At 46.2% G+C, this 55,195-nt stretch carries 41 protein-coding genes; 24 read left to right on the forward strand and 17 right to left on the reverse strand.

Annotated elements, in window-relative coordinates:
• The 3 genes from PN462_RS03285 to PN462_RS03295 form a co-directional block, all read right to left on the reverse strand.
• Positions 1-123, reverse strand: a 123-nt coding sequence (locus PN462_RS03285) for an RRXRR domain-containing protein (protein WP_272126567.1), incomplete at its 3' end; no start/stop codon positions are given.
• A gap of 314 nt (positions 124-437) precedes the next feature.
• A complete protein-coding gene (locus PN462_RS03290; protein WP_272126513.1) occupies positions 438-974 on the reverse strand; it encodes a DoxX family protein in 537 nt (178 codons plus the stop codon).
• A gap of 245 nt (positions 975-1,219) precedes the next feature.
• The gene (locus PN462_RS03295) at positions 1,220-2,548 is read right to left on the reverse strand and encodes an NAD(P)/FAD-dependent oxidoreductase (RefSeq protein ID WP_272126514.1); all 1,329 of its coding nucleotides are present in this window, start codon (positions 2,546-2,548) and stop codon (positions 1,220-1,222) included.
• A gap of 626 nt (positions 2,549-3,174) precedes the next feature.
• On the opposite strand from PN462_RS03295, the gene PN462_RS03300 reads away from it, so the two are divergent.
• The 6 genes from PN462_RS03300 to PN462_RS03325 all read left to right on the forward strand — a co-directional run bounded on the left by PN462_RS03300 (position 3,175) and on the right by PN462_RS03325 (position 10,602).
• On the forward strand, positions 3,175-3,828 hold the full coding sequence (locus PN462_RS03300) for a COP23 domain-containing protein (protein ID WP_272126515.1): 654 nt from the start codon (positions 3,175-3,177) through the stop codon (positions 3,826-3,828).
• Positions 3,829-3,866: 38 nt separating this feature from the next.
• Positions 3,867-4,982 carry a S1 family peptidase gene (locus PN462_RS03305; protein ID WP_272126516.1) on the forward strand — a complete coding sequence of 372 codons (1,116 nt, stop codon included), beginning with the start codon at positions 3,867-3,869 and terminating at the stop codon, positions 4,980-4,982.
• A 32-nt stretch (positions 4,983-5,014) separates the two neighbouring features.
• The gene (locus PN462_RS03310) at positions 5,015-6,199 is read left to right on the forward strand and encodes a S1 family peptidase (protein ID WP_272126517.1); all 1,185 of its coding nucleotides are present in this window, start codon (positions 5,015-5,017) and stop codon (positions 6,197-6,199) included.
• A gap of 331 nt (positions 6,200-6,530) precedes the next feature.
• Complete coding sequence (locus PN462_RS03315) at positions 6,531-8,219, forward strand: iron uptake porin (protein WP_272126518.1); 1,689 nt, start codon at positions 6,531-6,533, stop codon at positions 8,217-8,219.
• A 91-nt stretch (positions 8,220-8,310) separates the two neighbouring features.
• Positions 8,311-9,576, forward strand: coding sequence for a hypothetical protein (locus tag PN462_RS03320; RefSeq protein WP_272126519.1), 1,266 nt, complete (start codon positions 8,311-8,313; stop codon positions 9,574-9,576).
• Between the two features lie 96 nt (positions 9,577-9,672).
• Positions 9,673-10,602 (forward strand): pentapeptide repeat-containing protein, encoded by a 930-nt coding sequence (locus tag PN462_RS03325; RefSeq protein WP_272126520.1) that lies wholly within the window; start codon positions 9,673-9,675, stop codon positions 10,600-10,602.
• A gap of 125 nt (positions 10,603-10,727) precedes the next feature.
• Here PN462_RS03325 and PN462_RS03330 read toward each other — a convergent pair whose 3' ends face one another.
• A complete protein-coding gene (locus PN462_RS03330) occupies positions 10,728-11,927 on the reverse strand; it encodes an argininosuccinate synthase (RefSeq protein ID WP_272126521.1) in 1,200 nt (399 codons plus the stop codon).
• Between the two features lie 272 nt (positions 11,928-12,199).
• Between PN462_RS03330 and purD the strand changes: the two genes are divergently transcribed.
• The 4 genes from purD (at position 12,200) to PN462_RS03350 (ending at position 16,850) form a co-directional block, all read left to right on the forward strand.
• A complete protein-coding gene (gene purD / locus PN462_RS03335; protein WP_443029048.1) occupies positions 12,200-13,468 on the forward strand; it encodes a phosphoribosylamine--glycine ligase in 1,269 nt (422 codons plus the stop codon).
• 120 nt (positions 13,469-13,588) lie between these two features.
• Positions 13,589-15,619 carry a two-component system sensor histidine kinase NblS gene (gene nblS, locus PN462_RS03340; RefSeq protein WP_272126524.1) on the forward strand — a complete coding sequence of 677 codons (2,031 nt, stop codon included), beginning with the start codon at positions 13,589-13,591 and terminating at the stop codon, positions 15,617-15,619.
• A gap of 1 nt (position 15,620) precedes the next feature.
• Positions 15,621-16,043 (forward strand): DUF29 domain-containing protein, encoded by a 423-nt coding sequence (locus PN462_RS03345; RefSeq protein ID WP_272126526.1) that lies wholly within the window; start codon positions 15,621-15,623, stop codon positions 16,041-16,043.
• A gap of 135 nt (positions 16,044-16,178) precedes the next feature.
• On the forward strand, positions 16,179-16,850 hold the full coding sequence (locus PN462_RS03350; RefSeq protein ID WP_272126527.1) for a hypothetical protein: 672 nt from the start codon (positions 16,179-16,181) through the stop codon (positions 16,848-16,850).
• A 105-nt stretch (positions 16,851-16,955) separates the two neighbouring features.
• Here PN462_RS03350 and PN462_RS03355 read toward each other — a convergent pair whose 3' ends face one another.
• A complete protein-coding gene (locus PN462_RS03355) occupies positions 16,956-19,076 on the reverse strand; it encodes a hybrid sensor histidine kinase/response regulator (RefSeq protein WP_272126528.1) in 2,121 nt (706 codons plus the stop codon).
• Between the two features lie 256 nt (positions 19,077-19,332).
• Between PN462_RS03355 and PN462_RS03360 the strand changes: the two genes are divergently transcribed.
• Positions 19,333-20,025, forward strand: coding sequence for a RibD family protein (locus tag PN462_RS03360; protein WP_272126530.1), 693 nt, complete (start codon positions 19,333-19,335; stop codon positions 20,023-20,025).
• 53 nt (positions 20,026-20,078) lie between these two features.
• On the opposite strand, the gene PN462_RS03365 is transcribed toward PN462_RS03360, so the two are convergent.
• Positions 20,079-20,282 (reverse strand): hypothetical protein, encoded by a 204-nt coding sequence (locus tag PN462_RS03365; RefSeq protein WP_272126532.1) that lies wholly within the window; start codon positions 20,280-20,282, stop codon positions 20,079-20,081.
• A 209-nt stretch (positions 20,283-20,491) separates the two neighbouring features.
• Here PN462_RS03365 and PN462_RS03370 point away from each other — a divergent pair, with 209 nt between their 5' ends.
• The 3 genes from PN462_RS03370 to PN462_RS03380 all read left to right on the forward strand — a co-directional run bounded on the left by PN462_RS03370 (position 20,492) and on the right by PN462_RS03380 (position 22,239).
• Positions 20,492-21,214 (forward strand): pyridoxine 5'-phosphate synthase, encoded by a 723-nt coding sequence (locus PN462_RS03370; protein WP_272126534.1) that lies wholly within the window; start codon positions 20,492-20,494, stop codon positions 21,212-21,214.
• Positions 21,215-21,666: 452 nt separating this feature from the next.
• On the forward strand, positions 21,667-21,858 hold the full coding sequence (locus PN462_RS03375; protein WP_272126536.1) for a hypothetical protein: 192 nt from the start codon (positions 21,667-21,669) through the stop codon (positions 21,856-21,858).
• A 156-nt stretch (positions 21,859-22,014) separates the two neighbouring features.
• Positions 22,015-22,239 carry a hypothetical protein gene (locus PN462_RS03380; RefSeq protein ID WP_272126537.1) on the forward strand — a complete coding sequence of 75 codons (225 nt, stop codon included), beginning with the start codon at positions 22,015-22,017 and terminating at the stop codon, positions 22,237-22,239.
• 259 nt (positions 22,240-22,498) lie between these two features.
• On the opposite strand, the gene PN462_RS03385 is transcribed toward PN462_RS03380, so the two are convergent.
• From PN462_RS03385 to PN462_RS03405, 5 genes are all read right to left on the reverse strand, one after another.
• Entirely contained in the window at positions 22,499-25,234 is a 2,736-nt protein-coding gene (locus PN462_RS03385) for a UPF0182 family membrane protein (protein ID WP_272126538.1), read from the reverse strand.
• A gap of 174 nt (positions 25,235-25,408) precedes the next feature.
• Positions 25,409-26,905, reverse strand: coding sequence for a GAF domain-containing sensor histidine kinase (locus PN462_RS03390; RefSeq protein WP_272126540.1), 1,497 nt, complete (start codon positions 26,903-26,905; stop codon positions 25,409-25,411).
• 101 nt (positions 26,906-27,006) lie between these two features.
• Entirely contained in the window at positions 27,007-27,717 is a 711-nt protein-coding gene (locus PN462_RS03395; protein ID WP_272126541.1) for a GUN4 domain-containing protein, read from the reverse strand.
• A 23-nt stretch (positions 27,718-27,740) separates the two neighbouring features.
• Entirely contained in the window at positions 27,741-28,247 is a 507-nt protein-coding gene (gene rfaE2, locus PN462_RS03400; protein WP_272126542.1) for a D-glycero-beta-D-manno-heptose 1-phosphate adenylyltransferase, read from the reverse strand.
• Positions 28,248-28,390: 143 nt separating this feature from the next.
• Positions 28,391-29,086 (reverse strand): response regulator transcription factor, encoded by a 696-nt coding sequence (locus tag PN462_RS03405; RefSeq protein ID WP_272126544.1) that lies wholly within the window; start codon positions 29,084-29,086, stop codon positions 28,391-28,393.
• 101 nt (positions 29,087-29,187) lie between these two features.
• On the opposite strand from PN462_RS03405, the gene PN462_RS03410 reads away from it, so the two are divergent.
• The 4 genes from PN462_RS03410 to PN462_RS03425 all read left to right on the forward strand — a co-directional run bounded on the left by PN462_RS03410 (position 29,188) and on the right by PN462_RS03425 (position 39,595).
• Complete coding sequence (locus tag PN462_RS03410; RefSeq protein ID WP_272126546.1) at positions 29,188-30,609, forward strand: NADP-dependent isocitrate dehydrogenase; 1,422 nt, start codon at positions 29,188-29,190, stop codon at positions 30,607-30,609.
• 473 nt (positions 30,610-31,082) lie between these two features.
• Positions 31,083-35,381, forward strand: a complete 4,299-nt coding sequence (locus PN462_RS03415; RefSeq protein WP_272126548.1) for a CHAT domain-containing protein — start codon at positions 31,083-31,085, stop codon at positions 35,379-35,381.
• A gap of 416 nt (positions 35,382-35,797) precedes the next feature.
• On the forward strand, positions 35,798-37,894 hold the full coding sequence (locus tag PN462_RS03420) for a cation:proton antiporter (protein ID WP_272126549.1): 2,097 nt from the start codon (positions 35,798-35,800) through the stop codon (positions 37,892-37,894).
• 294 nt (positions 37,895-38,188) lie between these two features.
• Positions 38,189-39,595: a phospholipase D-like domain-containing protein gene (locus PN462_RS03425; protein WP_272126550.1), complete on the forward strand. Its 1,407-nt coding sequence runs from the start codon at positions 38,189-38,191 to the stop codon at positions 39,593-39,595.
• A 251-nt stretch (positions 39,596-39,846) separates the two neighbouring features.
• Here the strand turns inward: PN462_RS03425 and PN462_RS03430 are convergent, their stop codons facing one another.
• Both PN462_RS03430 and PN462_RS03435 read right to left on the reverse strand, forming a co-directional pair.
• Positions 39,847-41,415: an NAD(P)H-quinone oxidoreductase subunit N gene (locus tag PN462_RS03430; protein ID WP_272126551.1), complete on the reverse strand. Its 1,569-nt coding sequence runs from the start codon at positions 41,413-41,415 to the stop codon at positions 39,847-39,849.
• A gap of 218 nt (positions 41,416-41,633) precedes the next feature.
• Positions 41,634-41,771 carry a hypothetical protein gene (locus PN462_RS03435; protein WP_272126553.1) on the reverse strand — a complete coding sequence of 46 codons (138 nt, stop codon included), beginning with the start codon at positions 41,769-41,771 and terminating at the stop codon, positions 41,634-41,636.
• A gap of 48 nt (positions 41,772-41,819) precedes the next feature.
• On the opposite strand from PN462_RS03435, the gene PN462_RS03440 reads away from it, so the two are divergent.
• From PN462_RS03440 to PN462_RS03450, 3 genes are all read left to right on the forward strand, one after another.
• Complete coding sequence (locus PN462_RS03440; protein ID WP_272126554.1) at positions 41,820-43,388, forward strand: rhomboid family intramembrane serine protease; 1,569 nt, start codon at positions 41,820-41,822, stop codon at positions 43,386-43,388.
• A 160-nt stretch (positions 43,389-43,548) separates the two neighbouring features.
• A complete protein-coding gene (locus PN462_RS03445) occupies positions 43,549-44,745 on the forward strand; it encodes a tetratricopeptide repeat protein (RefSeq protein WP_272126555.1) in 1,197 nt (398 codons plus the stop codon).
• 201 nt (positions 44,746-44,946) lie between these two features.
• The gene (locus PN462_RS03450; RefSeq protein WP_272126556.1) at positions 44,947-45,219 is read left to right on the forward strand and encodes a hypothetical protein; all 273 of its coding nucleotides are present in this window, start codon (positions 44,947-44,949) and stop codon (positions 45,217-45,219) included.
• 76 nt (positions 45,220-45,295) lie between these two features.
• Here PN462_RS03450 and PN462_RS03455 read toward each other — a convergent pair whose 3' ends face one another.
• Together PN462_RS03455 and PN462_RS03460 are read right to left on the reverse strand one after the other, a co-directional pair.
• On the reverse strand, positions 45,296-46,000 hold the full coding sequence (locus tag PN462_RS03455) for a cation diffusion facilitator family transporter (protein ID WP_272126557.1): 705 nt from the start codon (positions 45,998-46,000) through the stop codon (positions 45,296-45,298).
• Positions 46,000-47,274, reverse strand: coding sequence for a homoserine dehydrogenase (locus PN462_RS03460; RefSeq protein ID WP_272126558.1), 1,275 nt, complete (start codon positions 47,272-47,274; stop codon positions 46,000-46,002). Before PN462_RS03460 ends, PN462_RS03455 begins: the two co-directional genes overlap by 1 nt.
• 235 nt (positions 47,275-47,509) lie before the next feature.
• Between PN462_RS03460 and PN462_RS03465 the strand changes: the two genes are divergently transcribed.
• Positions 47,510-48,979 (forward strand): protein kinase domain-containing protein, encoded by a 1,470-nt coding sequence (locus PN462_RS03465; protein ID WP_272126559.1) that lies wholly within the window; start codon positions 47,510-47,512, stop codon positions 48,977-48,979.
• Positions 48,976-50,379 carry a serine/threonine protein kinase gene (locus PN462_RS03470; protein ID WP_272126560.1) on the forward strand — a complete coding sequence of 468 codons (1,404 nt, stop codon included), beginning with the start codon at positions 48,976-48,978 and terminating at the stop codon, positions 50,377-50,379. The genes PN462_RS03465 and PN462_RS03470 overlap by 4 nt, the downstream gene beginning before the upstream one ends.
• 152 nt (positions 50,380-50,531) lie before the next feature.
• On the opposite strand, the gene PN462_RS03475 is transcribed toward PN462_RS03470, so the two are convergent.
• Complete coding sequence (locus PN462_RS03475; protein ID WP_272126562.1) at positions 50,532-51,440, reverse strand: LysR family transcriptional regulator; 909 nt, start codon at positions 51,438-51,440, stop codon at positions 50,532-50,534.
• A 141-nt stretch (positions 51,441-51,581) separates the two neighbouring features.
• Positions 51,582-52,976: a cation:proton antiporter gene (locus tag PN462_RS03480; RefSeq protein ID WP_272126564.1), complete on the reverse strand. Its 1,395-nt coding sequence runs from the start codon at positions 52,974-52,976 to the stop codon at positions 51,582-51,584.
• A gap of 309 nt (positions 52,977-53,285) precedes the next feature.
• Here PN462_RS03480 and bicA point away from each other — a divergent pair, with 309 nt between their 5' ends.
• Positions 53,286-55,073, forward strand: coding sequence for a bicarbonate transporter BicA (gene bicA / locus PN462_RS03485; RefSeq protein WP_272126565.1), 1,788 nt, complete (start codon positions 53,286-53,288; stop codon positions 55,071-55,073).
• Positions 55,074-55,195: the final 122 nt, after the last annotated feature.

Raw genomic sequence — 55,195 nt, forward strand, 5'->3', positions numbered from 1 at the left:
GTACAGGCCCAAATCACTCCACCTGCCAACAGCACGACCTGACTCTACCCATTTACGGGCTCGACTGGGCTTAGTTGGCATCAGTGGTTGCCCGTCTTTAGAAACTACGGGAATTCGGTTCATAGGAGATAATCCCTCCAAATCAGGTTTACGTCTCTTACGCCACGGTTAACGCTGTGTCCTGGACTAACCCAGTTGGGTGAGATTCCACCCCCTTACATCTAATCCAAAAAGCGAGAAACATTTGGAAGTGTTTACTCATTAACCGCTCTTGGCTCTATTCGCAGCTACGGGAAGGTTATCTCTCCCCACTCCCTCACCTCACGAAGTAGGTGGGGGTCATTGAAATGCCGTCCCCAGAGCGTCCAACGCGCTCCGACTGAATGCTTACCTTACGTCAATCAACCCATTTTAACGGGTTTTAACCCAAGACATATCTAATTCTGAGAAGACGGGTGATATTTGCGACGACGCTTAAACAACTTGCGTCTCACAAACTGCATTATCCCTTCTGGACTATCTTCAGAGGAGTGACTCGACTTATTCCCCCAAAACTTCTCATCGAGGGAGACTTTATTAAACCCAAGGCCCGCTAATAATAGAAACAGAATTAAATCATAGATTAACTGGCCTCCTGCGGTATCCCAGTTTTGTACAATTGTCACGCCGTACATTAAAACAATCATCAAAATCAGACCAGCAATCAAGGCATAACGGGTAAAGAGGCCAAAAATCAGCAAAAACCCGACAATTAACTCGACAGGAGGCACTAAGGCCGCATTCATCCGCACTAACCATTCTGGCATCCATGCCCCCTCCATCGCCCCTACCATTGCATCCATAAAGCCAGGAATATTGCCCATGCGGGTAAAGCCGTGGTTAAAGTAGTTGACTCCCATAATGATACGCAATAGGGTATAAGCCCAGACAATATCTGAAGATCGTAAACCAACTTTAATGCGATCGCTATTCATAATAACCTCTTACTGATTACTGTTGATTGTTGACTATTTACTCTCGGTGAAACTAAAAATTGCTTAAAATTAGCTGAAAGGCTTACTGTGATTAGTTTCTGACTTTCTTTTTAGGGTAAGGGTAAAACCTTCCTATTCCCTATTCCCTGTTCCCTTGCCTTGAGCGAAGCCGTTCGCGTTAGCGTCTCCGTGCTTGAGAAAAGGCTGTTCCCTGTTCCCTTCGGACACTGATTACTGTTAACTAACTATACCGAATCATTCCCAGAGTCCGGTTGTTCAGACGCTAAAGAAATAGACAATTCTCCCTTAGTCATGGGTTGAGTAGCTGGTAAAATGAGACGCACCGGACGGTCTGCAAACAAATACCCCTGCACCCAACTCAACAACAACAATAAACGGTTACGAAACCCCGGTAAATAGACAAAATGAACCCCCAACCACATTAACCAGGCCACAACCCCTGTAAAAGCGACTCCGGCAATATAACCCACCCCCGTGTAACAGCCAATAATCGCCAAACGGCCTTTATTGAAGTAACGAAAGGGTTTCGGGGATTTACCTTGGAGTTGTCGCCGCAAATTTTTGGCCACTTGGACTCCCGCTTGTAACGCTTCTGGGGCAACACCAATCAGAGGTTTCCTATTCTGTAAAATATAGGCCACATCCCCGATCGCGTAAACATTGGGATATTCTAACAGTTGCAAACTGGAATTCACACACACCTTGCCCTTGCTCGCCGTTGCAACCGCCTCCCGTGACTGGGGATAGGTTGCCCCTTGGCCTGCCGTCCAAATGACCGTCCCTGCCTCAATAAACCGCCCCTCAGACAACATTATTCCCGTCTCACTCACCCGTTCTACCTTGGTTTGCAAATACACCTCAACCCCTAACCGTCGCAATTTCTTAGCGGTATATTTGCCCAATTTTTTAGGTAAATCCGGGAGTAACTGATCCCCCGACTGGAGTAAAATAATCCGGGCAGGTAAATGGCGTAACTCTGGATAGTCCCGCCCCATGGCACCGCGCATCCATTCCAGCAAAGCCCCGGCTAACTCCACTCCTGTGGCCCCTCCACCCACAATGGTAAACGTTAGTAACCGTTGCCGTTCTTGAAAATTGCCCTCTCCCGTGGCTTGTTCTAAGCGGGTGATAATATGATTCCGAATGGCGATCGCATCATCAATAGACCGCAACGGCAACCCATACCGCGCCGCCCCCGCAACCCCCTGAAACGTCGTTTTTCCCCCTGTCGCCAACAGTAAATAGTCATAGGACACCAAAGAATGATCCGTTTCAATAATTTGACTATGAAAATCAACCCGATGCACCTCACTCATCAAAAAACGAACATTGGGGGACCCCCGCAACAACGTCCGCACCGGATAAACCACCTGAGTAGGTTCAACTTGCGCTGTCGCCACTTGATAGAGCAGAGGAATAAAGGTATGGTGAGCATGGCGATCAATCAACAACACCTCGGCATCTGCCCCAGATAAAGATTGAGCCGCCTGTAACCCTCCAAACCCCGCACCGATAATCACAATACGAGTCCGTTGAGAGCTAGAGTTAGACATGGAGACTGGTGAGTGGTGAGGATAAAGTGGTGAAGATGAGAAGATGAATGGTGTCCCAGAGCTTCAACTATTGTGAAACACCATTCTGAGAATTTTCTTAACTTTTTCCAGCATAGCCTCAAATCCCCTCTGTCTGAGGATAGATTTTATCTGTCCAGCCGGGGGAATGGCAGTAATCCGTGATAATTGAGAACACCTCATCCAACACCTTGGTAATACATTTATACACACTCACTACAGAATTAAACAATCTTTCTTTTGTGAAAAGTTCTCAAACCTAGAAAATCCCCCCTAGTCTCAGTTTAAAAAACTCGTTTTTACGCAACTTTTTGCAAAATGTAATATTTCGTAATATTGTTAACTAATTCTGTAAAAAAATCTTGAAAATCAGATTTTTTTACCCCAAAAAGTTGCATTTAATTTATTTTAGATTTATACTTCCGGTAAAAGCATAGGTTAATCCCAATCAGCCCTCAAACCAAGTGTCATCAGGGTTAGTATAAGTAAAACTAATTTTGCTTATTTTCAGTCTGCTCTGGGTTGATTGAGCTAACCATGAGCTAACCATGAGCTAACCATGAGCTAACCAAGGAACTCACCGTTATTCCTTCTACTTCCTAAATATTATGAAACTTAATCAATTAACCCATTTCCTGCTTGGTGGAGCAGTCGCCCTAGGCACAGCCGCCTTAATGCAGCTTCCCAGTGAAGCGGCTGGTGTGCGTTTTACCTGTGGCATGAATGTGGACACCGGACTGCCCACAACCTATGCCATCCCCAACAATAACCCCAACATTGGCAAACCGATTATTCGTTGGTATTCCCGATTTTTCAGTAATTCTGGCTATACTCCCATGCGACGCTGCCAAGAAGTTTCGGCTAGATTCCAACGCTTTTATCAATCTGGACAACTGAATTACTTAACAACCGGAATTGTGAACGGCCAGCCCGTGGTTTGTGTGGCCAGTCGTCATGGCGCTCCTTGTGCAGGTGACACCGTTCTCTTTACCTTAAAACCCGGCTCAAATGCCTCTCGCACCATTCAACGTCTCTTTAACATTCGAGATGGTGCAAGTGATGTCCTCTACGAAAGCGAAGACGGTAGCGGCAACTATATTGACTTTAATCAATTATTAGACGTACGGGCTAATGAAAACATCGGCGGTGGTAATAACCAACCCGATAGCCCCACCCCTTCTGCCGAACCGGATACTCCTACCTCTCCTGAACCCTCCGGAAATCCTAATCCGTCTGACTCTGATCCTGGAGACTGGTTCTAGAATAGAAGGAGATTCATTCAATAGGTCTAGCCAAAAATATGCGTTTATTACAACTTCTCGCCTGTGTTAGTAGTTTATCCTTGCTCCCCACCGTCATTGGGGGTGAAAACCTAGCACAGGCTTTTCCTCAAAACACCTTTGAGGAATTTGAGCAGGACTTGGAGAATGATTTAGAGGCGAATGATTTAAGGGAATTTGAAACCTTTACGCCGTTAGGGGAGGAGACTCCTTCCCCGGTTCAACCGAACCCCACCCGTGAGGTTTCTCCCTTTAACAGCAATTCCCCTGAATTCAATTCCCGTCCTCAACAAACTCCAACTGCCCCACCCCCTCAAGTCTCTCAAAACCTGCAAACCTTGGCTCAAGCGGTATCTGTGAAAGTCTTGGCCGGACGAGTTTGGGGATCAGGGGTTTTAATTCAGCAACAAGGCAATGTTTACACCGTTGTCACCAACGAGCACGTTTTAGCTGCCGGACTAGAGGACAAGTCCTACCAAGTACAAACCCCCGATGGTCAAATTCATCGGGCAACCGTCCGAGGAAAGGTGGATTTTAGCGGCAATGATGTCTCTGTGCTGCGTTTTCGGAGTCCTAATTCCTATACTGTGGTGTCCTTGGCCCCTCGTCCTCCTCAAGTGGGGGATGCGGTGTTTGCTGCCGGATTTCCCCTAGAGTCCAATACCTACGGTTCAGGGGACTTTACCCTCACTGCCGGAGAAATCACCTTTGTGATGGCTCGTCCCTTTATTAAAGGGTATCAATTGGGATATAGCAACGATGTGGTTCAGGGAATGAGTGGGGGGCCATTATTGAATGGCCAAGGCCAATTGATTGGCATTAATGGCAAACATAAATATCCCTTGTGGGGGAATCCTTATGTTTTTAGTGATGGTTCAACCCCGAACCAGATTCCCCAAGAGGAATTAGCGCGATCGAGTTGGGCAATTCCCTTGCAAACCATCCTCCAGATGGCTTCTATTGCTCCAGATTCTCGCTCCGCACAAACTCCATCCCCCTCCTCTCCGACGAATCCTCCGGCCTCCTTCTCCCGTCCTAACCCTCCCCAAGTCCAACCCAGAGAAACCCAACCCACTGAACTCCAACCCCTCCCCCAAATCCGCGAAGTGCAGACGGGACGGACTCGCTGGTGGTAAAGGGGAAACCCTATCGAATTCTGTGAAGGTCAATGTCATTAATAGGCACATTTTGGCAAACATTAGGGGGCATCCTGCTCAGTAGTTTGATCACAATGCCTGCTTGGGCCGCGTTATCCCTAGCAGAAATGAACTCTATTGCCAAGCAAACCACCGTTTTGATTGCTCCTAGTCTGACCCAAGACTTGCTCGATGATCTCGAAAATAATCGCAATAATCCGAATGCGGCGGAGAGAAACCAAGAAGGGTTATGGAATCCGGGGTCTGGGGTGATTATTGCCAAAGACGGGAATCGGTATTATGTCCTCACCGTGACCCATAACTTTAGGCAGCGACATTTAGATCAAGGACTGACCTACGGAATTCGGACTAGCGATCGCAAGGTTCATAAAGTCCAATCCCTCAACGATGGCCGAGGATGTCCCCTCAATGCCTCTCCTTCTCTACAAGAGAAATTAGTGCGCTTTGGGTGCTATTCCAGAGAAGTGGAAGGTCGAGTGGCTGGAGTGGATTTAGCGATCGTTAGTTTTGACAGTGACCAAACCTACCCCGTTGCCCAAATCGGCAATACAGAAGAAGTCCAAATCGGGGAAAAAATTTATATCTCCGGGTGGCCAGACCCCGAAAAAGAGAAAAACCCCATCAACCAAGAATGTAATGGACGGGTTGCAAGACGAGAACGACGGTTAGCCTGGGGTCCCATGGAAGCCAGAATTGATCCCCAATCCGGCCCCAATGGCTACAGCCTATTTTATCTAGACAAAACTCGTCCTGGCATGAGTGGCGGCCCCGTATTTGATGCAGAAGGTAGAGTCATTGGCATTCATGGACGGGGTTCAGGTCAAAAGAAAGAGCGTCAAAAATTCGACGGTTACTGTTCCACACTCAGGGCCGTTGTCAATCCCCCCAACCGTCTTAGCACCTCTGATCCCACAGAATTAAGTTCCTATTACAGCAGCGCACAGAACTTTAATTATTTCCTCAATTTACTCCAGAACAGAAACCTAAATTTTCTATTCAACCGCAACCCTCTCCCCCAAACCATCATTCAATCCCAAATAACTTCTATTCCCCAGTCCGAAGAAGAAAGTGGATTTTATGATGATCCGACCGACGTAGTAGAAAATATCTATCAATCCTTTTCTGGTATTGAAACCCGCTTGAGAGATAACTCCTCTACTGGTTGTGAATGGTTTTTAGGAGGAGATTGTGATTAATTGAATATAACCCTTTAGCTATTAATTTTGATGCCGCGACGCTTAAAACTAACACTCCGAAGGAAAAGTACCATGACTGAACCCCTCTTTCAGTTAGTTTTATTTTAAATAAAACCATCAAAGTAAGACTTTTACTATAAATCATAGGTTCGTAGTAAGCCCTTTAGGGCTTACACAAAGCTGCTTAAAAATAAGCAAATAACTTTTCTATAAAAACCAAAAATAAACTTGTTTTTTACCTAAAATAGAGTAAAATTCAAATAATCTGAAATACCCAACAGACTGTATTTCAAATGTATTGCAAACATGAAGATTTTTTGAGGTGTGAGAAGTGAAAAGTAAAAGTCCTTACTTTATATTATTTCTAAGTCCCCTTTTTGCTCTAACTACAGTTATTGCACAAGCCCAAGCTCAATCCTTAGAGTCTCCGAATTTATCATCCAACCCGTCCGAAAACACCGAGCAACTCACCAACCTAACCCTACCCCTAACCACCATTGCAGACATTCAACAAAATACAACCCGTTCATCTCCAATTACTGACTCTAACCCCATAGATTTTAGTAACACTATGGGACAAATGACCAACGTCTTTGAACTCCGAGATGTTGATCCAGCCACCTGGGCTTATAGTGCCTTAGCATCATTAATTGAGCGTTATAATTGTTTAGCGGGTTATCCCGATGGCACATTTCGAGGCAACTTCGCCACCAGTCGCTACGAATTTGCAGCCGGATTAAACGCCTGTTTACAACAAATGGAACGTTTAATCGCAACCGACGAATATGTCACCGAAGAAGACCTGAATATCTTACAACGCTTAAAACAAGAATATGACACCGAACTGAGAGTCCTAGGAACTAAAACCGACAACCTAGAAAGTCGCGTTAGTTTTCTAGAAGATAATCAATTTTCGACCACAGTTCGTTTCGGAGGACAAGCCACCTTTGCCGTCTCTTTCGGTGGCGGGGGCGACCCACCAGGGACAGGAGTGGCCGAACCCATCTTTAACTATAACTCCAAAATCGGTATTGTAACGGCATTAACCCCCTTAGACCGTTTACGAATCGCCTTTGAAGCCGGAAACTTTGAAAATATCGCCTTTGCAGGACCCAATTCCCTGAATACTCGCACCGCCTTATTATCCTTTCAAACCGGAACATCGAACCAACTGCAACTTTCGTCCTTAGAATATCGAACCGCCGCCTTAGATAACCGAGTCGTCTTCACCATTAAACCCTTTGGGTTTCAACTCAGTGACATCTTAACCGCTAACTCCGCTTACTTTGATTCCAGTCGAGGGGCAATTTCCCGCTTTGCCGAAGCAAGTCCCGTATTTAAAATTGGCGCACCGGATGCTGGATTAGGGTTTGATTGGTTAATATCCGATAGTGTCCGTTTTCAAGCCGCCTATGGCTTTCGTAACGCCAATGACGGAGAAGTCGGCATCTTCAAATCCGATCATAGTGTTTTAGGATTACAATTCCTGATGCAACCGACCTCCAACTTAGTGACAGGAGTTACCTACGTAAATGGGTATTCTCGCAACGGTCGTCTAGACACCTTTACCGGAAGTTTTAACGCCGATACATCAGGACAATTCTTTTCCTTTACCCCAATCCAAATTCATGCCTTGAACGGAACAGTACAATGGAGAGTAGCCCCAAATGTTACCTTGGGAGCATGGGGAGGTCTCATTTATAGCCGAGGGTTAGGAGTTGATGAAACCACCCTAGCTGTTACTAAAACTTATCTCTTTTCTGTGGGAATTGCAGACCCCTTTGGACGAGAAGGCGATCTCTTTGCCATTTTAGGCGGACAACCCCCCAAACTCTTTGCCGGAACAGGGCCAGTCCCAGAAGACCCCGGTTCATCTCTCCATTTAGAAGCCTTCTATAATTTCCAAGTGAATGATCATCTATCCATTAGTCCTGGAGTCTTCATGGTGACAAATCCCGGTAATATCCCTGAAAATAACACCATTTTTGTAGGAACATTGCGAGCAACGTTACGATTTTAATACACCGTCCCTCAGTATGAATTTTTTCTCTTATCCCCCTAAATTGACAGTCTTGAATTTAGGGTGAATCCTCAAAAAATAGGTCAAAGCCATGAAAAACCAAATTTCTAAATTTGCCCAATGTATCGCCTTTCTCGCCATAGCGAGCAGTTTTGCGATCGCAACCAAATCCTATGGGAATGAATCCATAGAAATTCCACCCCAACCCTCTGAAACCTTGATGTTATCGGACTTACTGCTCTCTCAATCTATCTTTTTTGGAGAAGATAGTATTGATTTACGGGAACAGTATGAAACCTTTGAACAAATTGACGACCCCACCCAAGAGGATATCCCCACTCCCCCACCCACAGAAACCACAGAACCGACTCAAGACAGTCCCCAACCCCAACAACCGGGAGATGATGTGCAAGACAGTCCCCAACAGCAACAACCGGGAGAAGATGCACAACAAGATGATGTGCAAGACAGTCCCCAACCCCAACAACCGGGAGATGATGCACCACAAGATGATGTGCAAGACAGTCCCCAACCCCAACCGGGAGATGATGCACCACCAGATGATGTGCAACCCAGAGACGACCTACAACAAGATGAGGGTCAGGACCCACAAGACGACGCACAACCCAGAGACGACCTACAACAAGATGATGTGGACTCTCAAGATGACAGTCAACGGCAACAGTTTAATATGCGAGGAAGACGCAACCCAGGATTTAAACCGTGGTTTCTGGCAGATGCACTGAATGGAACGGCTGATCCTCTGAGTGGTCGGGGTGCTTCTTCGACCCGTCTAGAAGCCGCCAGTAGCTCAATCTTAACGTTTTTAAATAGTCTCGCCAGTAGTCAAATTCAGCAACAAAGCGGCATCCTGAGCCTGAATATCCGTCCTAATATTCGCAACTTAATTGATAATAATGATGTCAATACCTTGATCGATTTGACGGGTGTAGGAGGGAGTTTAAGATTAACCAGTCCGGATGGGGCAGTGACTGATTTAGTGGTGAATCGAGTCGGTTTCAATCGTGCCACGTTAACCATCAACAATACAGTCCTTGGGTTTACGGTGAATGATTTTGAGGGGACCGGAGCAACCTTGAGTGGTGATCCCCTCACAGGTTTAGCGTTGGTGAATGCAGGAGAAGCAGGACAAATTACCATTAATGGTCAACCCGCAACCGTCCGCGTGGGATTAACCGGAAATGATGGAGTGCTTCAGTTTATTGGACCGAGGGGACAAACCTTTGAAATTCGGATTAACGATGTGGCGAGTTTTACGGAAGAAGACCTCGAAAACTTAACCTTAGATACTCAACTGCCGGGTGCATTCACCTTTGGGCCTCTTCCCGATCGCTAAATGATCAAAAAATTATCCAATAACACTCTCTCAATCCTCCCCTAAGACAATTTTTGTTTTAATAGGGGAGGATACCTTTTTTCGTTGAAACGAACTATGAAACGTCCGATCTGGTGTGTTGTTTTTTCTCTGCTGGTCAGTATTTTGGCCACCCCAGCGCGTGCAGAAAACCCCCAGCACGTTGCCCAACTCCTCGAAACAAAAATTTGCCGTAACTGTGACTTGAGTGGAGCAGATTTAAGTGGCCAAAATCTGCGGAATGCAAGTTTAGTGGGGTCAAATTTAATGAATGCCAATTTAGATGGGGCTGATCTCACCTATGCTGATCTCTCTGAGGCCAATTTAACCCTTGCGAGTTTAGATGGAGTAGATTTAGAATATGCAATGCTCCGACAAACCGTTTTAATTCGGGCTAATCTTAATAACAGTAATTTTAGCAATACAGATTTACGCAATGCGGTTTTAAATAAGGCAAAAATTAGTAATGTTAATCTGGAGGGCAGTAATCTCAGTCAAATTGATTTAAGCGAGACTGATTTAAGTCGTTCCAATCTCCAAGATACTAATTTAATTGAGGCGAATTTACGCAGTGCGAATTTAGGCAATGCAGATTTACGGGCAAGTAAGCTCAATGAAGCTAATTTAAGTTTGGCGAATTTACGGGATGCTAATTTGTCGGGGGCAAATCTGAGTTATGCTGATCTCATTGGGGCAGTAATGTTACGGACTATTTTGGAAAATACGAATTTAGGGGGAGCAAATTTACGACAAGCCCAGATGAGTGATGCTATTCTTGAAAGTGCCATTCTCAGACGGGCCGTGTTACGAAATGCCAATATGCGGGCGACTAATTTACGCAATGCTGATCTCAGTTATGCTGATCTACGAGATGCAAATTTATTTGATGCAGATTTAGAAGGGGCAAGTCTTCAAGGAGTAGAATTAGAGACGGTTATTTTATGTCGGGCTAAACTCCCAGATGCGTCAATTTCAGATCAAGGCTGTCGTCGTCGAGGAGAACAGTAATTTTTTTTGTTGGTTGTTTGTTCTTGGTTAAAATTTTCCATAATTTTCCATAATTCATTATCCATCACCCATTAGCCCCTGGGGAATAGGTAACAAACCATTACCCATTCCCAATCATCACTTACCTATTTATTTTTTTCTGCCCAAACACGGGTGGGGAGTCCCCAAATATAGATGAACCCTTCGGCAGCTTTGTGGTCGAATTGGTCATCGGAGGTATAGGTCGCTAAGTCCGGAGAATAAATCGAATTGTTGGATCGCCGTCCTACAATTGTGGCATTCCCTTTATAGAATTTCACGCGAACCACCCCATTCACAGCCCCTTGAGTTTCCTTGATAAAGGCATCTAACGCAGCTTTCAGGGGACTATACCAGAGTCCTTGATAGACTAAATTGGCGTAGGTTTCCTCAATGCCCCGTTTATATTGGGTGACATCGGCAGTAAGAGTGAGACTTTCTAAGTCTCGGTGGGCATGGACTAACACCAGTAAAGCGGGGGCTTCATAAATTTCACGAGATTTAATCCCCACCACCCGGTTTTCAATCATGTCGATGCGGCCAACTCCATGCCTACCCGCCTTTTCATTGAGTTGGGTAATTAACTCAATGGGGGATAAGGCTTGGCCATTGAGACTGACGGGAAGCCCTTTCTCAAAGCCAATTTCCACATATTCGGGATCATTAGGCGTTTCTGCCAAGGCCGTAGTCATGGCAAAAATTTCCTCTGGTGGCTCAGTCATGGGGTCTTCTAAAGGTCCCGCTTCAATACTCCGCCCTAATAAGTTGCGGTCAATACTGTAGGGGGAAGACTTTTTCACTGGGGTAGGAATGCCAAACTTTTCCCCATAAGCAATGGTTTCCTCTCGACTCATGCCCCACTCTCGGGCCGGGGCCAGGACTTGTAAATTGGGATTCAAGGCCATAATCCCCACATCAAACCGTACTTGGTCATTACCTTTCCCGGTACAACCGTGGGCGACGGCATCGGCCCCGTATTTTTCGGCTGCCTCAACTAACATTTTGGCAATTAACGGACGGGCTAAGGCCGTGGAGAGGGGATAACGATTCTCATAGAGGGCGTTAGCTTGAATGGAGGGGAAGACATAATCGGTGACAAACACTTCCCGGCCATCTTCAACCAAAGATGCCGCGGCCCCGGAATCCAAGGCTTTTTGTTTAATGGGGCCCAACTCCTCCCCTTGGCCCAAGTCCGCAGCGAGGGTAATGACTTCTTGAACCCCCCACTCCTCCTTGAGATAGGGAATACAAACCGAGGTATCAACCCCCCCAGAATACGCCAAAACTACTTTATTTGCGCGACCCATAGATATTTCGGAAAAAACGACTAACGGGGTATTTTAGCGGGTTCTGTTCCCTTGAAAATGTTTATCTTGGCCATTTCTGGGCTTTTTCTCCTCCCTTGGGAAAAATTCTGTCTGGGGAATGGGGGTGGGGGGATTGTCCGGAAAAGGGAGTCAGGACTTGAATTTTGTGCCGAAACCGGACTATAGTTACAGTCGAAATGGCCTGGGGCAGAAATTATGGTATGCTCACCTATTCCCCCGAGCAAACACTGTCTGATGCTGGAGTGCAAAGAATGAAGGTTTTGGTGGTTGGCAATGGTGGCCGTGAATACGCTTTGGCGTGGAAATTTGTACAGTCTCCGAAAGTTAACCGGGTGATCTGTATTCCTGGAAATGGAGGGACGGCGACCTTAGAAAAATGTCAAAATCTGCCCATGCGGGTGGATGATTTTGATGGGATTGCCCGTTTTGCGGGGGTACAAGGGATTTCTCTGGTGGTGGTTGGCCCGGAAGACCCCTTGGCGGAGGGGATTGTGGACTATCTCCAAGCGCAGAATATTCCAGTGTTTGGGCCGACTCAAGCGGGGGCGCAAATTGAGTCTAGTAAGGGGTGGGCGAAGACGTTGATGGAGGAGGCCGACGTTCCAACGGCGAAAGGGAAGGTTTTTACGGACTCCGATCAGGCGAAAAGTTATATTAAACAGCAATTGGCCCCCATTGTGGTGAAAGCGGATGGTTTGGCGGCTGGGAAAGGTGTGATTGTGGCGAAAACGGTGGCGGAGGCCCAGGCGGGGGTGGATCAGCTTTGGGAACAAGGGTTTTCAAAGCTGGTCGTGGAGGAATGTTTACAAGGGGAGGAGTTGTCGGTGTTTGCCCTTTGTGATGGGGAGTCTTTTCGTTTGTTACTCCCGGCCCAGGATCATAAGCGTGTGGGTGAGGGGGATACGGGGGCAAATACGGGCGGTATGGGAACGTATGCCCCAGCCCCCTTGGGGACTCCGGAGTTGCTGCAACGGGTGGAACGGGAGGTGATTGCGCCGACGTTGGCGGCGTTACAAAAGCGGGGGATTCGCTATTGTGGGGTGTTGTATGCGGGGTTGATGGTGGCCGCGGATGGTACGCCCAAGGTTTTGGAGTTTAATTGCCGTTTTGGGGACCCGGAGACTCAGGTGATTTTACCGTTGTTGGAAACGCCGTTGGAGCAGTTGCTGTTGGCTTGTGTGCAGGGGAAATTGGAGAGTTTCCCGGCGTTGGCGTGGCAAGAGGGTTGTGCGGTGTGTGTGGTGGCGGCTTCTGAGGGGTATCCTGGGAAGTATGAGAAAGGGAAGGAGATTACAGGGGTTGCTGATGTGGAGGAGATGGGGGCGATGGTGTTTCAGGCGGGGACGCGGAAGAAGGGCGGCCAGTTGGTGACGGATGGGGGCCGGGTGTTGGGGGTGACGGCGACGGGGCCGAATTTTGAAAGTGCGATCGCTAATACCTATAAAGCCCTCAACAAAATTAACTTCGAGGGAATGTATTTTCGCCAAGATATTGCCCACCGAGTCCGCCAAAACACATAAAACTCACCAACACTCAATCATCTAACCTCAGAAACTTCACGGTTTCCTCATACTGAATTCTCGATGACCACGATATAATTGCCCTAAAATCGTTTTTTTAGAGTCGGACACGAAACAACCTTGTTAGAACTGCTCAAAACCCTGCGAGACATTATTCATAGATGGTGGTCAGAATTCACCCTGCAAACGCGACTGCTTGCAGGGGCAACCCTTGTTGTCTCTCTATTAATGAGTGGTTTAACCTTCTGGGCCGTGAATACCATTCAGCAAGATGCACGGCTTAATGATACCCGCTTTGGCCGTGACTTGGGCTTGCTGTTGGCCGCCAATGTTGCCCCCCTAGTGGCCGAAGATAATCTCAGTGCAGTAGCCCAATTTTGTACCCGCTTCTATAGCAATACCTCCAGTGTCCGTTATCTGCTTTATGCGGATGAAAAGGGCAAAATTGTCTTTGGCATTCCCTATTCGGAAGCGGAGGTGCAAAATTCCCTCACCATTCAACGGCGCATTCACCTGCCGGAACATTATGGGGAAAATGCGGAACTGCCCATGGTGCGGCAGCATACAACCCCCAATGGAGAAGTGACAGATGTATTTGTGCCTCTGAAAAATGAGGGACAATATTTGGGGGTGTTAGCTGTAGGGATTAATCCTAACCCCACGGTAGTGGTGTCGTCTAATCTCACCAGAGATGTCACCATTGCGGTGTTTATCTCGATTTGGGCTATGGTGATGTTAGGGGTGGTGTTTAATGCCTTAACGATTACTAAACCCATTAAGGAATTATTGGTGGGGGTAAAAAATATTGCTGCTGGGAACTTTAAACAACGGATTGATTTACCCTTGGGGGGAGAACTGGGGGAGTTAATTTATAGTTTTAATGAGATGGCGGAACGTCTCGAACGCTACGAGGAGCAGAATATTGAGGAATTGACGGCAGAAAAGGCGAAGTTGGAGACGCTGGTTTCTACTATTGCTGATGGGGCGGTTTTATTAAATACGGATTTAGAGATTATTTTAGTGAATCCTACGGCCCGGCGGATTTTTGGCTGGGAAAATCAAGATGTGATTGGTCGAAATGTGCTGCACGTCCTCCCCTCTCCGGTGACGGTACAACTGACTCGGCCTCTTTATCAATCGACGGCCAAACAGACTCTCCCTGAAAAGTCTGATCAGATGCAGCATTTGTATCCGTCGTCCCATCCCTCGGAACAGGAACGGGAAAAGGAAGGGGATGAGTTTCGCATCGCGCTCAAGCAACCGACAGAACGGACAATTCGTATTCTCTTGACTCAGGTGTTTGATCAGTATCGGGAGAATATTAAGGGAATTGCTATGACGGTGCAGGATATTACGCGAGAGGTGGAGTTAAATGAGGCGAAAAGTCAGTTTATTAGTAATGTTTCCCATGAATTGCGGACTCCTCTGTTTAATATTAAGTCGTTTATTGAGACGTTGTATGAGTATGGGGAGGATTTGAAACAGGATGAACGTCAGGAGTTTCTCCATACGGCCAATAATGAGACGGACCGGTTAACGCGGTTGGTGAATGATGTTTTAGATTTATCCCGTCTGGAGTCGTCGAAGACGTATCAACTGGAAGCGGTGGATATTTCCCGTCCCATTGAACAAACCCTGCGAACTTGCCAACTGAATGCGAAGGATAAGGGGATTGAGTTGGTCCATGAGATTGAACCGAATTTAGCTCCGGTTTTGGGTCATTATGATTTATTGTTACAAGTGTTTGCTAATTTGGTGGGTAATGCCTTGAAGTTTACTCCGTCTGGGGGAAAAGTGACGATTCGGGCCTATCAGTTGCCTGTTGATCCCACTGTTCCCAAGGAGACTCCCAAGGTGCGTGTGGAGGTTGCGGATACGGGATCAGGGATTGATTCTGAAGATCAGGAGGCGATTTTTGATCGCTTTTTCCGGGTGGAAAATCGCGTGCATACTTTGGAGGGGACGGGTTTAGGGTTGTCCATTGTCCGCAATATTATTGAAAAACACCATAGTCGGGTGAATTTGATTAGTGAAGTGGGGGTGGGGAGTACGTTTTGGTTTGATTTAGAGGTATATCAAGAGGAATTCCCAATGACTTCGGATATGAAGCAGCAAACGGAGCATTCGTCTCGCGTGGCGATTGGAGAGTAAGATGTTGTATGAAGAGGATTTTCATCGTTGGGTGGAACGGACAGTGGAGCAGTTGCGCGATCGCAATTATGATCAGATTGACTGGGAGAATTTAATTGCGGAGATTGAGCTTCTGGGCCAACGGGAAAAAAGTACGCTGAAAATCCATTTACGGGGATTATTACGCACTTTGTTGGAGTATAAGTATTTCCCTGAACACAGTTCTCCCCATGCAAAGGATAAGTTACTCCAACACCGTCAGAAGATTCGAGAGACGTTAGAAGATAGTCCCAGTCTCAAGGACTATAGTGAGGAGTTGTTTGAGGAGTCTTACCAACGGGCCCGTCGGGCCGCTGCGTTGGAGATGGATGTTGATTTGGATACTTTCCCCCAAGAGTCTCCGTTTACTTGGGAACAAACTTTAAATCCTAAGTTTTTGCCTTAGTTTTTTTGTTGGTTGTTGTTTGTTCTTTGTCCCACAGAAACCGGGTTTCTACTCAACATTGTGGGCAAACAAGATAAGTTTGGATAGAAACCCGGTTTCTTAATCCCAATTACCCATTACCCATTACCCATTACAATGCGTCGTGATTTAAGGAAATTATTGATTAGTCGTCGGGAATTGAATCGGTTGACGGGGGTTTATTTGGGACAAGATCAGGGAGTTCAACCGGATTTCTCGGTTAAGGGGTTAGTAATTGCTTTATTAGCGGCTTTTTTGCTGTTTTTTAGTTCTGAGTTGCTATTTGAGAATGGGATTATTGCGATTATTTTAGGGGTTTTTCCTCTTTATATTTTCTTTGATCGTTTGCTCAATAGTACCGCATTTATGGAGTCGGAAGAAACGGGGTTTTTGTTAAATTCTGAACATACTCACAACTTAAAAGCCTTATTAGATGATGTGGAAAAGTTTAATAAAGTTGTCAAAACCCTTGATGTGACGGATCAGTTAAAAGAGGCTGGAAATCGGGGAATGACAGGGCGCGATCGCGCCAAAGCCATAGAAGCCTTAAAACTCGCTAGAGAAGACTTGATCCGGGCTTTAAAAACAGAACGAATTTTGCGAGAAAATCATAATCTACTTAATGATATTATAACCGAAAATGACGATTTATTCTTAAATAATTTATCGAGTTTAAATGCCTTGGCCATTGAAAGTCAAGCCACCGAATTCGGGGAAATTCTCGATAATGTCCTCCAAATTGCCACCAACGTAAAAACCGAAATGCGCAAGTTACAAGGACAAAAATAGTTTATTTTTTCTCAAGTGTAGCCTGAGTATATGTGTTGAATCTAAATTCTGATCTGTTTGAATTTAGAAAAACTACACCTAGAGGACTTTTTACCTAGTAACCCCTTACCCCTCTTTTTTCACCGAAGACTGAATCACCAAACTGGACATTTTTGCCATAGGTAACGTAATCTTAACCGTTGTTCCCTCATTTTCCCCTTCACTAAACAGTGTAATTTCCCCCTCCATTAAATCCATTAACTGTCGAGAAATTGCCAACCCTAGACCAATTCCCCCGGATTCTCGTGTCGTTGTTCCATCGACTAAAACAAACGGTTTAAATAATTTCTGCTGTTCCTTGGGATCAATACCAATTCCAGTATCTTGAATCGTGATCACAGCTTGTTGACCACTGGCACTAGAAGGGAGTTCCGGATTTTCTGGGTCAGGAATAATCACATATTCCGCATAGGTGCGAATGTAGATCGACCCTGCTTTAGTGAATTTTACGGCATTATCCAAGATATACAGAAACACCTGCCGTAAGCGACTGGGATCAGCATGAACCACTAACTCCTCCTCCCACTCCTGACAGTCCAATTCAAGCCCTTTGGCCTCCATCTGGGGGTGGTACAGGGAAATGGCATCTTGTAACACCTTGGACAACTCCACCGCTTCAATATGCACCGATAATTGTCCGGTTTCCATCTTAGAAATATCGGCAATTTCATCCATAATTCCTAACAAATGCACCGCCGACTGTTGCGCAGTCCCCAACCAATCTAATTCCTCCTCCTTGGAATCACATAAATCATCGGTGACAAACTCAAGGGAATTAATAATCCCATTTAACGGAGTGCGCAATTCATGGGACGTAATCCGCAGAAACTCAGTTTTGAGACGATTTGCCGTTTGAGCTTCTTGCCAAGCGGTTTCTAACTCTTTTGCCCAAGTCTTCAACCGTTCGATCATATTATTATTCAACTCATTGGCAATCTCTAATTGTTGGTTCGCCACTTCGAGTTCCTCAGCCCGATGATTATTTAATTCATTGGCTTTTTCTAACTCCTCTGCCCGGTGACGCAACTGTTCGAGCATATTATTAAACGCGATTCCCAACTGGCGAAACTCATAAATGGTGAAGTCACTGGGAATGGAATCTTGGGAATGGAGATGGTCTTGAGTAAAGGCATAATCACGGATTTTCTCTAGGGGGAGTGCCATTTCCCGGGCCATGTAAAGGGTAGCGGCCACAGTAGCGATAATTAAGACAAACGTTAGGGTAAGGAGAAAGGTCAGTAATATCCGACGAATTTCGTCTAAGGTGGCTAAAGCATTATCAAGACGGGTAATGGAAAGAATCGCCCATTGTTGACCCTGTTCTTGGGGGAGGGGACTGGGAATGGCGGAATATCCTGAGAGGAGTTCCACCCCATTTTTTTCAAAGGAAAAGAGATGGAGAAAATCCTGTCGTCCGGCCAAGGCATTACGGAGGATGCTTTGTAAGCGTTCTGCATCGTCTTCTTGGGCAATATTGCGACCCACTCGATCCGATAACGGATGGGCTAAAATTGTGCCATCTTCGTTAATAATGACCGGATAGCCAGATAATGAACCGGGTTGCAGGGTTGTGGGTTCGATGACTTCGGTTTTGACGAATAAGAGATGGCTGAGTTGGTTATTGGCATTATAAACAGGGGTAGCCAGGAGGAGATGGAGTTGACTGGCCGGGGTGATACTGCTGGTTGCTTGTCCCCCCTCTTGTTCCGTGTTGGGTAAGATGACTTGGACTTGGACTTGGTTGGGGGTGAGGAATAAGGAGGTTTGTTCCTCGGACCAAAAGGTTGGATCAAATTGGCCGAGAGGTTGGGGTTGACAGGTGCTACTGGTAACGGTTTGGGTGTCGATCTCCACCAGTTGAAGACAGCGAATTTGGGTGGGGAGGGTTTGACGGAGATGTTCTAGGTAAACGCGGTTATTGGGGGTGAGGTTTTCGCTGAGAAACGGATGTTCACTGGCGGCGACTAGGTTGTTTTTTAAGGATGCGATCGCGTCTTCAATTCGTTGGGCTTTCCGAGAGGCACTTTCGGTGAGATTTTGCCGGGCGGTTTCCAATAAAGCGGAACGGGCTTTACGATAGGTCACGACATAGGTTGCTGTCACCCCCACGAGAATAATGGGAACGCTGAGTAACAGTAAACGAGAAAGTAAAATTCGACGGAATGACCGCGAGACAGGCTTAGCCATAAAAAACTACAGTTTTTACGCAAGAGAGAAGTGAACCGAAATGAGCAATAGTATTGAGTATCTTCGAGCTTGGGTTCGTCGTTATCTTTTCAGGGCAGGAGACCGTGATTCCGGTGAGCAACATTAACCGATACCTATTCACAATGATAAAGGTCACACCCAAAGAATGTTTTAAAGAATTGATAGAGTTACAGCATTTTTTTGTGAAAACTGTGTGAAGGGACTAAGCTAGGAGGATGAACTTACGGAATATCCAGTGAAGTGTCCCCAGACTACAGTGATTTTAGCGATGAGTGCGGATGGTAAAATTACAGACCATTTGCATTCTCCGGCCCGGTTTGGTTCATCCCAAGACAAGGCCCATCTCGAACGGCAAATTGCCCAACAGGATGGGGTGTTATTTGGGGGGGGGACATTACGGGCTTATCATACCTCCCTTTCGGTTCGCACTCCTGCCCTGATCGAACAACGTCAAGCTGAGAATCGCCCCCCCCAACCCATTCAAATGGTTTGTTCTCGTCGGGCAGATTTTAACCCGGATTGGCGATTTTTCCAACAACCGTTTCCCCGTTGGTTACTCACTCCCCCCGAAAAGGCGCGATTCTGGCAGCAGTCTCCCCATTTTGAGCGAGTTTTAGCCATTGAGTCTTGGCATTGGCCAGCAATTCTCAGCCAGTTATATGATTTTGGCCTGCACAAGTTGGCCATTTTGGGGGGAGGGGAGTTAGTGGCCCAACTGTTAGAAGCGGGTTGTGTGGATGAATTGTGGTTAACGGTGTGTCCTCTGATCTTGGGGGGAAAAACTGCACCCACTCCTGTGGATGGGGAGGGATTTTTGGCGACTCATGCCCCCCAGTTAGAATTATTAACGGTGCAACAGGGGGGACAGGAGGTATTTTTGCATTTTCGGGCCAAAAAAAATCACCCTGTCGGGAAACAGAGTGAGTGAGGGAGTGAACTGTATTGTAGAGAGTTCTTAACCCCTCTGTCGTGAGAGGAAACTTAGGCGGTGGCGACTTGGATGCGGCCTCGTTTAACGGCGCGTAAGATGCGATTGACGGCGCGGCGATCGTCTTCTTCTAAGGTATCATCGAGGGCGGCGGCCATTAAACCGTAGCGATCGCTAAGGGTTAAAGCACCCGTTTCAGTGGCGGAGGCGAGGATTTCAGCGATTGCACCAGGAAGCAGTTGGATTGGGTTAAACATGATGGTTTGGGGGTTGAACTCTCTACAGTTTTAATAATCGCCTGTTTTACCTTGAAATAACGTGACAGACTCCCCAAGGGATTTGTGAACCTCGTCCAACAGCCAAGTGAGGGAAAATACCTAGGCGGCGTGATCGAAATCACAGGTTTTTAGAATGCACCGGGACGGGAGATAATTGACGGGATGATCGTTATAGGGAGAGTTCCAAGTTGCTTACGCTGGGTGTTAATATCGACCATACAGCCACCATTCGTCAGGCCCGACGCACTGTAGAACCTGATCCGGTTGCGGCTGCGGTTTTGGCTGAGTTAGGGGGGGCTGATGGCATTACGGTTCATTTACGGGAAGATCGGCGGCATATCCAAGATCGGGATGTGCAGGTGTTGCGAGAGACGGTCCGCACTCATTTGAATTTGGAGATGGCCCCGACGGAAGAAATGGTAGCGATCGCGCTAAACCTCAAACCCGATTATGTCACCCTCGTCCCAGAACGTCGAGAGGAAGTAACCACCGAAGGGGGGTTAAACTTGTTGGGGGATATGCCTCGCTATAGTCGCATTGTAGAGCAATTACAAGGTGCCAATATTCCGGTCAGTTGGTTTATTGATCCCGATGGAGAACAAATTGAAGCTGCCGCAGACACTCAGGCCCAATTCATCGAACTCCACACGGGAAAATATGCCGACGCAGAGGGCGAAACCCGTCGCTCTCAAGAATTAGAGGGATTAAAAAAAGGCTGCGCCAAGGCCATTTCTCTGGGGTTACGGGTGAATGCAGGCCATGGCCTCACCTACTGGAATGTATATCCTGTAGCTTGTATTCCAGGGATGGAGGAGTTAAATATTGGTCACACGATTATTAGTCGTGCGGTTTTAGTGGGAATGGAACGGGCCGTGCGAGAAATGAAGTTGGCGATGCAGGGGAAGGTTTAGCAAGTTAAGGTGAGATTGAAGGGAGATGGGGGAGTTGATTGTAGGTTGGGTGAAGCATAGCGTAACCCAACATCCCCTAACAATTAACAATTAACAATTGAGGGTTAAGCGACAGCGCAACCCAACACCCCCACGTGAAAAAAATTTTGGTTTTATTTCGTTCCACTTTGATTGGCTTAACCCCGAAAATATTAAACATTGTCAACAGAAAACCAAAGCATCTATTGAGTATCACAGTAAAATTGGTCAAGCCATTTTAGAGCAAGAACCTTGGGATTTCTTCCTCATTGCCTTTAGTGAAATTCATTTTGCTAATCACTGGTTTTGGCATTTGAGCGATCGCACTCACCCCCTCTATCCCTACCTCGGAAATGACGCAGAAGACCCCCTCCTTGACGTTTATCAGTCCGCAGACCGAGCCATTGGAACTTTAGTCGAAAAAGCTCCTAAAGATGCCAATAGTCCAGTGTTTAGGAGGAGAAATTCAAGAAGTACGAGACTGGATAGAAGAGTTACAACAGGAGAAAAACTGGTTAAAACACGAGTTAAATGCTTCAGTAACTTATGCTCAAAACCTAGAAATAGAGTTAGCGAGTAAAACCTTTGAACTAAACGAGATTAAAAATAGTCAATTTTGGAAATAATTTAAACTTTATTATAAAATTCTCAAATCAATCTCAAACTAAAAACTTCCATGAAAATTGAATTGATATTTTTCATTTATTTATCTAAACTGTAATTAAAAATAGGAGACTTTGAAGAAAAGTTAGAGAAGATTCTAGCACTGTCTGTGGTGGAGAATGAGAATAGGAGAAAAAGCACGCGATCGCATTTTATCCCTTTGTAGCCCCAAAAACATCCTCCAGCAACGACTCAACCACATCCAACACCTCCTCGACCACCCCAAACCACATCACCTTTTCCCCTCCCTCAACTATCCCCCACACGGACACATCAACCTTCCTTCCGTCACGTCCTTCACCGAAAACAACCCACTCCTTTCCGTAAGCATGGAAAGGGATTAGAGTAGGATATCAAAAGGGTTATGCTTTCACCCAAAAACAATATAGCATCAAAACCCAACCTCTTGTAGAGTTCTATGAAATAGAAAAAACCATACTATGAATAAGCAGGCTTGAGAGGTTTGGGTGGGCAATGCCCACCCAGCCCTGTCAAGGTGAGAAATTGTAGAACGAGACACCGTTGTTTCAGACACTTGTGAGAGACATTTTCTCCCCCTCTCCCAAGGTTGGGAGAGGGGGTTGGGGGGTGAGGGTCTCACCTCTATTCCGTTTCTCCGTTCAACCGTAAGAGAATATCTTCGAGTTGGTCGGTCAATTCCCCATACTGGGACCAATTGCCATTTTGTAAGGCTTCTTGGGCTTGTTGATAGGTGTCTAAAGCCGATTGAATCAGGGTATTATTGGGACTCGGTGTGGTTTCTCTCGGTTGGGTGTCTTCTGTCGTCTCCTGAGTCGTTGAACCTTCCCCGAAAATGGTCGCTAAGGCTTGATCTAAGGTTTCTCTCATCACCACTTGTTCATCATAGGCCACGATGACCCGTCGTAGTTCTGGGAGTTCCCCTTGTTCGGCCCGGAGATAAACGGGTTCAACGTATAAAAGGGACGTATTAATGGGAATTACTAATAAATCTCCCCGAATGACTCTTGAACCCTCCTGACTCCATAGGGTTAATTGTTGGGAAATGGTGGGGTTTTGGTCGATGCGGGCCTCAATTTGTTTGGGTCCATAGACCAGTTGTTGTTTCGGGAATTCATAGAGTAAGGAGGTCCCGTAATGTTCCCCATCCGATCGCGCGGCCATCCAAGCCACCATATTATCCTTGTTTACAGGCGTAAAGGGCAAAATCAACATAAATTCCTCGGACTCGGCCTGGGGAAGCTGCATGATGATGTAATAGGGTTCGACTTGTTCTTCATTCCCTTCGTAGAGTTGGGTGGGGAGTTTCCAGAGGTCTTCTTGATTGTAAAAGACTTCTGGGTTATCCATGTGATAGGACAGGTACATTTGCGCTTGGACCATAAAGAAGTCTTGGGGATAGCGAAAATGCGCTTTTACTTCGTCGGGAATGGTTTCCCCTGGGGAGAATAAGTCGGGGAAAATCCGTTGATAGGTCTGTAATACGGGATCATCGGGATCAACTACTAAAAACTGCATAGTCCCATCGTAAGCATCAATGAGGACTTTTACGGAGTTGCGGATGTAGTTGATGTTTTGGCTAAAGGGTTCGGAATAGGGATAGCGATCGCTGCTAGTATAAGCATCAACAATCCAATGTAACCGCCCATTAATTAGGGTAATATAGGGGTCTTGGTCTAAGCGGAGGAAGGGGGCGACTCGACGAATGCGATCGCGGATTTGACGATGGTAGAGGATTTTCGAGTCTGGGGTGAAATAGTTGGAAATGAGGATTTTCAAGTTACTCAGATCGTAAGCATACAGCAAACGATGGAAGAAAGTGGGCATCGGAACACCCCCTACGCCATCATAGCGGTTGTTGGCGTTGTCATCCCCCTGGGGAAAGTCAAATTCATTGGTACTCATCCCCGTAAAAACATAGTGATTGGTGTCTTCTCCGTAATAAATGCGCGGTTGATCAATCTGTAAATCAACGGTGGATTTGGGGGGAATATCTTGAATCATTAATTCCGGTAAACCTTGGGAGGTGACGCGGTTAACCGGACTCATAACCAGACCATACCCGTGGGTATATTTTAACCGTTGGTTGACCCAATTTTGCGCCCGTTCTGGTACTTGATCATAGGCTAATTCTCGCGGAGAGAGCATCACTTGGCGATAATTCCCGTCGATGATGTAGCGGTCAATATCGACATCATTAAAACGGTAATAGAGACGAATTTCTTGCAGTTGTCGATAGGTACTCAACAGGGGACGATAATCCCATAAACGGATATTTTGTAGAGTGGTTTTATGCTTCTCGAAGACATCTGAGGTAAGATTTGGTTTGACGGGATAGGGTTTATTTTCGATGTCATCCAGTTGATAGGCTTGTCGCGTTAATTTAAGATTATTCTCAATATAGGGTTTCTCTTTAACTAATTCATTTGGACTAACCACTAATTGCTGTTCTAGGGAGGGGATTAACCCTTGAAAAATTAAGGCAATAATTAAATAAAATCCCAGACCATAGAGGGGGACTTTTAAGCTACTCTGACGACCAGAAAAAGCAATTAATCCCGTCAAAACCACACTTAATACCGCCATTAAAATGAGCGAAAATTGGCGGGTGTGAACGTCGGTATAACCTGCCCCAAAAACTACTCCTTCTACAGAGTACAAAAGCTCATAGCGTTGTAACCAAAACCCCACTCCCACTAATAAGGCCATGGCTGCGAATAAATAACTAATATGCCCTTTCGCTGGCCGAATTAAGGCATATTGCCAACCCCGATTCCAATCAATATAGCCTTTTAATCCATAAATGGGTAAAATAACAATTAATCCAGCTACACAAAGACCTAATAACCAATTACGAACACCGTTATAAAAGGGGACTTGAAAGAGATAAAAGCCAATATCTTGTTGATAAATGGGATCAATTTCACCAAATTCCGCCCCATTCCACCATCTTAACACCAGTTCCCAGGCTTCTGTGGTGGAACTAGCAGCCACAAAAGCAAGGAAAATTGTGGCCGCAATAGCTAAAAATTTAACTAGCGTTTTAATGGGAATTGTGGTATCTTGTTTACTTAATTGTACAGAGCGAAAGGGACTATAGCGGGTGAGACTCATGGCCAAGCTATAATTGCCCCAAACAAACAGGCCAAAGACAACAAATGTACCAATCCAAGACAGCGATCGCCCGATTAATAATGTCCAGAATACTCCCGAAAACTCAACCGAATCAAACCACCACATTTCTGTAATGGTATGCACTAAAGGAGTTAATGCGACTAATAAAATAATCGCAAAAACTAAACTATAAAGAAAAACTTTAGGTTGTATTCCTTTTTGGGAAGAAAATGGCGAATTACTCATTATTTGGTAAGAGATTATAGGTCATGGGTAATTGGTGATGGAGAAAAAAAGGAAAAAGCCGTTAGAATTGAGTTAAAACTCTCTATTTTCTTTTCTACCTTCTATCTTCTCCTAATTGTTGATTGCTGATTGTTAATTGCTAATTGTTAATTGCTAATTGTTAATTGTTAATTGCTAATTGTCTAACTGCTTTTCAATTTGGGGGATTTTAAAAACATAGCGATAGCCAATCTCCGGTGAACCTTGAATAATAATCTTGCCCCCGTGCATTTCCGTGAGATGACAACTTAACAATAACCCTAACACTTCTCTAGACTTTTCTTCAGGGGCTTTCTGACTGCGTTGTTCCACCTTCAGAGATTTAATTAAAGACCGCAAGGTCGGATTTTCTGGAAACGCAGTTTCCTCCGCCGTTTCTAAATTATCTAAGGTGGCCGTTTCCAAGCCTGTACTCGGTAAATTATTATCTAACCAAGGATGGGTAGCCCAAACCGAAATAGTCAAAATTGGCATCGGATTAATGGGGTCTTCCACTTTCCGCGATACATGAACATGAATCTCACTGCCCACATCTGCCGACTGCACCAGACTATACACTAAATAATAAAGGGCTTGGCGAATTTTTTCCTTATCTAATAACCAAATGCGGTTTCCAGGTTCAATAGAAAGGGTTAAACTTTGTTGATTTTGTTTAGCGAGGGATTCGAGATTAGTGAGAGACTGTTGACAGACCATCTCCACATCTGCCGAACTGAGATTAAGTTGAGCATTGTGTTCATCTAAAACCCCCAATGTCACCATCTCCTCCACCACTAACAAGAGTTTCTGGCCACTATTGTGGATAATTTCGACATATTCCTTTTGTTTCTGCGTCAACGGTCCATAGAGTTGTTGTTCCAACATCCGGGCCATTCCCATCACCGAGGTGAGAGGACTACGCAACTCACTACTCAGTTGTACCAATAAATTGACCTTGAGTTGTTCCGTTTTCGTCAGAGAGGAGGAGTTTACCTCAATGGCCGTTTCTGGGGGGGAAGCGTCGGAGAGGTTGTGTCTTCTTGGAGAAGAAAACCGAGGGAGAGACGCAGCATCCGAAGCAGCATCTTGAGGGGAATGTTGCGTGAGGATATCGCGTTCATATTCACTGAGACACCATCGGGCCGTCAAGTTGAGAAACTCCACCTCTTGGGTAGAAAATTCGTGGGGTTGTTGATCAAAAACCGCTAATGTCCCGATACAAACTTGATTTTGGGTTAAGAGGGGAATACCGAGATAAGCACGAATGCCGTAATACTGAAATAAAATACTGTCCAGTAAAATCGGATATTGACTTAAATCGTTAATGATAAAGGGGTGTTGACTATCAATGGCGTATTGACAGTAAGATTCTCCTAGAGGCAGCGATCGCGTTTTCGCCAAATCATTCATCAACCCCATCTGATGCAACCCCACCACCGTCTTTAACTCAAGATAATCCCCCCGGACTAAAGAGAGCCAAGCAATGGGCGTTTGTGTAAAATGGGCAGCGGTTTGCGTCGCTTCCTCAAACACCGGAATATTCTCCGCATGGAGTAGGCCAAGAGACTCTAGCGTATTGAGTCTTTGTTGTTCTCTGGCCGCTGGGGTTAAGCCATCTAGACGACAGAAAAGCCTATTGGTGGGGTGAGCCATATTCCTCTATTCTCGGTGAAATAAGCGGTCTTTACCTATCTTAAAGGGGCATCGTTGCGCTAACCGTAAAACTGCAACGAAACTTCTTCATTCCCTACATTCTAGTCACTCCAAGCCGGATGTAATAAGAGGGCCTCATACATTCGCACCCCCCGCAACTGGTTAGAGAGGGGGAGATGGCCTTGGGGTGCGCTTAAATCCCAGATAAACTCGTTGGGATAGCGAGTCCAGGTTTTCTCATTGCGCCAGCCAATTTTATCCCATAGTTTATTAAAATCTTTCCCCAAGGATAGCCAGAGTTTCCGTTGGACAGAAAAGCCAAATTTCCCTTGGGAGTAAGCCAACCAGAGCGTATCGAGGGTTTGTAGGTCACTGACGGGGAATTTATCCACCTCAGTAAAATAAATCCAACGGCGTTCCATTGCTTGCGGCCCCGCTAACTCACAGAGTTTTTCGAGGGTGAGGCGGTCCGCTTGTTGAAAGTCTTGCTCGATCAGTAAATCTTGGAGAGACTGATACTCAATATTGCGATCGCTGTTTAAAGAGACAATCCCCTGGGGAAACTTCATCGTCAGAAAATCCTCAATCGCCGACGACTCCTGTTGTTTCAAGGTTAAATAAACTTGTCCCGTAGTCGGAGTAGGAGTTTCTGCTTGAGAGGAGAGAAACTCCATCAAGACTTTCAAACCCGGTTCTCCCAACTGTTCGAGTTGAGCGATCGCGGGAAGTTGTTTTTTGCGAGAACCGGAATTAAGCTGTTGGCGTAGGTTCTCCAATTCCGCTTGCACAGATGCCTGGTCTTGCTCGGTCATGGGGTTGTTGGATGCGTCAGAATCTAGATTTTATCGCATTCTTGAAGGCTTTTGTTTTGTAAAATCCGTTCCACCATTCCAGTCGTTGAGGAGGGAATTTCGACCTTGACTAATTCCACCCGACCCCCATAGGCAACAACTTGGGGATATTCGGGCAGCGTTTCGGGAGTATAATCTCCCCCTTTCACATAAATATCCGGTTTCAGGGTTTCAATCAGGGTAGAGGCCGTCTGTTCGGGAAAAATCACCACCGCATCCACAGGTTTTAAGGCCGCCAAGACTTCGGCCCGTTGGTCTTCGCAAGTCAGAGGCCGGGGCGGATAGCCCATTTTAGGCGGTTTCAGTTGCCGAACGGAGGAATCACTATTTAAACCAATTACCAGCCGTTTACCGAAGGTTTTGGCGGTCTGGAGATAACGAACATGGCCCACGTGCAGCAAGTCAAAACAACCATTGGTAAACACCAAGGGCCGCCATTGTTCGGGATAGGTGGTAATTTCCTGGTGTAACTGGTCTAGGGTATAGAGCATTTTATTGTTATTGGTTATTGGTGGTTGGTTCTTTGTGACAAAGGGAACAGGGAATAGGGAACAGGGAACTCCGGAACAGTTATTACTCCCCATCTCCCCCAACTCCCCCATCTCCCGACTCCCGACTCCCCCATCTCCAAAACCTAATCCTCCTTATGGGGAGACCGATATCCTTGTTCATAGGCGAAACGCACCAATTGCGCTCGGTTGTCCAGTTGTAACTTGCCTAAAATATTGCTGAGGTGACTTTGGACCGTGCGGGGAGAAATAAACAAGCGATCGCTAATTTGCTTATTCGTATATCCTTGAATCACCTCCCAAAACACCCGTTCCTCCGCCGGAGTCAACGGTAACGGTTCAGGGGGTTTCGCCTCCTCCTTCTGAGCAGTTTCTTCCCCCCCTAACTGACTCTCCCCCCTGCGAGAACCCGTCATTTGCTGCATCATACGGACAATCTCACTGTGAATGCGGCGCGATCGTTCCAATTGCGTCTCAATCTTCGCCAACAACTCCCGCATCGCAAACGGTTTCGTCACATAATCATCCGCCCCCATCTCATGACCCTTCACCCGGTCTTCCAACTCATTTTTCCCCGACAAAAAAATAAACGGCACAAGCTGGCCCGACGGCGTACTCCGTAGCGTCCGGCAAAAATCCAACCCATTCATCTCCGGCATCATCACATCCGAGACAATAATATCCGGTGGATTCTGTTCAAAGGCCGTCAACCCCTCCGTTCCCGAACTGACCCCCTCCACTTGATATCCGGCATTTTCCAAATACTCTTGCAGAACTTCCCGCAGAGTCTTATCATCATCAACCACTAAAACACGCTTCATGGGCAATCAAAAATAATTTTGAATTCAGCTTATAGAGAGCAAAATACAGGTGAAATATCTGCTAGCCTACCAAAAAGTAATCCTATCGAGAGTGAACGGTAATGTACGAAAAAATTCAGCCTCCTGAGCAAGGATCACCAATTACCTTTCAAGACGGTCATCCCGTTGTTCCCGACGATCCAATTATCCCCTTTATTCGGGGAGATGGCACAGGAGTTGATATTTGGCCCGCCACCCAAAAAGTCATTGATGCTGCCATTGCTAAAGCCTACGGCGATCAACGCAAAATCAATTGGTTTAAAATTTACGCAGGGGATGAAGCCTGCGAACAGTATGGCCAATTCCAATATTTACCTGACGATACCCTCAAGGCGATCGCAGAATACGGTGTTGCCATCAAAGGACCCCTCACCACACCCGTTGGCGGGGGAATTCGCTCCCTGAATGTAGCACTCCGGCAAATTAATGACTTATACGCCTGTGTGCGTCCTTGTCGGTTTTATCCTGGTACACCTTCTCCCCACAAGTCTCCGGAGAAATTCGACCTCATTATTTATCGGGAGAATACCGAAGACATTTACCTCGGCATAGAATGGCGAGAAGGCACAGAATTGACCAATAAGCTCATTAAGCACCTCAATGAGGACTTAATTCCCGCCACCCCTGAACACGGTAAAAAGCAAATTCGTCTCGACTCCGGCATCGGCATCAAACCCATCAGTAAAACCGGATCACAACGATTAATTCGTCGTGCCATACTCCATGCTCTCAGTTTACCCAAAGACAAGCAACGAGTAACCCTAGTTCATAAAGGGAATATCATGAAATACACCGAGGGAGCATTCCGCGACTGGGGGTATGAGTTAGCCACCACCGAATTTCGAGACCAATGTGTCACCGAACGAGAATCTTGGATACTCAGCAACAAAGAAAAAAATGCCGATCTGAGTATCGAAGAAAACGCTCGGAAAATTGACCCCGGTTATGACTCCCTCACCCCCGAAAAACGACAAGAAATTTGCCAAGAAGTTGAGTCCGTCCTCCAGAGCATCTGGGACACCCACGGAAACGGCCAATGGCGGGAGAAAGTCATGGTCGATGACCGCATCGCCGACAATATCTTCCAGCAAATTCAACTCCGGCCCGATGAATACTCCATTTTAGCCACCATGAACCTCAACGGCGACTATCTCTCCGATGCCGCAGCCGCGATCGTAGGCGGTTTGGGGATGGGTCCTGGAGCCAACATCGGCGATACCTGTGCCATCTTTGAAGCCACCCACGGCACAGCCCCCAAACACGCCGGACTAGACCGCATTAACCCCGGCTCGCTCATTCTCTCCGCCGTCATGATGTTAAATTATTTAGAGTGGAAAGAAGCCGCCGAGTTAATTGAAAACGGCCTAGGGGCAGCCATAGCCAACCGCCAAGTCACCTACGACTTAGCCCGCATGATGGACCCCCCCGAAAAAAATCCCATCAAATGCTCCCAATTCGCCCAAGCCATCATCGATCACTTTTAACAGAAATGTCAGGAGAAGTCCCCAGCTAAAATCTCTTTGATTTAGCTGGGGATGAATCCCGACCAATAAACCCCTAAACTTGGGTGAAAATCAGACAATAGAAAATCTCAGAAGGGGCGCAAGCATTGCGCCCCTTAATACTTAGCGTGACTAATTTCCTCTGATATAGCAGCCCTAAATAATTAACCATTAAAAATTGAATGATTAATACTTCACAAAACCTAGGGAAACAATTATCCTGCCAATTCGTCTCCCAAATCAATCAACCTAGGTAAATTTCCCTAACCCCCCCTAGGTAATTCACCATTCCGTAACAATACGGAAATAATTCCCCCTTCCCTTTAACCGGAACACCCACCTTTTGTATTGTATTACCCTCATAAATCCAATGTTAGAATTGTAGTAATCAAGAGTTGCACTTCTACAAAATCGCCAATGAAACACCCCCTGCTCCCCCTAAACTCTGGTTAAATATGCTAAACCTCCAGTGCTACTATAACCTTCTCCGACCCTCCCCCACCCTCCTATTTTGGCTAATTTTCAGCCTGCTGACCCATTCCCATTCCCTCGCCCAACCCATCACCCCAGCCAACGACAACACCGGAACAACTGTTCAGCAAAACGGAGAGCAATTTAACATCACCGGAGGCACACTTTCTCAAGACCAAGCCAACTTATTTCACAGTTTTCAAAAATTTAATTTAGACCCCGGCCAAATTGCCAATTTCCTCTCCCAACCAGAAATTCAAAACATCCTCGGACGAGTCACCGGAAACAACCCTTCTCTCATCAATGGACTAATTCAAGTCACCGGAGGAAACGCCAACCTTTACCTCATGAACCCCGCCGGGATTGTCTTTGGCAATAATGCCCAACTGAACATTCCCGGAGACTTTTTCGCCACCACCGCCACCGGAATTGGCTTTAGTAACGACCATTGGTTTAACGCCTTTGGAGAGAATAATTACAGCCCCTTAATTGGCACACCCTCCCAATTCGCCTTTGATCTCTCCCAACCCGCCGCAATCCTCAATCAAGGCGACTTAACCGTTAACTCCGGGCAAACTGTCACCCTCATGGGGGGAACAGTCGCCAATACAGGCACAATCACCGCCCCCAATGGCACAATTACCTTATCCGCCGTCCCAGGCAGTAATTTAATTCGCATCCGACAAGAAGGACACTTACTCAGCTTAGATATTAATCCCCCCAGAGATAACAACGGCAACCCCCTCCCCTTCACCCCCCTAGATATCCCAGAATTACTCACCGCATCCGAGTCTCCCATCTCCGCAGATCATCCCCTCAACACCATTGAAAGCGGAGATTTAGTCTTTACAGGGGCAATAAGCGGAGAAAACGTCCATCTGGCCGCCGTTAACCCCATTCAACCCGATGATCCCACCCTCATCCGTACCGGAAACGGCACAAGCCATAATCCCACCGTCATTCGTTTTGCCGAAGAATTCAGCGACTCTCTCGACTATACCTTCATTGACGAAAGAGCCGATAACCCCTATGACTTACTCTACGGGGGAGAAAGCGGCACGGTTTCTTCTCTCATCCTCCGGGATGAAAAGGGAATCGCCAAAATTACCGAAACCTTAAACTTTACCCCCCACCGCGTTGATACCCTCACCATCATTGCTGAAGGAAACACCGGAGAATTTTGGCTTGGCCAAGATTTCATCAGCGAGCAAAATATTCAACATTATCAAACCCAGTTACAGAGTTGGGGAGAGTCTCTCAGCCCCACTGCTGATATTCTCCTCTATAGTTGTTTTACCGCCTTAAATGCAGTCGGGGAAAGTCTGATTAATCAAATTGCCACGGCCACCGGGGCCGACGTTGCTGCCTCCGTCGATGCCACCGGAAGTGCTAACTATGGGGGGAATTGGCAGTTAGAGTACAGTACAGGCAATATTGAAGCACAACCCCCTTTAACTGAGACCACTTTAACGAACTGGGATGGGAAACTCGCCACATGGACAGTTCAAACCTTATCCGATACCGGAATAAATTCCTTACGAGAGGAAGTTGGCAATGCGGGCTTTGGGGATGATATTGTTTTTAATGTATCTGGAACAATTGCCTTAGCTAGTGAAATTAGTTGGTCAACGAATGATTTAACTATTGATGGTACGGGACAAAATATTGTGATAGATGGGGGTGGAAATCATCGCATCTTCAACACCTCTGCCAATACCGTCACCCTAAACAATTTAACCTTGCAAAATGGCAATACAACAGGAAGCGGGGGAGGAATTAATCATACTGGGACTGGAACATTAACAGTCAAAAATAGTACCATTAGTGGTAATTCTGCCAATGTGACGGGCGGAGGAATTGCTAGTTCGGGTAATGTTAATGTTAGTAACAGTAACATCCTGAATAATGATGCTGCTTCTCACGGAGGTGGAATTTATAGTTATAGAGATGTCCAAGTCACTAATAGCACTATAAGTTATAACTCTACCTATGGGAATGGGGGTGGAGTTTATAGTTTTATTGGCAAAGTTCACCTTAATTCTAGTACAATCAGTGATAATTTTTCCTCTGGGAGTGGCGGTGGGGTTTATGGTTTTGGAGATGTTACTGTTAATGACAGCATCATCAGTGGTAATTATGCTGACTTGAATGGGGGTGGTATTTATAGCCAAGGCAATGTTAGCGTTGATTATAGTAACATTCGTGATAATTTTTCTTATTTTAGTGGTGGTGGTATTTATAGTGGAGGAAATGTCAGCATTCGTGACAGTGTAATTAGTGGTAATTATGCTGACTTGAATGGGGGTGGCGTTTATAGTTTTGGAAGTGTTAATGTTGATTATAGCAACATTACTTATAATGATGCTTTTTCCAATGGTGGGGGAATTTATAGTTGGGGAACAATTACCTTAAATAGTAGTTCTGTAACTGGAAATACTCCTAATCAAATGAACTCTAATAACACCAGTTCCCCAGATTATAGTTCTAATTCCAGCTACTACGATTATGGGGGAACTTATTATAGTTATAGCTACAGTCCTAGTTACTATGATTATGGGGGAACTTATTATAGTTATAGTCCCAGTTCCTATAATTTTGGCGGTTCTTATGATAGCTATAGTCCTAGTTCCTATAGTCCTGGAGGCTATTATGACAGCTATAGTTATGGGTCTAGTTCCTATAATTTCGGAGGAATGTATTATAGTTATAGTGCCTACAGTCCGAGTTATATGGGGTCGTATAGTTCCTCAATCAGTGAAAGTACCATTAGTGGGAGTAGTGCCATTCCCGACGCTGGAGAGGGAGGAGTTGATAGTGCATCTATAGGAGACGAGAGCAGTTCTTATACTTTAGAAGATAATACTTTAGAAGAGAATAGTGAAACCGTTGAGTCGAGCGAAGATTCAACCGAAACCGCTACAGAGGACTCCACAGAAAGTTCCTCAGAAGAAAGTGAGGCAGAAACCTCTAATACTCAATCCCCTAGCAATGTTATTTCTAATCCCACAACGGTTGCCTTAGAAAACACTGAACAACAAGCGGCTAATACTTATGCCAACCGTTTAGGGGTGCAAGTCCCTCGTTACCTGCGCTTCACAGACATTCAGATGATGTTACAAGAGGTGGCGGACCGTCATGATATTGAACCTGCTTTTCTCTATGCGTTTTTTAAACCCACCAATCAACCGGCCAGCGAGTCGGGAGAAGTGCTTTGGGAATATGGGCAACAGGGGGGACAACGGCCACCTCGTCCCAGTGATGTGTTGGAATTAAAATTAGTGACTGCATCGGGGGAGGTGATCCAACGTCGTCCGTCGGGAGTCACTCGTGGTCAAATTCAGGAAATGGCCAATCAATTTCGCCGTAATGTGACTAATTATTCCCGTCCGATGAGTTTCCTGAAACCCTCTCAACAACTTTATCAATGGTTGATTGCACCGATGGAAGCGGAGTTAGCGGCTAAAGGGGTGGATAATCTGGCGTTTGTGTTAGACCGGGGTTTGTTGTCCCTGCCCTTTGCGGCGTTATATGATGGGGAACAGTTTTTGGTGGAAAAATACAGTTTAGGGATGATTCCCAGTGCGTCGTTTATTGATCCTCGGCCTTGGACGCAAGAAGAAACGCAGGTTTTGGCTATGGGGTCCGATACCTTTACGGATAATAATCCTTTGCCTGGGGCGACGTTTGAGGTGCAGACGATTACTCAAGACTGGTCTGGGGAAAGTTTTGTGAATGATCAGTTTTTGGTGGAGCGACTGAAACAGGCGAGGGAGCAGGGGACGTATAATGTGGTGCATTTGGCGACTCATGCGGAGTTTAAACCAGGTAAACCGAGTAATTCTTATATTCAGTTTTGGGATCAGCAGTTGACGTTAAATCGGTTACGGGAGTTAAGTTTGGATGACCCGGTGGTGGATTTATTGGTGTTGAGTGCTTGTCAGACGGCGTTAGGTGATCCGGATGCGGAGTTGGGGTTTGCGGGGTTGGCGATTCTGGCCGGGGTGAAAAGTGCGTTGGGGAGTATGTGGTCGGTGAATGATGTGGGGACGTTGGCCTTGATGACGCGCTTTTATGACCAGTTACAAACCAGTGAGACGAAATCGGAGGCGTTACGACAGGCGCAGTTAGCGATGTTGCGGGGGGATATCCAGGTGGATGGGGGACAATTGCAAACGCGCAGTGGCAGTTATTCGCTACCGTCGGCGTTACAAGGGGTGAATCGGGTTAATTTGAGTCATCCGTATTTTTGGAGTGGGTTTACGATGATTGGGAGTCCTTGGTGAGGCGGGGAGTTGATCGTTGCTAGTTGATGGTTTAACCACGAAGACACAAAGGGGAGATGGGGGGGATGGGGAAGTGTTAATACTGTTTTCGTTTCATTTCTCCTGATGCTTTCCTATTCTCAAGGCCACGATTTTTCTGCTCACTCTCAATAATCTTATTTCTTGGGATTGATAATGGGTGGGTCAGAGTTGATTAAAATTTGATTATCTAGCACTTATACGGAATCCGGTATCGACAGACCCTAAAAAATTATGAAACGCTCTCTGGGTGGGCAATGCCCACCCTACAATGATTAATCCTTTGCTCTCTGGGTGGGCAATGCCCACCCTACAATGATTAATCCTTTACAAGGATAGTGGATATTTGGGGTGCGGATTCCGTATTACTATAAACTGTGTCAACTGCTCCTTAACCTATGGAAAATCTCCTCAATTTGCTTCCGGATACTCCTCTTGTTGACTTTACCATTTTGATTCTCACGGTTTTGATTATTCCTCCGATTTTTGAACGGGTGAAACTTCCTGGACTGGTGGGGTTATTAATTGCTGGTGTGGTGTTGGGGACGAATGGACTAGGATTGTTAAATCCTGAAGACGATACGATTAAGTTGCTTTCGGATGTTGGGAAAATCTATCTCATGTTTGTGGCTGGATTAGAAATTGATTTGCAAGAATTCCGTAAGAAGAAAGACCGTTCTTTGGGGTTTGGGATTGCGACTTTTGCTTTACCGTTAATTGCTGGGACTTTGGTGGGGCGAGGTGTGGGGTTTGGTTGGAATACTGCGATTTTAATGGGGTCTTTGCTGGCTTCTCATACGCTTCTTGGTTATCCGATTGTGAAACGGTTGGGGGTTGTGCGTAATGAAGCGGTGACTGTCACGATTGGGGCGACGATTTTTACGGATATTGCGGCGTTATTAGTGCTGGCGGTGTGTGTCTCGATTCACGGCGGTAATTTTACTCCGGAAAGTCTGGTTTTACAATTGGCGAGTTTAGCGATCTATGCGGTGATTGTTTTGTTTGGGTTTGATTGGTTAGGAAAGGAGTATTTTCGCCGGACTGGGGATGAGGAAAGTAATCAGTTTCTGTTTGTGTTGGGGGCGGTGTTTCTGGCGAGTTTGGGCGCACAGTTGATCAATATTGATAAGATTGTTGGGGCGTTCTTGGTTGGGTTAGCGGTGAATGATGTGGTGGGGAGTGGCCCGGTGAAGGAAAAGGTGGAGTTTGTGGGGAGTACCCTGTTTATTCCTTTTTTCTTTGTGGGGATGGGACTGTTATTGAATGTTTCGGCGTTAGTTAATTCGCTGACGACGGAAATTGCTCTCACGGGGGGGATTTTAGGGGGTTTACTGCTGGGTAAATTCTTGGCTGCGGGGTTGGCGAAGTTCCTGTATCGCTATAATTGGCAGGAAATGTTGACGATGTGGTCTCTTTCTCTCCCCCAGGTGGCGGCGACTTTGGCGGCAGCGTTAGCGGGGTATCAGACGCTGAATGGGGCGGATGAGCGTTTGATTACGGAGAGTGTGTTTAATGGGGTGATTGTTTTGATGTTGATCACTTCGTTGCTGGGGCCGATTTTAACGTCTCAGTTTGCTAGTCGGATTGCTCCACCGCAAGCGGAGATTGATTTAGATCAAGAGGATTGGACGTTGGGGTTGGAGTGGGAACATCCGAGTCAGTTTGTTCCGGATAGCGATCGCTTTACGGTAGTTGTTCCAGTTTACAATCCTCTCACTGAAAAATATTTGGTGGAGATGGGGGCATTATTAGCCCGTCACGAAGATGGCATTGTTGTTCCTCTCTCTATCTCTATGGCCCATGTTCACATGGACGAACCCAAGTTACAAATTGCCCTGAAACGCAGTGAACGATTGTTAGAGCGGGCCGTGGAGGTGAGTAATGAGTTTCAGGTGACGGCGGACCCCCAAATTCGCATTGATGATGATATTGCCCACGGGATCAGTCGGGTGGCACGCGAGCAAAAGGCGAATTTAATTGTGATGGGATGGAGTGAAAAGCAGGGGTTACGGGCGAAGTTATTTGGCAATGTGATCGATCAGGTGTTTTGGTCGTCTCACTGTCCTGTGGCGGTGATGCGGTTGATGGATGAACCCATTGATATTCACCGGATTTTAGTGCCGATTAAGAGTATTACTCCGGTTGTGGTGCAGACGTTGCGGTTTGCCCAATTGTTTGCGGATACGAACCAAGCAACGCTCACGTTGCTGCACGTGGGGGATCATCGCACTGATCCGGAACAATTACAAATTTTTGAGCAGCAATTATGGGATTTATTGAAGAAGACGGAATTAGCGGTGAAAACGGAGGTGAAGACAATTATTCACGATGATGCGGCTAAGGTGATTGTGAAGGCGGCCCAAGCCTTTGATATGGTAATTTTACGCTCGACTCGTTATCGGACTGCGGGGGGGTTAGCGGTGAGCAATGTGACAACGCAAATGATGAATGAGTTGACTTGTTCTTTGGTGTTGTTTGGTGAACCGCATTCTTAGATATAGCGTTTTTATCAGAGTTGTAAACTGACTTGTTTGGCAAAGGGAATAGGGAATAGGGAACGGGGAACAGGGAACAGAAAATCAGGGATAGAGGGGTTTTTAGGATTAGAGTAAACCCCCATGGGGGTTTACTCCTCATTTGAAAATGCTATAGTTGCTAGTTGCTAGTGGAGAAAAGAATAGTCGGAAGTTCCGCAAAGGGAGAAACTGGGTTTGTGTCTCAGAGTCTCTTGTTAGACTAAGTTGGAAAAAGAAACTCGGTTTCTAGGCTGAATTAAGAACCAAGAATCAATGACCAAACTCCATCTCCCTATTGCTGCTTTACTTTTGGTGAGTTTAACGGCTTGCCAGTTGCCCAAGGTTGAGTTTAAACGGCCTGATCCTTTGCCCCAAGATGCGGTGATTCGGGTTTATATGAATCATAACCAGGCGAAGGGGGCGGATTATACTGATCCTTATCGCAATATTGCCCGACGGGGGGATAATTTAGAACGGGTGATTATTGAGGCCATTGAGCAAGCGGAGTCTAGGATTGATGTTGCGGTGCAAGAGTTTCGGTTGCCACGGATTGCGGAAGCGTTGGCGGCGAAACAGGAAGCGGGGGTTCAGGTGCGGGTGATTGTGGAAAATGACTATAATCGGTCGTGGGGGGGGTTGAGTGTGTCGGAGGTGGGGGAGTTGGATCGGCGCGATCGCACCCGTTATCAAGAATTTGTCCAACTGGCCGATCAAGACAACAATGGCCAACTTTCCCCCCAAGAAGCAGAAGACAATGATGCTTTACTAATCCTCAAAAATGCCGGAATCCCAGTTCTTGATGATACCGCCGATGGATCAAAAGGATCGGGTTTAATGCACCATAAATTTATGGTTGTGGATAATTTTACCATCATTACAGGGTCAGCCAATTGGACGCTGAGTGGCATTCATGGTGACTTAGACACCCCAGAAAGTCGCGGCAATGCCAATAATCTCCTTCATCTCCAAAACGTTGCCTTAGCGGAAATTTTCACCGCAGAATTTAACCAGATGTGGGGGGATGGAGTGGGGAAACAACCGGATAGTCGTTTTGGGGTGCAAAAAAAGTATAGGTCTCCCCAAAGGGTGATGGTTGGGGAAACCCCAGTCACGGTGCAATTTTCCCCCACCTCGGAAACGCAACCTTGGCCACAGAGTAGCAATGGATTAATTGCCGCAAGGCTACAACAGGCGCAAAGTGCGGTTAATTTAGCCTTATTTGTCTTTTCCGATCAGCGCATTGTCAATACTTTACAATCCCGTCATCAACAAGGGGTTACGGTACAAGCCTTGATTGACCGCAGTTTTGCCTTTCGTAATTATAGTGAAGGGTTGGATATGTTGGGGGTTGCTTTGCCGCAAAACTGCCAATATGAGAAAAATAATCAACCTTGGACAAATTCTATTACAACAGTAGGAATTCCCCAGTTAGCGGAAGGGGATAAACTGCATCACAAGTTTGGGGTGATGGATGGACAAACGGTGATTACAGGGTCTCATAATTGGTCGGCTGCGGCCAATAAGACGAATGATGAAACGGTGTTAATTTTAGAAAATCCGGTGGTTGCGGCCCATTATGAACGGGAGTTTCAACGATTGTATCAAACGGCGAGTTTGGGGGTTCCGGAATATATTGAGGAGAGAATTCGGGAGAAGATGGAACAATGTCCGGGATTATAGCAGTAATGCTACCTTTATATGCCTTGGGTTTTAACCCAAGGCTAATAGCTGAAACCCGTTAAAACGGGTTGAGTAACAAGGAAATTTTGTCGATTTAGGTGTCAAACCGTCAGGGTATGTAAAAAAAAACGTTGAACGAGTAAGCGTTTTAAGCTGACGGCTGATGGCTGATAGCTGAATGCTTACGGTGATCAAAAAACCGGAGAAAAGACCTTTCTCCGGTGGACTGAAAGTTAGGAACTCAGGGAAAATTAATCAACCGTCTCCGTTGCAACGGGAGACACCTGAGAAACCTTTTCTCCAGTGGTAGGTTTCGGTTGCAGAATCGACGTATTCACCACAGAATCATTCGCAATGGTAAAGAGAGGGTTGGAGAGAATGCCCGCTAAAGTGGTAGCGACTAACGACACGACAATTCCCACCTGTAAAGGACGCATCCCCGGTAAATTCCAACGGAGGGGCGGATAATTTTTTACCACGTCGGACATTTCTTGGGGTTCTTTGACGACCATCATTTTCACCACGCGGATGTAGTAATAGATGGAGATAACACTGGTAATTAATCCTAATAGGACTAACCCGTATAACTCGGCTTGCCAACCAGCCCAGAACAGGTAAATCTTACCAAAGAAGCCAGCGAGGGGCGGAATTCCTCCTAGGGATAAGAGAGAAATACTTAACGCGAGGGTTAAGAGGGGGTCTTTTTGGTATAACCCGGAATAATCGGCAATTTGGTCTGTTCCTGTCCGTAAGGTAAAGAGGATGACGCAGGTAAATGCCCCTAGGTTCATGAATAAATAAACCAACAGATAGAAAATCATGCTGGAATATCCGGCATTTGTTCCCGCTACAATACCGATCATGACAAAACCCGCTTGGGCAATGGAGGAATAGGCTAAAAGCCGTTTCATGCTGGTTTGGGCTAAGGCTACCGCGTTACCCAGTACCATACTGAGGATGGCCAAGGCGGTGAAGATAAATTGCCATTCGCTGGTCACTTGTTCAAAGACGGTGACTAACATCCGAATGGCTAAGGCAAACCCGGCTGCTTTTGATCCTACCGAGAGAAAGGCGACTACGGGGGTGGGTGAACCTTCGTAAACGTCCGGAGTCCATTGGTGGAAGGGGACGGCAGAAATTTTGAAGGCAATTCCTGCGATCGCAAAAACCAAAGAAATGGCTACCACTAGGGACTGTCCCCCGGTCACATCGGTTAAATTGGCCGCAATGGCTTGTAAATTGGTTTCGCCTCCCGATACCCCGTACAGCAGGGACACCCCGTAGAGGAAAATAGCCGAACTAGCAGCCCCAATCAATAAATACTTTAACGCCGCTTCATTGGATCGGGGATCGCGCTTGGTGTAACCCGTGAGGAGATATGAGGAAATACTCAACGTCTCCAAAGAAATAAACACCATCACCAAGTCATTGGCCCCAGAGAGGAACATTCCCCCCAAGGTGGCCGTTAACAAAATGGCGATAAACTCCGCCAAAGAAGTCCCCGACTGTTCCACGTAGCGAACCGACATTAACACTGTTACCACCGTGGACAGGGCAATGATGCCCCGAAACACAATACTTAAATCATCGGCACTATAACTCTCTAAAAAGGCGAAAGTCGTTGGCGTATTCCATTGGAAAGCAAGGGCGACAATAGAGGCCAATAAACCGAGAATTGCCAGATAGGACAACCCCCGTGAGGCATTGCGCCCTAAAATCAAATCGCCCACTAACACGCTGATGAGGGTGATAATTACAATCCCCTCCGGTAAAATTGCTCCCGCATTAAGCTGAGACGCGATCGCACTCGAAAAATCCATAGAAATTCAATACTATTCCATCAATGGTCTAAAACACTAGCTTTAAGTCTAACGGGAATTCACCCCTCAAGACTTACTCTATACTTATTCACACTCCGACTGGGAGAGTATTTTCCCACAAAACAACCGCTTAGAAAGAGGCGGTTTTGCGCGGATATTCTCTAAACTGTTATCTATGGATTGTACCGTGTTACGTTCTGCGCTAACAGTGTTCCGGTCTAGAGATTGCCTATCAGTCCCCCCGTCTGACAGATGCGGGGTTTCCAACGGTCAGAAGCATAACCTATGAATAAAACCAGCGATCGCAATTCTCCCCTCTCATACCCTCCTCCTCCCCTTTCTCCCAAAACGTCCACCCCTCCCCAAGCACAACGCCCTTACCCCCAATCTTCTTCGCATCGCTTATGAATTGGCATCACTTATTGGTTTGGTTGGTTTGTCTCTCCTCTCTCTCCTTCTTCATTCGTACCCTATTAGCCCCTCATAGTCGCGGTTGGAGTTTTGTCTCAGGGGCAATTTTAGGCATTACCGGGGGACTGTATCTGGTTTCCCCCCAATGGGCTGGTATCGTGGGGGGACTCCTTTGGGCCATCTTTCTCCTCCTCCCCTTAATGGGGTTTGCCCAAGTCAATAAACTCATTTATCAAGATCGTTTCCGCGATGCCCGTCGCTGGGCCACCCTCTTACGCTGGTTACATCCCGCCGATGGTTGGTTTGAACAACCCATGATTCTTTCTGCCCTAGAAATGGGACAACAGGGGCAAATGACCCAAGCGATTCGCAGTTTACGCCCTTACGAAACCACCAGCATCCCCCTAGGCCGCAACGCCACCGCTTTATTATTCCTCATGGGGGCAAGATGGGCGGAACTTCTCCACTGGATACAGACTCATGTACCGGAGACGGTGTTAGTCAAAGACCCGCATTTAATTTTGTACTATTTACGCGCCTTGGGCGAAGTGGGAGACTTAAACGGGATGCTGTGGGGGTTAGAACGCTATGAACGCACCTTAGAAAAAGGGGGGAATCCCATCCCCTTAAATTTGGTGCGGATGTTTGCTTTGGCCTTTTGTGGCCAACCCCAAGAGGTGGAACGGTTATTAAATGGGCCTCTTGCTGCCTATTCCCCCAGAGTTAAAGTGTTTTGGCGCATTACCGCCGAAATGGCCGCCCAAAGTAACCCTAAAGCCCGTCATAAGTTAGTCCGACTGCAACATCAGATTAATGATAATGTCTTACAAAGCGCGATCGCGTGGCGACTCAACCACCCCCCCGCCAACCCCAGAACCACCCTCACCGATCTCGCCTGGCAAATGCTAGATCGTTTGAAATCGGAAATTCACCAAGAAGTCTGCTATGGCAACCCCGTCACCTTCGTTCCGAGTCGCGCTTCCATCACCTATAGTTTAATTGGTCTCAATGTCCTAGTCTTTCTCGTAGAAGTGATTTTAGGCGGCAGTCAAGACCTCGACACCCTCAACCAACTGGGGGCTTTAGTTCCCTATGCTGTGGTAAAAGGAGAACGATGGCGACTCCTGGCGGCCAACTTCCTCCATTACGGGTATTTGCATTTATTCGCCAATATGATTGGTTTATATCTCCTCGGTCCTTTTGTGGAATCTCGCTTAGGGAGAGGGCGATATTTGTTCATTTATTTAGGCAGTGGCATCGGGGCTATGTTTTTATTTAGTGCCATTGCTATTGCCCAAAATGACCCCTATCAAAGCCTTGTTGGGGCATCTGCCGCCATTATGGGCGTTTTAGGGGCAATTGTAGCCATTTTCCTGCAAGGCTGGTTAAAAGACAACAGCCCCATTGCAGCGCGACGGTTACGGTTATTTTTAGTCATTATTGGCTTACAAATCACTTTTGACTTAATTATCCCCGAAGTCAGTGTTTTAGCCCATGTTTTAGGGTTAGGGTTGGGGTTTACCTTAACCATGTTATTGGCTCAAAAAATGGGCAAGGGGTGATTAACAATTAACCATTAACAATTAACAGTTTTTTCTTTGTTCATAACAATCACAGTAGGTCAGAAACCGGGTTTCTATCCAAACTGATCATATTTTTTGACAATGTTAAACAGAAACCCGGTTTCTTCGCCCCAATTACCCATTACCCATTACCGAAAAAATGAAACCCTTAACATTCCTCTTAACCCTTTTATTAATATTATCCTTGGGAACATCTGGACAAGCCCAAGAAAGCCCAGAAGAAGATAGGGAAGAACGGGAAAATCCATTAGAATTTACTGAACCTGATCCCTTGTTACGGCCTGCCATTGAACAACGGCCCCTCTCTACCTTAGAAAAACGCAGACTGGAGGAAAACTTAGACGACTTAGCCCTTCAAGCAGCCCAAGAATGGGAAAAAGACAACCCCGAAGAAGCCTTTGATATTTGGTATCGGGAATTACGGTTGCGACGGTATTTGGGGCCTGTTGCAGAAGTAAACGCATTAGGCCGAGTGGGAAAAGTCGCTTGGGAAAGTGAACGACAAGCCGATCTTACCGTCATTCGTAACCGCCTCGAAGCCATCCAAACTGAAGCCGAAGAAGAAGAAACCTTAGAAAAACCCCTATATTGGGCATTAGGAAAGGCTTATGAGAAAATTCGCCTTTATCCTAACGCCTTAGCCATGTATGAACTCATCTTAGCTGATGTGCGTCAGACGAGGAATATTAATCAACTCGAAAGTACCTTAAAAACGATCGCTGGCTTACACTTAGGATGGTTTAAATATGCAGACGCGGCCTCAGTGTATGAAGAATTGCTGCTCATTGCGCGATCGCAGTATAATGACGCTGCTATCATGGACTATCTAGAGCAATTAGCCTATATTTATGATCAAATGGTCGAACCTGAAAAAGCCATTCAGACTCGTCAACAACTCCTAGAACGCTACCAAAAAAAAGCACTCATCGCCCAAATTCCCCCCCTCAAAATTGCGATCGCTGAAAATTACGAAACCATCGGCGAAGTTGAAACCGCTAACTTAACCTATCAAGAAGCCTTCTCCCTGGCTTGGGAAAACCAACAATTTGGCTACGCCAGCACCGCCTTAAAACAACTGGCCGCCCTATACTATGAATATAATCAACCCGACTATGCCCTAGAAATCTATCAAGAACAACTCAAAGCCGCCCAATATGCCTATGATTTTTATACCATGATGGAAACCTACGAAAAAATGGGCGATATTTACGTTGAACTCGAAGATTATCAACGCGCTTTAATCGCCTATCAAGAAGGTTTAACCCTTGCTGAACGTCTTGATTATGCCCAATATGAATTCCAAGAAAAAATTGATCTCGTCTCTAGATTTCTGTGACCATAAGCATCAGCTATCCGTTGTCAGCCATCAGTTGAAAATACTGACCTCACTCGTTGGTCGATGGGAGGCGAGCAAGGTTTTTCCTAGCTCTCCAGGCGGGCCGCTTTCATGGAAAAGCTGACGGCTGAATGCTTAAAAATCTAGGCCACCGACCCCACAACCCCGTAAAATAACAACAATGCAGCTTTGGAGAAGATAATGCGTGTTTGGATTGTTAGTTTTGGCCTCTTATTTGTCATCATTGAACTCTTAGACTGGTTACAGGGAATAGAAATCCCCTTACCCGTGTTTGGTGTAGCGGGAATTGCACTGGCGATCGCATCAAACCGCGACAGTCTCACCGCTTTCCCTGAAACCCCCTCCCAAGCGTCTCCCGAAGAACTTTCCCCTCCCCAACCCCCAACAACAACCCTCCAACCCAAAAAGTCAATTTCTTTCAAAATACGTGGCAAGGATTCTCCGACTACATAGCGAAGCGCGATTAGTCGCGGGAGGAATGGCCACATCTTCACGCTTGCTATTATAATTTTACAATAAACCTATCCTCTTATCCACGATGAATAATTTGGGCTAAATCTGTTGTTCCAACTTCCCAGAATCCGGTATTGTCTAAGGGGGGAGAAGTAACTTTTAACTGTTGGTAACTTTGGTGTAATAATCGGACTGCACTGACTCCCATTAATCCCGCAACCCCTAAACTAATGGCTGCATCAACCCATTGCCAATGCCAAAGACTGATGACAATGGCGGCTATAATGACTCCTAGAGAACTCAGCGCGTCTGTCACTGCATGGAGGAACACCCCCCGAATATTAATATCGTCCCGATAATCTCGATGCAATAGGGCAATATTCACCCCATTCACCCCTAAAGCAACGATCGCAGTCATTAACATAGGCAAACTGACAATTGCTGTGGGAGGATGGAAGAAGTGGCGAATGGCTTCCCAAGCAATTAATCCCCCCATAACCAATAAACTCCCCCCGTTGGCCATGGCGGCCCAAACTTCTACGGGATGTTGCCGTAAGCGGGGATGACGGGAGACTCCCATGGCCAATAATGCGAGGGCAATGGCCGCCCCATCTAAGAATAAATGTCCGGAGTCGGCCTGCAAGGCCAAACTACGACTCCACTTTCCCACCAACCATTCCACCCCTGCAAAACTCCCCACGAGGAGTAAGGCCACGGGCAGTAAACGGCCTTTCAGGGGGGAGATACAGGTTTGGCAATCCTTCAACCAACAAGCAGCCATCACAAAACTCGTAAAATACTGGTGACGTTAATATCTTCTTGGTTGATGGACTCTACAGCTTGACGAAAGTTCCCTTCTTGGACATCGTGTGTCACGACGACGACTTCGGCTAAATTGTCCTGAAAGCCAATTTGCACCACGGATTCTAGACTCACTTTAGCATGGGCAAAACAAGTCCCTAAATGGCCGATCACCCCTGGGCGATCGCCGCATAAAAATCGCGCATAAAAGCGGGTTTCTAACTCCTCAATGGGGGTAATGGTGCAGTAATTTTGGTGAGAACAGGTTAACAGGGGATGATTTTGGGCATTGCTTTGTAACACACTGATAATTTGTAGAATATCCGACACCACTGCGCTGGCCGTAGCCCCTTTCCCGGCCCCTGGCCCGTAAAACATCACCTGGCCGAGGGGGTCAGCTTCTACTAAAATGGCGTTATTCACTCCATTCACACTGGCTAAGGGGTGATCTTCGGGGACGAGGGTGGGACCGACTCGGACTTGCAGTGATCCGTGGGTGTGTTCGTCTCGTTGGGCAATGGCTAAGAGTTTCACCACAAATCCTAATTGCCGCGCATAATTAATATCGGTGACATTAACTTGCCGAATCCCTTCCCGTTGAATATCGTCGTAGTGAATGCGTCCTCCAAAGGCCAGAGATGCGAGGATCGAGATTTTATCGGTGGCATCATACCCCTCGACATCGGCGGTGGGATCGGCTTCTGCGTAGCCTAATTGTTGCGCTTCGGCGAGGACTTCGGCAAAGTCGCTGCCTTCGTGTTGCATTTGGGTGAGAATATAGTTGGTGGTCCCGTTGATAATTCCTGTAACCCGTTCAATTTTATTGACTCCAAGGGATTGTTTCAGGGGTTGAATAATGGGAATGCCTCCCCCGACTGCGGCCTCGAGTAAGACATAGACTCCTGCTTCATTGGCCGCTGTGTAAATTTCGTCTCCGTGACGGGCCATAACCGCTTTGTTGGCGGTGACAATATGTTTTCCGGCTTTGATGGCTTGGAGAATCAGCGATCGCGCGGGTTCAATGCCGCCGATTAACTCTACTATAATCTCAAGATTGGGATCAGTGACAATGGACTCTAAATCCGTCGTGAAGCGGTCTGACGGTAACGCCACCTCTCTGGGTTTAGAGAGCGATCGCACCCCAATGCGAGCAATTTCAATTTCCTTCAACAGGGGATTCCGTCCCGACGGCGATAATAAAATTTCGGCTGTCCCTGTCCCAACTGTTCCCAGTCCTAATAGACCTACTTTCACGATCGCGCTTCCTTCCTCTGCGAGTCTTACATGGTGCTAGTCTTCTATTTTACCGGAAAGCCGAGGCGGATTGAGGTAAACCCCAGAAACCCCTGTTTGACTTTTCTATTCTCGATTGAGGTAGAAACTAGAGCGTCCGGTGAAGGAAAAATGAGCTTATACTAGAGGAAACGAGCAGAGAGCAAAGAGTGAGTCAGCTTCATCTCCCAAGCCGCTTTCAGTTGTAGAAGCCATTATGATACACCAAATTGGAGAAATCATTGCAGAAAAATATTATCTTCTCAATCTTCTGGGTGAAGGGAGTTCTGGGATCACTTATGCTGCGAAACACTTAAAAACAGGGCAAAAGGTTGCACTTAAAGTCCTCTCCCTCCAACATATCGAGAATATCAAATTTATTGAACTCTTTGAACGAGAAGCCCAAGTCTTAAAAACCCTGCAACATCCCAATATTCCCCAGTATCTCGATTTTTTCCCCATTGAAACCGAGCAGAACTATTGTTTCTATTTGGTACAAGAATTAGTCGAGGGACAATCCCTAGAACGCTTAGTCCAACAAGGATGGCGTGCAACCCCTACCGAGATTCGCCAAATCACGGAACAACTGTTAACGGTTTTAACTTATTTACATCAACTTTCCCCTCCAGTCATTCATCGAGATATTAAACCCCATAACCTGATTCTCAAGGACAAAGGAAAAATTTTTTTAGTGGATTTTGGGTCGGTGCAAAATACCTATCAGAGTACCTTAGCGCGAAGTAGTACCGTGGTAGGAACTTATGGGTATATGGCCCCAGAACAGTTTATCGGGAAAGCCGTTCCAGGGACAGATTTGTATAGTGTGGGGGCAACCTTGTTATTTTTACTCACCCATCGGTCTCCCTCGGAATTTCCCACAGACCGCCTCACCATTGATTTTCGTTCCTCTGTAACGGTTTCTGAGGGGTTTGCGCTGTGGTTAGAGCAAATGTTAGCCCCCGACCTTCAAGACCGCTTTTCTTCCGCAGAAAACGCCTTAAATGCCTTGCGATCGCAAACTATCAAACCGCCCTCCGTCTCCACTCAGCGCAGGGTCTTAGGGGCTAGTTTACTAGCGATCGCCCTTCTAGGGGGAATCTTCCTCAATACGTTTAAATATCCAATCTTGAGTCGTTTTGGCTTTACTCCTTATCCCTTCTATACTGCGATTCGAGACGGAGACGCAGTAACCGTTCAAGAGTATCTAGAACGAGGAGTACAGGTCAACACGCGAGACATGGATCACAGTACCCCCTTACATTGGTCCGTTTCCAATGGACATCCCGATGTCGCAAAACTTCTGTTAGACCAAGGAGCAAAGATTGATGTTGCGGTTAATTCTCCTCGTTCTCCAGACGAACATCAGGTGTTACATACTGCCGTTCACCACAATGACCCAGAACTGGTACAACTCCTCCTAGACTATGGTGCGGATATTAATGCTAGAGATGCCTTTGGACGAACTCCCCTTCATCATGCCATTAGTAAGCCCAATTTACTCGATTATTACGGGATGACGGTTACTAAAAAACAGCCCTCTCCAGAGATTATCGAGTTATTAGTTCGTCAGGGAGCTAACATTAATGCCCAAGATAACCAAAATCGAACCCCACTGGATTACGCTCGTCAAAAAAGATATTCCCAAGTCGTCCAACAAATCCAACAGGGAGGACACGCTTACGAATGACACCAACTCCCCAAAACTCACAACCCCTCTTAGCCAACAAATATCGCCTTCTGAAACCATTAGGACAAGGAGGAATGGGGATTACTTACATCGCCAAAGATGTAGAAAACGATCAATTGGTGGCGATTAAGACACTTTCATTACATCGGGTGAAAGATTGGAAAGTTTTAGAGCTTTTTGAACGAGAAGCTCGCATTTTATCTCAATTAGACCATTCGGCAATTCCTCGTTATATTGACTATTTTCAACTAGATCAACCCGATAACCGCAATTTTTATTTAGTTCAACAACTCGCCCCTGGAGAGTCCTTAGCCACCCTAGTAAAAAAAAATGGGAAACTTTCGATAAAGTCAGTCAAAAAAGTAGCTACAAAGATATTAGAAATTTTAGTTTATTTACAAAATTTTAATCCCCCAATTATTCATCGAGACATTAAACCTCAAAATATTATTTTTAATCAAGATAAAACTGCCAGTGAGCAACTTTTTTTAGTGGATTTTGGGGCAGTTCAAGAAACTTACCAACAAACAGTTGCAGGAGGAAGTACCATTGTAGGAACTTATGGCTATATTGCTCCAGAACAATTTCGGGGTCAAGCTAAATTAGGGACAGATTTATATGGGTTAGGCACAACATTATTATTTCTCTTATGGGGGGATTCTCCGGCAACATTACCCCAAGATAAACTTAAAATTAATTTCCGGGAGGTTTTAAATTTAGATCAATTCTTTGCCGATTGGTTGGATAAAATGATTGAACCCGCTTTAGAAGACCGTTTTAGTTCTGCCCAAGAAGCCTTAGCTGTATTACGGGGAGAACAAGTAATTCCCCCTTCTCAACCTTCCCGAAAAATGCACCGAAAACCCGCTAATAGTGAAATTAAAGTGAAGCAAGCGGGAGAAAAGCTATTGATTAAAATTCCTAGTGGTCAACTCCGTAGTTCTCATAGTCAAAAAATCGCTATCTTTATTTTTCTTTGGGATGGAATTTTAGCCTTTTTAATGTGGTGTATGATCGATTTAGGTTTAGTTCTGAATCCGGCAAATTACGTCATTTTTGGGATTTTTACCTTGTTCGGTTTATGGATACTTTATAAATTTATTTATGCGGCATTTTCAGTCATTAACATTGAAGTTAGTCCCCATCAAATTCAGATCAGCAAAACACTCTTAAATTCTGAGTATCAAAACAAAATTCTACAAGATATTCAGAAAATTTGTTCTACCCAAGCCCAGTTTTTTGGCATCAATCTCCCGTTTACGATGTGTGAATTGATCACCTCTCGCCAAACCTATCGGTTTGCTTCTCTTTTACCCCGTTCAGAGCAAAATTGGCTCGTCCAACAATTGCAAACTTGTTTGTCCTTTGGTCAGCATTCAGCCATCAGCCGCGACTCTTAAATAGGGCTTGCTGAAAAAGTGTTCATTGGCTGGTGAGGCTAGGGAACAGGGAGTTTCAGCTATTAGCCTTTGGTTTTAACTGAAGGCATATAAAGGTAGCATTATCTGAATACTTACGTCCTTTGACTCCTAGGGTGAAGGGATATTCTCCATCACGCAATCATCCCTTCCTCACTGGGCATTTCCAGTAAGTAATGCAGAAAAGCATCAGCAATCACCGAGAGTTGTTTACCGGATAAATACACCGCATACCAACGCCGTTGGATGGGTAAATGTTGCACATTTAATAGGGTATATTCGCTTTTTAACTCCACTGGGGACAGGCTATGTTTGGATAAAATTGAAATGCCTAATCCTCCTGCGATCGCCTGTTTAATCGCCTCATTACTCCCCAACTCCAAGCGCACCTTCACTTTCACTTTACAACGATTCAACAAGTCTTGTACTGCCTGACGAGTCCCTGATCCCAACTCCCGCATAATAAACGGTTGATCATTTAACTCAGTAATGGGAATACTGCGACGTTTAGCCCAAGGATGATCCCGACGGGCCACCAATACCAAGGGATTCTCTAAAAACGGTTGGGCAACTAGATCAACATCCTCTGGGGGTTGACTCAAAATATATAAATCATCCAAATTATTCCGCATCCGTTGGGTGAGTTTGCGGTGATTGGTCACTTGTAACGCAATATCAATGTCGGGATACTCTTGACAAAATTGACCTAATATGCGGGGGATAAAATATTTCGCCGTCGTCACCACGGCTAACCGTAACCGTCCCTGTCTCATCCCCTTGAGATCAGCCACTTTCATCTCCAAATGATCCAAACGGTCAAAAATCTCTTGACAAGTGGCCAACAACTCCTCACCGGCTTGAGTAAGATACAGTTGTTTGCCCATTTGTTCAAACAACGGCAAACCAATGGCTTGGGTTAACTGTTTCACCTGAGAGGATACCGTAGGCTGACGAATCATTAACTCCTCAGCCGCTTTGGTAAAACTACCATTACGGGCGGTTGCTTCAAAAACGCGCAGTTGGTGGAGAGTCGCTTGAATCATCTTTTGGGTAATTGGTGATGGGTAATAGCTAATGGGTGATAGGTGATGGATAATTGCATTGAGTTGAGAAACCGGGTTTCTTCTCTTACGGTGGGTGAACGTTTACCCATTTATACAGAAACCCGGTTTCTCCAGTTCAATTTACGAACTCATGGGTTGTTTGCTTTCAGACTCGACGCTTTCCGCTTCCTCTGGAGGAGTTGAAGATTTAAAGGCAAAGCGGAGGAAGGGCGGGGCTAAGAAGGTGGTAATAATCACCATCATAATGATAGCCGCTTCTAAGGACTCCGATAACGCCCCACTGGCAGACCCAACTCCCGCAAAGACGAGGCCAACTTCTCCCCGTGGAATCATTCCAACCCCAATGGCTAAACGGTTGATTCCTGGACGACCAAACACCGTCCACCCTGTCATGATCTTACCAATAATTGCGACAACGATGAGAAACGCAGCAACCACCAATCCAGCGCGGTTGGCGGGGATAGTGGGGTTTAGGACACTTAAATCGGTTTTCGCCCCGACACTGACGAAGAAAATAGGGACTAAAATATCGGCAATGGGCATCACCTGTTTATCCAATTCCTTGCGTTTGTCGGTTTCGTCGAGAACCAGTCCGGCGGCAAATGCCCCTAAAATAGCTTCTAACTGGATGACATTGGCGAGGAAGGCCATGAGAAAGGCAAAGATAAAGGCCGGGATGACGAGATTGCCTCGGGTTTTTAGTTTTTCTGCGATCGCCACAAAACTCTTATTAAAAACCTTCCCTAACAAAATCGACCCCAACAGGAAGCCACTGGCACTTAAAATCAGGTAAAGAATATTCATCACATCCACTTCACCTGTCTTCGCCAAACTGGCCACCACGGCCAACACAATAATCCCTAACACATCATCAATCACCGCAGCCCCCAGAATAATCTGGCCTTCCGATGATTTCAGATAGCCCAACTCCGAGAGAACTTTAGACGTAATCCCAATACTGGTGGCCGTCAACGCTGCCCCAGCAAAAATCGCCGGCACCGCAGACATCCCAAACAGGGTCATTAAGCCAATAGTGCCAGCCCCAAAAGGAACAGCAACCCCAAAAATGGCCACAATAATCGCTTGGTAGCCCACTTTCTGCAACTCGCGCAAGTCGGACTCTAAACCAATTTCAAACAGGAGGACAATTACCCCTAACTCCGCCAGCAGGGAAACCACCTCACTCTGGGTACTAAAAACCTCCTGTACCCCTTGGGGACTTAAATCCCCCAACTGTTGTAAAATCCCCATCAATAGGGAATCACTGGCCGTCGCCCCACTTTCAGGAAAGACGAGAAAATGGAGGGCAGAAATCCCCACCAGTACCCCTCCAACCAATTCCCCCAACACGGGGGGTAAATCTAAGAGACGGGATAACTCACCGCCTAACTTACTGGCAATATAAATCACCACTAAACTCAACAATACACCAGCCAAAACCATTGGGCCAGTATCTGCCTCAGCCGTTGCTAAGAGGGGAGGCAGTCCCCTTGATAACGTTTCGATCATATTCATCTGCTTGTTCGATCATACATTCAAAGCTATGGGTGGAGAGGCCACAACAGCCCACCTCCTGATCCCTTAGCTTACTAGCTAGGGGTAATTCAGAAAACCTTTACACCACCGCTATTGCGGCCTCTCTATTAGGAAGGATGCAACTTGCTTCTGTTCAACTGTATCCCCAGACACTATGTTTAGGAATCTAACCATAGATAGAAGTAAATGTTTTCAATCCCGTAATAGATTCTCTTCTATAAAAGGTCAGGATTAAATCTATAATCAGGTCAGAATTGAAGCTATAACAGAGCAGAATTGAGCAAACTAATGCAAATAACCAATAAAATACATTTCCGCAATTTACGCGGCGACATTTTTGGAGGTGTCACCGCCGCCATTATCTCCTTACCCATGGCCTTAGCCTTCGGGGTAGCGTCCGGGGCTGGGGCGCAAGCCGGGCTTTACGGGGCGTTTTGTGTGGGCTTCTTCGCCTCCTTATTTGGAGGAACACCGACGCTGATTTCCGAACCCACAGGACCCATGACGGTGGTGATGACGGCGGTTGTCACCACCATGATCGCCGCTAACCCAGAAAACGGCATGGCCATGGCATTTACAGTGGTTATGATGGCCGGGGTATTCCAAATCCTCTTTGGGGTATTACGGTTAGGGAAATATGTCACCCTGATGCCCTATACGGTGATTTCGGGCTTCATGTCCGGGATTGGCTTTATTCTCATCATTCTGCAAATTCCGCCTTTCTTGGGGCATGATTCCCCCGGAGGTGGCGTTGTGGGGACAATTAGCAGCTTTCCGGAGTTATTCAATACCTTAAACCCCGTTGAAGTCATTTTAGGGGTGTTAACGGTGGCGGTAATTTTCTTCACCCCCAATCAAGTGAAACAATGGGTCCCCCCGCAACTCGCGGCCTTAGTCATTGGGACAGTTGTTTCGCTGATTTTCTTCGCTAATGCAGATATTCGCATCATTGGTGAAATCCCCATGGGGCTTCCGGAGTTACAAATTCCTGCATTTTCTCCTGAACAGTTACAGCAGATGATCTTGGATGCTGTGGTGTTAGGGATGTTAGGGTGTATTGACTCTCTGTTAACCTCTGTCATTGCCGATAGTTTGACCCAAACCCAACATAATTCTGACAAAGAGATTATTGGTCAAGGGATCGGGAATATTATGTCCGGTTTAGCGGGTGGTTTACCGGGGGCTGGCGCAACCATGGGAACGGTTGTCAATATCCAAACTGGGGCAAGAACCGCCGTTTCTGGGCTGACTCGTTCTTTAATTTTATTAGTGGTGATTCTCTGGGCTGGGGCATTAACTAAAAATATTCCTTTGGCGGTGTTAGCAGGGATTGCGTTAAAAGTTGGGATTGATATTGTTGACTGGAAATTTCTGAAACGGGCGCACAAGTTATCCTTGAAGGCAGCGGCCATTATGTATGGGGTGTTGTTGCTGACGGTATTTGTGGATTTAATTGTTGCTGTGGGGGTTGGGGTGTTTGTGGCCAATATCCTGACCATTAAGCGGTTAGCGGATATCCAAGCGGAACAAGTGAAAGCTATTGATGTTCCCACGGGTGAAGTGTTAGAGAATGATGAAGCGAAACAGTTACTGAAACAAGCGGAGGGTAAAGCATTACTGTTACACCTAGGGGGTCCAATGAGTTTCGGGGCTGCCAAAGCTGTTACCCAACGTCAGTCGATTCTGAATAATTATAAAGCCTTGATTATTGATTTGAGTGATGTGCCGATGTTAGGGGTGACGGCAACGTTAGGGTTAGAGAAAGTTGTGGATTCTGCTTATAATAATTCGGTTGAAGTGTTTATTGTCGGGGATGACGGCAAGATTAAGCAACGGTTACAGCAGTTCAATATTTTGGACCGTGTTCCCTATCAAAACCGGGTGGCGACTCGTGTAGAAGCGTTACGCTTGGCGGTGGCTAAGATTAAGGGTTATACGGATGAGGTAGAGGCGACGGAAGAGGCAATGGCTTCTTCTGCGGTTTCTTCTACTGAGACTTCTGAAAATTCGAGTGAGATGTCCACCACTGCCAATGGGACGAGTTCTTCTGAGAAGTCGTCAGCACCTCTTCCTTGAAGGAAGAGGCTTCGTGCCTTCCTTCAAGTAGCTGACCCGTCTCTGTCCTTCATGGACTCCGTTTCCTAAGCCATCAAACCCTAAAATGCGTAGCTAGTTTTAGGCTCTTTGTCTGGTCATTA

The sequence above is a fragment of the Spirulina sp. CS-785/01 genome, assembly GCF_028330525.1.
Lineage (GTDB): Bacteria > Cyanobacteriota > Cyanobacteriia > Cyanobacteriales > Spirulinaceae > JAQMSD01.

What these genes read in the sequence shown, in the direction of transcription:
- PN462_RS03290 (WP_272126513.1), bottom strand. Translation starts at nt 974, where the DNA reads ATGAATAGCGATCGCATTAAAGTTGGTTTACGATCTTCAGATATTGTC.
- PN462_RS03295 (WP_272126514.1), bottom strand. Translation starts at nt 2,548, where the DNA reads ATGTCTAACTCTAGCTCTCAACGGACTCGTATTGTGATTATCGGTGCG.
- PN462_RS03300 (WP_272126515.1), top strand. Translation starts at nt 3,175, where the DNA reads ATGAAACTTAATCAATTAACCCATTTCCTGCTTGGTGGAGCAGTCGCC.
- PN462_RS03305 (WP_272126516.1), top strand. Translation starts at nt 3,867, where the DNA reads ATGCGTTTATTACAACTTCTCGCCTGTGTTAGTAGTTTATCCTTGCTC.
- PN462_RS03310 (WP_272126517.1), top strand. Translation starts at nt 5,015, where the DNA reads ATGTCATTAATAGGCACATTTTGGCAAACATTAGGGGGCATCCTGCTC.
- PN462_RS03320 (WP_272126519.1), top strand. Translation starts at nt 8,311, where the DNA reads ATGAAAAACCAAATTTCTAAATTTGCCCAATGTATCGCCTTTCTCGCC.
- PN462_RS03325 (WP_272126520.1), top strand. Translation starts at nt 9,673, where the DNA reads ATGAAACGTCCGATCTGGTGTGTTGTTTTTTCTCTGCTGGTCAGTATT.
- PN462_RS03330 (WP_272126521.1), bottom strand. Translation starts at nt 11,927, where the DNA reads ATGGGTCGCGCAAATAAAGTAGTTTTGGCGTATTCTGGGGGGGTTGAT.
- purD (WP_443029048.1), top strand. Translation starts at nt 12,200, where the DNA reads ATGAAGGTTTTGGTGGTTGGCAATGGTGGCCGTGAATACGCTTTGGCG.
- PN462_RS03345 (WP_272126526.1), top strand. Translation starts at nt 15,621, where the DNA reads ATGTTGTATGAAGAGGATTTTCATCGTTGGGTGGAACGGACAGTGGAG.
- PN462_RS03350 (WP_272126527.1), top strand. Translation starts at nt 16,179, where the DNA reads ATGCGTCGTGATTTAAGGAAATTATTGATTAGTCGTCGGGAATTGAAT.
- PN462_RS03355 (WP_272126528.1), bottom strand. Translation starts at nt 19,076, where the DNA reads ATGGCTAAGCCTGTCTCGCGGTCATTCCGTCGAATTTTACTTTCTCGT.
- PN462_RS03365 (WP_272126532.1), bottom strand. Translation starts at nt 20,282, where the DNA reads ATGTTTAACCCAATCCAACTGCTTCCTGGTGCAATCGCTGAAATCCTC.
- PN462_RS03375 (WP_272126536.1), top strand. Translation starts at nt 21,667, where the DNA reads ATGCCAATAGTCCAGTGTTTAGGAGGAGAAATTCAAGAAGTACGAGAC.
- PN462_RS03380 (WP_272126537.1), top strand. Translation starts at nt 22,015, where the DNA reads ATGAGAATAGGAGAAAAAGCACGCGATCGCATTTTATCCCTTTGTAGC.
- PN462_RS03385 (WP_272126538.1), bottom strand. Translation starts at nt 25,234, where the DNA reads ATGAGTAATTCGCCATTTTCTTCCCAAAAAGGAATACAACCTAAAGTT.
- PN462_RS03390 (WP_272126540.1), bottom strand. Translation starts at nt 26,905, where the DNA reads ATGGCTCACCCCACCAATAGGCTTTTCTGTCGTCTAGATGGCTTAACC.
- PN462_RS03395 (WP_272126541.1), bottom strand. Translation starts at nt 27,717, where the DNA reads ATGACCGAGCAAGACCAGGCATCTGTGCAAGCGGAATTGGAGAACCTA.
- rfaE2 (WP_272126542.1), bottom strand. Translation starts at nt 28,247, where the DNA reads ATGCTCTATACCCTAGACCAGTTACACCAGGAAATTACCACCTATCCC.
- PN462_RS03405 (WP_272126544.1), bottom strand. Translation starts at nt 29,086, where the DNA reads ATGAAGCGTGTTTTAGTGGTTGATGATGATAAGACTCTGCGGGAAGTT.
- PN462_RS03410 (WP_272126546.1), top strand. Translation starts at nt 29,188, where the DNA reads ATGTACGAAAAAATTCAGCCTCCTGAGCAAGGATCACCAATTACCTTT.
- PN462_RS03415 (WP_272126548.1), top strand. Translation starts at nt 31,083, where the DNA reads ATGCTAAACCTCCAGTGCTACTATAACCTTCTCCGACCCTCCCCCACC.
- PN462_RS03420 (WP_272126549.1), top strand. Translation starts at nt 35,798, where the DNA reads ATGGAAAATCTCCTCAATTTGCTTCCGGATACTCCTCTTGTTGACTTT.
- PN462_RS03425 (WP_272126550.1), top strand. Translation starts at nt 38,189, where the DNA reads ATGACCAAACTCCATCTCCCTATTGCTGCTTTACTTTTGGTGAGTTTA.
- PN462_RS03430 (WP_272126551.1), bottom strand. Translation starts at nt 41,415, where the DNA reads ATGGATTTTTCGAGTGCGATCGCGTCTCAGCTTAATGCGGGAGCAATT.
- PN462_RS03440 (WP_272126554.1), top strand. Translation starts at nt 41,820, where the DNA reads ATGAATTGGCATCACTTATTGGTTTGGTTGGTTTGTCTCTCCTCTCTC.
- PN462_RS03445 (WP_272126555.1), top strand. Translation starts at nt 43,549, where the DNA reads ATGAAACCCTTAACATTCCTCTTAACCCTTTTATTAATATTATCCTTG.
- PN462_RS03450 (WP_272126556.1), top strand. Translation starts at nt 44,947, where the DNA reads ATGCGTGTTTGGATTGTTAGTTTTGGCCTCTTATTTGTCATCATTGAA.
- PN462_RS03455 (WP_272126557.1), bottom strand. Translation starts at nt 46,000, where the DNA reads ATGGCTGCTTGTTGGTTGAAGGATTGCCAAACCTGTATCTCCCCCCTG.
- PN462_RS03465 (WP_272126559.1), top strand. Translation starts at nt 47,510, where the DNA reads ATGATACACCAAATTGGAGAAATCATTGCAGAAAAATATTATCTTCTC.
- PN462_RS03470 (WP_272126560.1), top strand. Translation starts at nt 48,976, where the DNA reads ATGACACCAACTCCCCAAAACTCACAACCCCTCTTAGCCAACAAATAT.
- PN462_RS03475 (WP_272126562.1), bottom strand. Translation starts at nt 51,440, where the DNA reads ATGATTCAAGCGACTCTCCACCAACTGCGCGTTTTTGAAGCAACCGCC.
- PN462_RS03480 (WP_272126564.1), bottom strand. Translation starts at nt 52,976, where the DNA reads ATGAATATGATCGAAACGTTATCAAGGGGACTGCCTCCCCTCTTAGCA.
- bicA (WP_272126565.1), top strand. Translation starts at nt 53,286, where the DNA reads ATGCAAATAACCAATAAAATACATTTCCGCAATTTACGCGGCGACATT.